The following is a 57,671-nucleotide window of genomic DNA, read 5'->3' on the forward strand; positions in this document are numbered from 1 at the left end:
ACAGGGGCCTGAACCGGAGTGGACGGCAGGGGGGCAGGCGTTGCAGGTGCGGCTGCCACAGCAGGAGGGGGCGGTGTCGGGCGGTAGATCACGCCATTCTGCGCGCCGACACGCACGCTACCTTTGCCCGAACGCACCATTGGTCCCGAGACGGCCTCGATATTGACCTCGCCCGTTCCGTTGGCAGCGACAGTTGCAACGGTTGCATGACCCAGAATGGTTGCGCTGGCCTGATCAGCCGTAATCAGCGTGAGGGCATCAATGCTGCCGCCCGAGAGGGTCATGCCCGCATTCTGCGTCAACTGCGCCGAAAGGGCGGCCAGCTGCGCTGTATCGGCCGTCAGCGTCGAGGTTCCGGAGGCCACGACCTGGGCAGCGCGTTCCAGCGACTTGATATGAACGCTGGACGCCCCCTGCATGGTCAGGTCGAGCGACTGCGTGTCATCAATCTCCATGGTGGTGGAATCGAGACTGGCGTCCAGCGAGGCAAGTTTTCCGGTGATGATGAAATGTGTGTCGTGGCTGTCGTGAATCGTCAGGCCGGTGCTTGGGGAGATGCTGATGGTCAGCCGTCCGTCCGGAGCACAGGCTTTTGTGGCGATGGAAATGCGGCTCTCCGCCTCTTCCTTTCCGGTGTGCATCGCGACCTGCGCCATGCTGCTCGAATCAAGTGTCGCCCCGTCTTTCATGGTGGGATCAACCACGACCCTGACCTGTCTGGTGCAGGGGATGGCGAGATCCAGATCTTCTCCGGACAGGGTCATCCGTGCGGCATGGGCTGCAGGCGTCAGCAGGGCAACGCCTGCCAGAAGGGCCAGAAGCGCCGGTCGGGGGCCGGAAAAGAGGACGGGGCGGCGTGTCATCGTGCGTTCCTTGCTCTCCAGCCCGGGATATCCTCATCGAGGATGCGTTCGAGCTGGTCGATCCTTTCTTCCAGACGCGTAGCATGGGCTTCGGCCTGTGTCAGTGCGGCCTGAAGCATGGGGTCCTGCTGTGCGCCACCCTTCGGCGTGGCATTGGCATGTTTGACCATGCTGACGACGGACCAGCAGATGATGGCCGTGATGGGAACAAGGAAGGGGAAGATGGACGAATTCATGCCTTGGGCCTTTCGGTCAGCCTTTTCTCAGCCTGCGTTTTTCTTTTCGGACACACGGCGTTTGAGGGCCTCGAACTCGCTTTCCACGACAGCATCGGTTTCAAGGGCTGCAAGTTCCTCCTGAAGTGTCGGGTGTCCGGTACGGCGGCCCAGATCATACGCCTCGGCCTTGCCTTCAAGCTCATCAAGAGCGCGCTCCACCTGATCGAAGCGGTTCAGCGTGTCGTCGATGCGGGTGTCGTACAGCTTCTCGCGGGTCTTGAGGCGGCCCTGAGCGGTGCGGGCACGGATGGAGAGCGCTTTTTCGCGGGATTTGGCGTCGGCGATCTTGGCCTGAAGCTTGGAGATGTCGTCGTTCTGCTGGTCCAGCCCGTCCGAGATCTGGGCGATCTGCTGTTCCAGAGCCTCGCGGGACTGTTCCACGCTGTGGCGGGCGGCGAGGGCGGCCTTCGCCAGATCGTCACGGTTGCGCTCGATGGCGAGGCCGGCCTTGCGGTGCCATTCGTCTTCCTCGTGCATCATGGTGCGGACGCGGCGTTCGAGCTGCTTGCGCTCGGCGATCGTGCGGACGGCCTGACTGCGGACCTCGACCAGCGTGTCTTCCATTTCCTGAATGACCAGGCGGATCATTTTCTGCGGGTCCTCGGCGGTAGCGAGAATCGCATTGAGATTGGAGTTCACGATGTCGGCGAGGCGAGAGAAAATACCCATGATGCTTTCCTTCCTGATGGAGAGACTTAGGACAGATGCCTGTCCTTGTCAGCGATCCCTTGTCAGTGATGCTGTTTTGAGGGTGTTATGAACTGAAGATCGAAACAGGGGCGTGAGAGACCAGAAAATGGCGAGAAGCACCGATATGGACGAGGTGCCGACCCCGATCGGGCGGGCTCCGGCATTTCTGGGCATGCTGGATCAGGTCTCCCGCCTTGCGCCGCTGCGCCGTCCGGTTCTCGTGATCGGCGAGCGCGGGACCGGCAAGGAACTGGTGGCCGCGCGTCTGGCGTTGCTGTCGGACCGCTGGGACCGGCCGCTGGTGAAGCTCAACTGCGCGGCCCTGCCCGAAGCGCTGCTGGACAGCGAACTGTTCGGTCATGAGGCTGGTGCCTTCACTGGCGCGCAGAAGCGCCGTCTGTCGCGCTTTGAGCGCGCGGACGGGGGCACCATGTTTCTCGACGAGATCGGCACTGCGTCCCAGGCCGTGCAGGAAAAGCTGCTGCGGGTGATCGAATACGGCAGTTTCGAGCGCGTGGGCGGTAGCGAGACCATTCGTGTGGATGTGCGGCTGATCGGGGCGACCAATGCCGATCTGCCCGCCATGGCGCGGGAGGGGCGCTTCCGGGCGGATCTGCTGGACCGGCTGGCCTTCGATGTCGTGAACGTCCCGCCGCTGCGCGCCCGTCCGGAAGATATTTCCCTGCTTGCCGGGCATTTCGCCACCCGCATGAGCGCAGAGCTGGGCCGGAAGGTTTTCGCGGGTTTCACGGACCGGGCGCTGGAGCGTTTGCAGGCTTACGACTGGCCCGGCAACGTGCGCGAACTGCGCAACGTGGTCGAGCGAAGCGTCTATCGGATGGACCGCCCGGAAAAGGCGCTGGACGAGATCGTGCTGGACCCGTTCGTGACGCCGGAATGGCAGGACATGGCTGTACCGGCTGAGAGTAACCCGTTGCCTACTATGCCTGCGGGTAACGGGCTGACGTTCCCGCGCGATTTTGGGGAAGACGTCAGGACGCATGAGCGTGGCCTGCTGGAAGCTGCCCTGCGCGAGGCGCAGTTCAGCCAGCGCCGCGCGGCCGAACTGCTTGGCCTGACCTACTACCAGTTCCGGCACCATCTGCGGTTGCACGGTCTGGCGGACAAGGAAGCCCGCAAGGCGCTGAGTGCAAAAGGGTGAAAGCATGTCCATGAAGTCTGTTGATGCATGAACCGTGCCAGAAGCTTTTCAAAAGGGTTTCTTTTTGTTGGACTGAATTTTTGGAATGGCATGAGTGGCATATCAGGCCACTATATGTCTGATTGAGCCATTTCCATGCGGTTGTGTAGATCTTCCCGGTCCTAACAAGGTTTTGTTGGCGTCTTCCGGGTTTGGGGAGCGTATCTGGCAGGCTCTCTCTCTATTTTCGGTCGTGACAGGTCTTTAAGGGTCCTGATGAACGCAGGCGCAAAGTGATTTAACAACGAAACAAAAAAGTTATATCAAATAAAATAGTTTATTTTTACGGATGATGCGCCTATGTCTCGGGGCGTGCCGCGGAAGTGGCATGACTGATCTGGATACAGGTAGGTGCAGCGCATGCCTCTCTTACGGACGGAATTGGATCACCTTCGCCAGATCCCGGAAGAACGGGTTCTGACGGAGACTCTGGATCTGCTGCGGGGACGCGTGGCCGTTATTTCGTCTTTCGGGGCGGAATCGGCTGTTCTGCTGGATCTTGTTGCGCAGATTGACCCCGCTGTTCCGGTATTCTTTCTGGATACGAAGCGGCACTTCCCGGAAACGCTGGAATATCGTGACAGGCTGTCCCGCAAGCTCGGGCTTTTGAATGTCCGGACCCTGTCGCCTACGCCCAAGGCACTGCATGACCGTGATCCACAGGATCAGCTCGCGGATTTCGATCCCGACGCGTGCTGTGCGTTGCGCAAGGTCGAGCCGCTGGATCTGGTGCTGCCGGATTTCGATGTCTGGATCACGGGGCGCAAGCGCAGCCAGTCCGTGACGCGCACGGCCCTGCCGCTGGTCGATCCGCAGCCTGACGGCAGCGTGAAGCTCAACCCGCTGGCGGGTTGGGGCCCAGGTCAGATTGAGGCGCAGATGCAGCGTCGGGACCTGCCACGGCATCCACTGGTTGCAAAAGGTTACACCTCGATCGGTTGTGCTCCGTGCACAAGGGCGGTCAAGGATGGTGAAGATGGACGGGCGGGCCGCTGGGCCGGTCTGACCAAGACGGAATGCGGCATTCACAGGCCAGCATGACTACGGAGCGGATAATGACGCAAACACGGATCCTGTCGCGGGATCAGTCCACCACAAGTCGGGCTTCTTCTTTGGCGCAGCCGCGTATTATGGATGATCTGGACCAACTCGAGGCCCAGAGCATTTTCATCCTGCGCGAGGCCTATCGCAAGCTGAAGCCCCTGTCTCTGCTGTGGTCGCTGGGCAAGGACAGCAACGTGATGGTGTGGCTGGCGCGCAAGGCGTTCATGGGGCGTGTGCCGTTCCCGGTCATGCATGTCGATACCGAGAAGAAATTCCCGGAAATGTATGCGTTCCGTGACGAATACACCAAGAAATGGGACCTCGATCTGCTGCTGGGCTATTGCCCGCCGGTTGAGGAAATTGACCCCTCGCTTCCGCCTGCCGCCCGCTCTGCCGCCCGCAAGACGGCTGGTCTGGCCGCGATGATCGACAAGCACAAGCTGCGTGGTGTCATTGCGGGTATCCGTCGTGACGAGCAGGCGACGCGTGCGAAAGAGCGCGTGTTCAGCCCGCGCGGTGCGGGGCATCGCTGGGACGTGCGCAACCAGCCGCCCGAGTTCTGGGACCAGTATGCGACGCCGTATGAAGACGGCATGCATATTCGCGTCCATCCGCTGCTGTCCTGGCGCGAGATCGACATCTGGCGCTACATCGAGCGCGAGAACATCCCGCTGGTGGATCTGTATTTTGCAAAGGACGGCAAGCGGTATCGCTCGCTGGGCGATCAGGACATCACCAACCCCATCGAGAGCAATGCGTCCACCGTGGCGGAAGTGATTGCCGAACTGGAAACCAGTCGGACCTCCGAGCGCGCGGGGCGTGCGATGGATCATGAGTCCGAGGACGTGTTCGAGCGTCTGCGTGTAGCGGGATATCTGTGAAAATGGGCGACAACATCGTGACCGAGAGCTTTTCGGAAACCCATCGCGCCGCCGCGACCCCCATCGTCATTGTGGGGCATGTCGATCACGGCAAGTCTTCGCTGATCGGGCGTCTGCTGTACGACACCGACAGTCTCCAGGACGGCAAGCTGGCGCAGATCGTCGAGAGCAGCCGCAAGCGTGGGCTGGCCGTGGAGTGGAGCTTCCTGCTCGATTCCCTTCAGATCGAGCGCGATCAGGGCGTGACAGTCGATTCTACGCGCATTCCGTTCCGTTTGGGGTCGCGGGAATTTGTGATCGTCGATGCGCCGGGCCATCGCCAGTTCCTGCGCAACATGATTACGGGTGCGGCTGATGCGGAAGCCGCCGTGCTGGTCGTCGATGCCAAAGAAGGCGCACAGGAGCAGACGCGGCGTCATGCCATGCTGCTGCGTCTGATCGGCATCCGCCATGTGATCGTGCTGCTCAACAAGTCCGATCTTCTGGAATTCGACGAAGCGAAAATCGTCAAGGTCGAGTCCGACGTGCGCCAGCTTCTGGGTCGTCTGGAAATCGAGGTTGAGGCTGTTGTTCCGGCCTCCGCCCGTGACGGTGACAACATCGCCAGCCGTTCCGAGCGTTCGCTCTGGTACAAGGGCCCGACGCTGGTCGAGGCGCTGGCTAATGTGCCGCCGCCGGCTTCGCGCGCCGCACTGCCGTTCCGGATGCCGGTGCAGGATGTCTATCGCTTTGACGGTATCCGCTATGTGGCAGGCCGGATCGAGCGCGGGACCGTTCGCGCGGGCGACCGTCTGAGCATTGGTGCGCAGGGACAGGTCGCGACTGTAGCGGAAGTCTGCCGCTGGCATGCGCCGGAGCTTCCGGTCGCCGGTGCGGGCGAGTCCATCGCGTTGCGTCTGGAGCCGGATCTGGTGCCGGATCGGGGCGATCTGCTGTTCCCCGCTGATGACAAGGCTGCGGCTCCCGAGCGTTCTGCCCGGATCCGCACGCGCCTGTTCTGGCTGCGTGGTGAACCGCTGCGGGTGGGCGAGAGCTTCACGCTGCGCCTGACCACGGCCGAGCACGACGTGACCGTGGCCTCTATTGATGCCGTGGTCGATCTGGAAGACCTGACCCTTCGTGAGGGCGACAGCGTGCCGCCGGATGGTTTTGCGGAAATCACGCTAGCCGCCTCCCATGCCGTGCTGTTCGATCCGTTCTCCCCGGGCTTTGGTGACGGGCGTGGCGTTCTGGTGGACCGCTACCAGCGTATCGTCGGTGGCGCGCCGCTGATTGGTCCTGCTGAACTTGCGGATGGCGAACATGCCATTCATCCGACGGCCAGCCGCGTTTCCGCCGCCCGTCAGGTCCAGACGCGCGGTCACAAGAGCGGTGTGTTCTGGCTGACGGGTTTGCCGGGGTCCGGCAAGAGCACGGTGGCACGGGCGGCCGAGCTGGCGCTTTCGGAACAGGCGGTCAATGCGACGGTTCTGGATGGGGACACCCTGCGGGCCGGACTGTGCAGCGATCTTGGCTTCTCACCGGAAGACCGTCACGAAAACATCCGCCGTGCGGCTCATGTCGCGAAGATCCTGGCCGAAAGCGGGCAGGTCGTGATCGTGGCGCTGGTATCGCCGCTTCAGGCGGATCGGGCGCAGGCACGGCAGATCGTGGGCGAGAACTTCCATGAAGTCTTCGTCGATACCCCGCTGGAAACCTGTGAAAAGCGGGACCCCAAAGGGCTGTACGCTGCGGCGCGTTCAGGGAAAATCCCGGAATTCACGGGTATCTCCGCACCTTACGAAGCGCCGGTGTCTCCGGAACTGCGTCTGCCTGCGGACCGTCCGGAGCAGGAAGCCATCAATACTCTGACGGCGTTCATTCTGCGGATCGTTCAGCCGTAAGGTAGTGTTTCGTGGTGGCGTAATGTCAGGCCCCCTTTCCGTACGGAAAGGGGGCCTTTTTTGTGCTCTGCATGGAGGCGGACACGAAAAATTTCACGGTAAAAACGAAAATATTCACTTTTGTGATGTTACTTTCTGATAGTGGAGCGTTAAAGCAGGCGAATTGTCTCCAGAACAAAGGCCTGCGGCTTCGCGGCGGAAGGGTTCACGATGCAGAACAGGAATGGGTCCAGAAAGCTGAGCGGACATGCTCTGACGAATTTCATTGCGACGATCTCGGCGACCGGCGGCCTGCTGTTCGGATATGATACCGGCATCATCTCTTCTGCCCTGCTTCAGCTTCGGAACCAGTTTCATCTGGATACGCTTGGCGCGGAAGTCGTGACGTCAGCCATCATTCTGGGTGCGCTGCTCGGGTGCCTGGGGGCCGGCGGTATTTCCGACCGGATCGGACGTCGGCGGACGGTGATGATTGCGGCCGCCCTGTTCCTTGTCGGAACAATCATCGTGGCCTCGGCGCAGAGTGTGTCGGTTCTGATCATTGCCCGTCTGATCCTTGGATTGGCTATTGGTGCGGCGTCCCAGATTGTTCCCATTTACATTGCGGAAATTTCACCTCCCGAGCGTCGGGGGCGCCTGGTCGTGGGTTTCCAGCTGGCGGTGGTTTCCGGCGTTACGATTTCCTTCATTACCGGGTATTTCCTGCGGGATTCCAGCTGGCGGCTGATGTTCGGCATCGGGATGCTTCCGGCGCTGATCCTGTTCGTAGGTATGGCGTTCCTGCCCAACAGTCCGCGCTGGCTGGCCCTGAATGGTCAGACTGAAGAAGCGCGGATGGTTCTGCGGCGTGTGCGTCTGTCCGACGAGATTGCGGACCGGGAACTGGACGAGATCGTTGAGAACCATGATGTACAGGCGCCCTGGTCCGAGCTGGCGAAACCGTGGGTGCGGCCTGCGCTGACAGCGTCTGTGGGGATTGCGCTTCTGTGCCAGTTCACGGGCATCAATGCTGTCATGTATTACGCACCGACGATCTTTGCCGATGCCGGTTTCGGGCAGGATTCCGCTCTGCTGACCTCAGTGGCCGTAGGCGTGGGCATGGTTGTTGCCACGATATTCGGGGGCTGGGCTGTCGATAACTGGGGGCGGCGTACGCTGATGCTGCGGCTGCTGCCAGGAGCCGTGGTCGCTCTTGCGGTTCTGGGCGCCACGTTTGCGATGCACCTGACCGGCGGTGTCGGAGCATGGATCACGGTGGCTGCCGTGATGGCTTATACGGTTTTCAATACGGGAAGTCTGTCGGTTGCCATCTGGCTGGTGGGTGCGGAGGTCTATCCGCTGTCCTGCCGCGGCAAGGGCATGAGCCTCGTGGCCGGAAGCCACTGGGGCGCGGATCTGATCATTTCCTTGACGACGCTGTCGCTGGTGCAGATGCTCGGTGCCGGGTGGACGTTCTGGCTGTTCGCAGGCGTCAATGCCTTCGCATTCTGGTTCGTGCTGCGCTATGTGCCCGAGACAAAGGGACAGTCACTTGAAGAACTGGAGCGGCGTCTGCGGAACGGAACATTTGCGCCTGTGGATCGCGCTGCAGCGCGGGTTGAGGCTCAGGCCCAGTAACGCGTTCCTTCAGGGGCGGCCGATCGAACTGTAGTTGAACCCGGCCTCGCGCATGAGGTCGGGGCTCCAGATGTTTCGCAGGTCTGCGACGGCATTACCGCGCATGGCGCTCTTCAGCCGAACGGGGTCGAGGGCGCGGAACATGTTCCATTCAGTCAGGACGACCACGATATCCGCGTCCTGTGCGGCGGCCAGTGCGTCGTCGCAATAGCGCACGTTCTCTGGCAGCAATGTGCGGGCGGCGTCCATGCCTTCGGGGTCAAAGACCTGAAGGGTCGCGCCGGCGTCATGCAAACGGGCGAGAATGGGCAGGGACGCGGCTTCGCGCATGTCGTCCGTATCGGGTTTGAAGGTCAGGCCGAGGATACCGACCGTTTTGCCCTCAAGGGTGCCCCCTGCCTGCGCGATGATGCGTTCGGCCATGCCTGTTTTGCGCGCTTCGTTGATGGCGACTGTGGCTTCCACAAGTTTCGTGGGGCTGCCGGCGTCCTGTGCGATGGCGGTCAGGGCACGGGTGTCTTTGGGGAAGCAGGAGCCGCCATAACCGGGTCCAGGGCTGAGGAAGCGGCTGCCGATCCGCTGGTCGAGGCCCATGCCGCGGGCAACGTCATGGATGTTGCCACCCACTTTCTCGCACAGATCGGCCATTTCGTTGATGAAGGTGACCTTCATCGCGAGGAAGGCATTGGCGGCGTATTTGGTCAGCTCCGCCGTTTCCAGATCGGTCAGGACGATTGGGGCCTGAATGGCCATGAGGGGGCGATAGAGCTGTTCGATCAGGCTCTGGGCCCGCGCACCTCCATCCGGTCCGGAACGGTCGATCCCGACGATCACGCGATCCGGGCGCATGAAGTCGTCGATCGCGTTGCCTTCGCGCAGGAATTCAGGGTTGGACGCAACATCGAAGGTCAGGTCCGGGCGGGTCTGGCGCAGGATGCGGGCGACTTCGCGGCCTGTGCCGACGGGAACCGTGGATTTGGTGACGACCAGAAGGTCCGTTCGGGCGGCGCGGGCGATTTCTTCGGCTGCGGCGTAAACATAGGTCAGGTCGGCGTGGCCGTCGCCGCGTCGGGTGGGGGTGCCAACAGCGATGAACACGGCATCGGCGTTACTCATGGCAGCACCGAGGTCGTCCCCGAAGGTCAGGCGTCCCGCTTCGACATTGCTGGTGACAAGGGCATCCAGACCCGGCTCATAAATGGGAATGCGCCCGGCATTGAGGGCAGCGAGTTTCTTGGGGTCCCGTTCCACGATGGCGACGTCCGCTCCGAACTCAGCGAAGCACGCCCCTGAGACCAGCCCGACATATCCGCCACCGACCATTGCAATACGCATACCTGGACCCTCTTCTTTACGGTCCGATGTGCATAGCCGGGGGCAGGATGGGGTGCAAATCCGTGTCAGCGGGTGGGGCGTGCACAGGCGTTCGAGGCCGCGAAACCCTGCAGGGCCGGTGGGAGGTTCGTGATCTCGTTTGAATCCGCGAGCATGTTCCGGCCTTCCTTCGACCATCTGGCAAGGGAGAGGATCGGGGCGTCAAACTTTCCACTCACACGGACGGGAACGTCCAGCGCGAAAAAGCTGGTGGAGAAGGGGCGGCTGGCGAAGACGAGATCGAGCCATCTGCGGTTGAGGTCGAAATTCGCCTTGGCTGCGATTGTCCCAGCGCCTGTGCGCAGACGGAGTGGTACGACGGTGCCGTTGCCCTGATGCATCTGAAGGACACCCAGAAGGCAGGTGATGGGGGTGACGCCCTTGGCGTGACGGAAGATCAGACGCAGGTCCATGGATGCGGCTTCGACGATCTCGCGGGCGATCTCGCCCTTCTCCATGCTGACGGCGGCAGTGAGGTCGGCGCGGCTCATGGCTTCGTTGAGGGTATGGACGTTGTTGGCGCTGGCGATGATGCGAAAGCTCAGACTGCCCTGAACGGGAACGGGTGCAAGGCCCGCGACACGGCGCAGGCGGTCGATGTCGCCATGGGTCAGCGCGACTTCGGCGGCGATGCGGGAGGATTTTCCATCCGCTTCGATATGTCCGTTGGCGCTCAGGGAGGCACCGATATAGCCGAGCCGCAAAAGGGGAACGTCGATGCGGTTGGGGATCTGGGAAGCCTGAATCCTGAGACTGGCAAAATCGAGTGTGTTGTAAATGAGCTGGCGGGCGGCAAGATCGAAATGGATCAGCGGGTCAGGATCGGGCGGTGTGATGAGGAGCAGGTCAGCGTGGAGCGTGGACGGGCTCTTTTTGCTGCCTTTCGAGCCGGACGGCGCGAGGATCGGCATCAGGCCGTTGATGTCGAGACGGCCGAAACCGATTTTTGCCGTCACATCGTCGGGTTTGCCGTGACTGCCTTCGATAAGGGTGAAGTCGCCGTCTTCCATCGTGCTGGTCTGGATGGTGCCGTTCGCCTTGCGGAAGTGCCAGTTATTGCCCGAATGGCTGAAGTCGCCGGCCAGGGTCATTTTGACGGGGGCATGATCGCCTTTGATCCCGGCGACGCTGAATAGCGTGTCGGACGTCGGTGTGGTGACGGTGGTGTGACCTTCCACGCCATCAAAATTCGTCGGGTCCGTCAGGGTGCCGGTGAAATCCGAGGTCATGTCGCCGGATGTGACATGAGCCTTGGTGCCGTAGGGGCGCTTCGGGGTTTTGCGGAGGTCGCGGATCGGCTCCATCTCAGCAGAAATTGCGATGGGCGTGTCGTTATAGGCTCCGCTCAGGGTCATGGTGAACGAGCTGGTGTCGCTGGTGGACGCGAAGTCCACTTTCTCAAGCGTGGCCTTGTAGGATGCACCATTGGCCGAACGGTATGTGACGTCGCTGTCGAGGATTGTGACGTTGCGCAGACCCGGAGCATTGCCCAGATCTGGCGGCGCATTGGCTTTGGCCTGTTCCTCGGGCGTGAGCGGAGGACGCGGGTCGTTCTGATGGGGCCCAAAGCGCCAGTTAGGTAAATGCGCCGGGGTGCGTTCGAACAGGCCCGAGAATTTCGAGATGACCACATTGCGGGTTTCGGGCGGCCCCCAGATCAGGGAGGTCATGCGGATCTGTGCGCCGAGATGCCCGAGCGTCATCATCTGCGGGCGGGTGCCGCTGGCAATATTGGCGACCGAAACGTCGTCGGCGTCGATGGTCAGCCATGGTCCGGGGTGGACGTGCAGGGCGCCGATATGGACGGTGCGGCCGAGTTTCTTTTCCAGTCGCGGTGTGGCGAAGGCGGCGAGGTCCTTGTGGTCGATCCAGACCCAGCCTGCGCCGAACAGGGCGAGAAGGAGGACGGTCAGGGACAGGATGGAAACCAGAAACCAGCGCAGCAAGAGGCAGTCTTTCAGGAAGTCTTCATTCGGACCGGACAATACCGGGAAGTTTCTCAAAGGGAAACTCTGCATGAAAGACTGGAGGATTCAGGAATTATTTCAAGAACGGTCTTGGAGATAAAAAAGATCCTGCGTCTTTGATTTCCCGAAAGATGTTGGCGTTACTGGAACTGCGCCCTGAATTTTTCGACAGCATGTAGGGCACAGGCCTCGTCCTTGTCTCCGCCGGGTGCGCCTGACACGCCCAGCCCACCGAGGATCACGTGGTCGCTCGTGCGGCGCAGGGTCACGCCGCCGGGGACGAACAGGACTTCAGGGATGGTGTTCAGGGCACCGTTTGCCGGGCCGGTGACGCCTGCGGCAATCAGCTCGCTGGTAGTATTTTTGTTGAAGGCCAGACCGTAGGAATAGGCCGTGTAGGCTTTGCGGTAGGCGACGGAGAGCGATTGCAGGGGGACGGTATCGCCTTTGATGACGGCCTGTTCATGGCCGGTCGTGTCCACGACCGTGGCGGTGACGGAATAGCCCTGTGCGGCGCAGATACGCACGGCTTCGGAGGCGAGGGCCGCGGCCGTAGACCAGTCGAGCTTCTGGCTGGTGACGATGTGGGAGCTGGCAGCAGGCTGGGCGGACGCGGCGGACCACAGGAGGCTCACTGCGAATGCGGTTGTGGACAGGAGCGGTTTTGCGGTGGGGAGCATCAGCCGGTTCTCTCGTTGTGGAACGGGAATCATGCTGTCTGCGGGGCGTGGGCCGCAATCGGGAAAGCGGGTGTGCACGCAATGGTGTTGGACAGAAGGGTCTCTCCCGGACCGGGGTCCGGGAGAGGGTAACGGGTGTGGTTTAGAACGCGGCCTGGATACGGGCTGCGATCGAGTTGCCCGTGCGGCCGGCCGTGTTGGTGGCCTGCGTGCTGCGGGAGACGATGAAGTGGCTGTAGTCCATCATCAGACGGAAGTGGCGGTTCGGGTACCAGTTCAGGCCGCCGGTCCAGACGGTCTGCTGGCCGCCGCGGATGACGTTCTTGGCATTCGCGTCGTTAAGATTGCTGTTGAGGTCGATGACGCTGTAATGGCCGACGACTTCAAGTGCACCCCACTGGTTGAGGGCCGGGTTGAATTCCTCGGAAGCCTTCACGCCAGGAGCGCCGAATGCGCCTTCCTTGATGTTGTACATGCGCGGATTGCCGAACAGGGTATAGGCGGCGGAACCGTACCAGCCCTGGAAGCTGGCGGATTTCAGGCCCGGTGCCGAGCGCTGGACGCCAACGTGATAGTACTCGCCCTTGACGATCAGGCGGCGCCAGCGAAGGCCGAGTTCCGGACCGGCGGCCCAGACCTGTGAGGCGTTGCTGATGGTACCGGTGGCAGCCAGGTTGGCTTCGCCGATATCGAACTCCGGACGCTGCCCGAAGGACGTCGAGCGGGTGCAGTGGTTGGGGTCGGATCCCGTGTTGCAGGCAACCTTGAACGCGGAGATGGCAGATGCACCGAGGTGCAGGTCCACGTCCTTGGTCACGACCGGACGGCCGGCAACGCGCAGCGTGGCGCCCGTCTGGCTGTCGACCGTGGTGCCGCTGCCGCCACCATAATAGGTGGAGCTCATGTCAGAGGCGTTGCGATGGCCCCATTCCTGGCCCGTGAAGTAACCGGCAACCCACCAGCGCTTCTCGTAATGCAGACCACCGACGCTGAAGCGGGCATCGCCTGCGGCGATGTTACGCACCATATCGGTGATGCTCGGACGCTCGAGCGTGAAGAAGTCGTTGGAGCTTTCGGAATCTTCTTCGGTCACGCGCGGCTGGAAGTAGCCGACGGTCAGGACCGTGTTGTGAAGACCCGTATAGTTCAGGTTGCCCTCATAGAGGCCGACATAACCGTCGTTATGGTTGGCGCCGAAATCAGGCGTGACGGCCGCGACCCAGTTCTTGTAGCGGAACATGAACGGAATACGCAGACGACGCTGGTTGGACGTGAAGCCGTTGAAGGCGCCGCGTGTTTCACCGGCGCGCGGTCCGGAATTGAAGAAGCCGCCGAAGTCTTCATGATAGGCCAGGCCGATCGAGAGGGCATAGGCGCCATCGGAAGACTGGATCGTCGGGCGACCACCCGGGAAGCCGACCTTGATGCCGCCAACGCTGACTTCTTCGTCCTGCGCGGTGGCGCGCTGGAAATCGGCCCAGGAGGAGACGTCTGCGCGGTCTGATGCCGGACGGCCGTCATCGGCACCGGGCTTTGCCGGGCGGACGCTGATCAGGGGCTGCGCTGCTGTGCGCGGCTGGCCGATATAGCGGCCACGCTGGGCATAGGGGTTGTTTTCAGCTTCTTCCCGCTGATGCGCCAGAACAGCACGGGCGCGTTTGATTTCCTCGGCATGCTCTTTCTTCATGCTGGAAAGCTGTGCCTGCATGGCCTGGATCTGCCGTTCCATGATCTGCATCTGGTCGGCGGCCCGGGCATGGCCACAAAGAGGAAGAAGTGAAACCAGGGTCGTCGTGGCCAGGAGGGCCGTGGTTCGGCGGAAAGAGAAAACCATTGCTGCGGTGCGTCCTTGCTGAGGAGGGCGTGTGTTCCGCAGTTCAGGTATCTGATTCGCATTTTGAAATAATGGGAAGGTTTCATGACGGGAACATGACAGTTCCATGACAGTCACGGCGAAAGGTCGCAGAAAACCTCGGGTTTATACTTCCGTGTGTCAGTTTTGTTGCGGAAGTGGCGGGCGGGCGGAGCTTGCGGGGAAAGGGGTGTGACATTTCGGCACTTTCCCGTGTCGGGAGGGTGTCATGAAACTATCACGCATGACCTACTGTTTCTGAGTCTGTGCTGGCGTTACTAAGGGGGCAGTTTTCACGCCCCATATAGGGATTCCCATGATCAAGAGCAGAGCTCCGCTATTCGGTCTTCTCGTCGCCACGGCCCTTGGCACTGCTGCCATGACCCCGTTCGTGTCGTCGGCGCAGGCTGCGGACATCACTGGCGCAGGATCCAGCTTCGCCGCACCGATCTATGGTGCGTGGGGCACGGCCGCCAAGAGCCAGGCCGGTATCGCTGTGAACTACCAGAGCGTGGGTTCCAGTGCTGGCCAGGATCAGGTGATCGCCCGTACCGTCGATTTCGGTGCGTCCGACAAGCCGATGAGCGGTGATCGTCTGGCCAAGGAAAAGCTGTACCAGTTCCCGACGGTCATGAGCGGCATCGTGGTTGTGGCAAACGTGCCGGGTTTGGAACCGGGCCAGCTCCGCCTCGATGGCCCCACGCTGGCTGCGCTGTATGACGGCGAGATCACGACCTGGGACGACGACCGCATCAAGGCCCTGAACCCGGGCCTGAAGCTGCCGGACACGGATGTTGCTCCGATCCACCGTGCTGATGGTTCGGGCACAAGCTTCGTGTTCACGTCCTATCTGTCGCAGGTTTCCCCGACCTGGAAGCAGAAGCTCGGTGCCGGCACGTCCATCGCCTGGCCGGGCGGTTCAGGCGCACGTGGCAATGACGGCATTGCCGCCATGGTGCGTCAGACTGAAGGTGGCATCGGTTATGTCGAGTATTCCTATGCCGCGCAGAACCACCTGAACATCGCCAAGATGAAGAACCACAGCGGTGCTTTCGTGGCCCCGACGCTGGCCAGCTTCACGGAAGCCGCCAAGGCTGCTGATTGGGTGCACGCCGATCACTATGCCGTGAACCTGCTGGACACGGATGGCGCGTCTTCTTGGCCGATCGTGACGGCGACGTTCGTTCTGGTGCCGGTTGATGCAGCCCAGAAGGACTCCGGCAAGGCTGTTCGGGACTTCTTTACATGGGGTTTCCAGCACGGCGACGCGGATAATGCCCGCCTCGACTATGTTGGCCTGCCGCAGAGCGTGAAGACGGACATTCTGGCCAACTGGCCGAAGTAAGGTCTGCGTCCCTGTCCGGAATGACGCGGTGGCCCTGAATTGAGGGCTGGTCAGTCCGGGCAAAAAGGCGTTGAGTATGGAAACGGGCTTCTCCAGCAGGGGAAGCCCGTTTTCGGTTTTATGCTTTGTCTATCCATGGTGCCTGCGTGTCCGCTACGTCACTTTCCGAACAGACGTCCCCGGCGGGGATGAATGCCCTGACCCGTGTGCTGATCGGCGTGATCTTCATTCTGGGACCTGTCTCGACCGACATGTACCTGCCTGCGTTTCCGGCACTGGAGCATGATCTGGGACATGGAGCAGGATCGGCACAGCTGACGCTGACGGCATGGCTGGCGGGGCTTGCGATCGGGCAGTTTACTCTGGGGCCGCTCTGTGACCGCTACGGGCGCAAGCTGCCGTTGCTGTGTGGGCTTGTAGTCTATGCTCTTGCCTCGGTTGGGCTGGCGCTGACGACCAGTTTTCACGTGTTCTGCATACTGCGTTTCGTCGCGGCTCTGGGCGGAGCGATCAGCTCTGTCGCGCCGCGTGCGATGGTGCGGGACGTGGCGACCGGCCCGGCAGGTGTGAAGCTTATGTCCCAGCTGATGCTGATTTTCGGTCTGGGGCCTCTGCTGGCGCCGTCAATCGGCAGCTTCCTGCTGGATCTTGGGAACTGGCGTCTGATTTTCTGGGCGAATGTTGTTTTCGGCGTCGTGATGTTCTTCGGAACGCTGTTTCTGCTGCCTGAGACGCTGCCTCTGGACCGGCGTTTCGCACTGCCGGTCAGTGGTATGGCAGCGCGTTACCGGGACCTGTTGCGCGAACCGCTCTTCTGCTCTGCGGTGATGGTCGTGAGCTTTGGAACGTTCACGATGTTTGCCTATCTGTCCAACGCCCCGGCGCTGTTTGAGAACATCCTGCATTTCTCGCCGCATCTGTTCGCCATTTTCTTTGGACTGAACGGGGTGGGCTTCATTATCGGCTCGCAGGTGAATGCCAAGCTGGCCACCCGCTTCCTGTTCACGCGGGTGATGGAAATCGGGATGCTGGCGGTGCTGGTGTTCTGTGTGCTGGCCGTGTTGGTCTGTCTGAGCGGATTTGCCGGGCCGCAGGACCCGTGGATTCTGTGCGCGCTGATCTGGTGCACGACATTTTCGCTGGGCTTCATAGGGCCGAACGCGGGCATTCTGGCGCTGACGCATCATGGGCATCAGGCGGGTGCGGCTTCGGCACTGATGGGGACGATGAACTGGACGATTGCCGGTCTGGCAGGTGTGATGATGTCGTTTTTGCCGACGCACTGGGTCGGATCAACATCGATCGGAATGCTGGTCGGGATCAGCTGTTGCTGGCTGTGCGATCTGTGGCGCCGCCGACTGGATCCGCAATCCTATCTCTCAGTCCGGCACTGATCGCGATACGCGTCAGCCGGGCGAGGAAAAGCGGGACGCCCGGCACGATGGCCGGGCTTGTCCCGAGATAACTGTGATCAGCTCTCGGAAACGCGGTCGGAAGCAACCGTAGCGATCATCAGGGCGCCGATCATCGGGACGAAGGCAACCATCGAGAACTGTGCGAGCAGGTTGGTGGGGAGGCCGATCAGGTGGATCAGGGTCATGGACGTCATCTGGAAAATCTCCGTGTGGTTCTGTTTGCCGTTTTGCGGCGTGCAGCGGGAGAAACTCCGGAATCGGGGTCGGAAGCAACAAATACAGATGCAGGGTCAGCCCTGCATTATACGCATAAATGCATTTTAAACTTTTGCCTTCTTTCCGGAGACGCGGTTTTTGTTTCCGGCAGGCGCTGATTTCGTTTTTGCCAAAGTAAAACGGGATTCGCGTTCTGGCGCAGCTTTCTTTCGGGAAACAGTACTGTTTTGGGTGGCTTTTGAAATAAAGTTGCGTGGTGGTCTATTCCGCGTCGAGGCTCAGATCGCTGTCACGACGCAGGCCGTGCCAGCTCAGCAGGGTGTCAGCGAGGAAGAACATGAGCGATCCGACGGTGCAGGCGAGAGCTATGCCGAAAAGTGCGAGCAGCCATGCTGACGTGGAAGCGTCCCGGATCGAGCCGACAAACAGCGCCATGGCCGCACCGCAGGTCGACGCGCCACCGATCGCGTTGAGGAGAATCGCAGCGTCCAGAACGAAGACGCGCCGGTGCAGGCGGGTCTGCTGACTTCTGAGGCGTGCGGGGGTGTCGACGGGATCGACCGGCGTGTCGTCGGTTTTCGGGGTGCCGAGTTTCTTGCGCACGTCTTCGAGATGGTCGGCGACGCGGGCCAGACGTGTGTTGAACACGTTGATGAGGGTGCCGATGCCCGACAGCATGAAAACAGGAGTGAGCGCGACCTGAATCAGATGGGCGGCGCTGTCGACGGGATCGGGGTCATAGGAAATCGGGAAAGGCATAGTGTCTTATACTGCATGATCCATTTCCGGAAAGACCGGGGTTTCGGGAACTGCGGCTCTGGAAAAGACCGGGGAAGATGGAGTAGGGAAGGGCAGCCATTGCCAGAGGTGTCCCCGCCCGGATGTTCAACCTGTTTCACCTGTGCCGTCGTGTCGCCCTGTTCTGTGGCGGGATGGGGCTATCTGTCTCGATCGCGCATGCGCAGGGTGTGGTCAGCGACAGCGCGCATTGCACCGGTCTGGCGCTTCAGGCCGAGTTTGCGTGCCGGAGCTGGACCGAGGTGGCGCAGGATGTGAAAGCGGGGACCGATACCGTCATCATTCCTGTCGGCGGGACCGAGCAGAGCGGGCCTTACATGGCGGTCGGCAAGCATAATGTGCGGGCTCAGGTGCTGGCGGATGCTATTGCGGTTCAGGCCGGGCATACGCTGGTGGCGCCTGTTGTGGCGTATGTGCCGGAAGGGTCTACGAGCCCGCGCACGTCCCACATGAAGTTTCCGGGCACGATTTCCGTGCCGCCCGCCGTGTTCGAGGGGCTGCTCAAAGGGGCTGCGGAGAGTTTCCGCGTTCAGGGCTTTAAGCGGATCGTGCTGTTGGGCGATCATGGCGGATACCAGTCTTTCATGGCGCAGGTGGCGCAGGAGCTGAACCGGGCCTGGAAGGGTCAGGCAGCGGTGCTTTATCTGCGTGATTATTATGAAGTCGTTCCTCACCAGTATGCCGAGGCCCTGCGGGCGCAGGGGCATGCGGCCGAGGTGGGGCTTCATGCGGAGCTGAGCGATACGTCGCTGATGCTGGCGGTCGATCCGTCGCTTGTGCGTCAGGATGCATTGCGTACGGCTTCGAAACCGGGTGCGGCCGATGGCGTCTATGGTGGCGATCCACGGCGTGCATCGGCCGGGCTCGGCCGGATCGGCACGGAGATGCAGATCCGGACCGCGGTTGCGGCAATCCAGTCTTTCCAAAGGAGCCATCCATGACATTCAAGACTCCTCTTCTGGTGGCGATGACGCTGCTGGGAGCTGCCGCGGCCCATGCGCAGGAATATTCCCCGAGTGCGCCAATGGTGCCGGTTCCGGCCGATGCCTCCGCGCCTGTCGCCGCAACGCCGCCTGTGGCTGCGTCCGGCATCCAGACCATTCCGGGTATGCCGCCGGTCATTGATCCGAAGAACATCTATAGCGAGACGACTCCGTCCCATATCTCGCCCGCGATCGCGCAGGACCCGGCTCGCGTCTATGTGCCAAACCTGCGCGGGGACAGTGTTTCAGTTATCGATCCGGCGTCCTTTCAGGTCGTGGATACGTTCCGCGTCGGACATTCGCCGCAGCATGTGGTGCCGTCCTGGGATCTGCGGATGCTGTGGGTGACGAATAACAGCGAGGGCCGTCCGGACGGGTCGCTCACGCCGATCAATCCGGCGACGGCCAAGCCGGGCCCGTCCATTGCCGTGGATGATCCGTACAACATGTATTTCACGCCGGACGGCAAATACGCGATCACGGTGGCGGAAGCGCACAAGCGTCTGGACTTCCGCGATCCGCATACGATGGAGCTGAAGGGCTCGGTCGAGACGCCGGAATGCAAGGGCGTCAATCACGCCGATTTCTCCATCGACGGCAAATACGCGATCTTCACCTGCGAGTTCGGCGGCTATGTCGCCAAGGTCGATACGGTGAACCTGAAGATGATCGGGATGCTGAAGCTGTCCAAGGGCGGGATGCCGCAGGACATCCTGACGGCGCCGGATGGTCACAAGTTCTATGTGGCGGACATGATGGCGGACGGCGTGTTCGTCGTGGACGGGGATTCCTTCACGGAGACCGGTTTCATCCCGACGGGCATTGGCACGCATGGCCTGTATCCGAGCCGTGACGGCAAGCTGATGTATGTCGCCAATCGCGGCTCGCATCGTATCCATGGTCCAAAGCATGGGCCGGGTGGCGTGTCGATCATCGATTTCGCGACGGACAAGGTCGTCAAGACCTGGATGATCCCTGGTGGTGGCAGCCCGGACATGGGCAATGTCAGCGCGGACGGCAAGCTGCTCTGGCTTTCGGGCCGGTTCGACGATGTGGTCTATGCGATCGATACCGACACGGGGGCGATGCGCAAGATCCCGGTCGGCGCGGAGCCGCATGGCCTGACGGTCTGGCCGCAGCCGGGACGTTACAGCGTCGGGCACACGGGCATCCTGCGGTAAGGTCTGCGGGATTGATGGATCGGGAAAGGGAGGCAGATATTCTGTCTCCCTTTTTTATTGGGCACGGCTTTACAGGTAATTGGGGCGGCAGACGTCGAGGGCCTGTAGGGCGACCTCTCCGAACTCCTGATTGCTGGCATTGAACGAGGTGTGGAAGACTTTTCCTTCGTTTTCGTTCGTATACCAGGCTGAATGACTGGTTCCTCTGCCTTTTGAAGCGGCAAAGCGCACCTGATCTGTTTGTTCGCACTCCCACTGGATAAAGACCAGGGCTGACTTGGTTTGCGCATCCCGCCAGTCCTTGAAGCCGTATTTTTCCCGAATCCGGCCCCAGAACTCCATGTAGAGCGGGCCGGATTTCTTCTTTTCGGCATCAATCTTGTCTTGTGGCAGGGGGTATTTACCCCATTCTATGAAGAGATCCCGACTTGTCTCGAGGGCTTTGCGGAGATTTTCTCCGATCCATTCCGGTGTGGCGTCCTTGCGGTCAATGAAGGTTGACCATCCGGTGACCGAGAAGAAACTTCCTCCCCGGTTATCCATCGAAATCGCCGCAACGTACTTCCGGGTCCGGATCAGGTGAGCATATCGTGTGATGCCGTTTGCACCTGGAGCAATCATGCTTATCCTCCTGAAATCGGTGACTTTCCCGGTGGCAGAGATACGGCTGTCTGAACAGCCGCTCCGACCCTGCGTGCTTTACGGTCTGTTGGCGCTGGAGGATTCTCTGGAAAAAAGGCGATCGATCGCGGGGCCGATGAAGTAGCCGATGATCCCGGTGATCAGGACGGAAGGCCAGGCCCAGCCGGCATAATCTTTGAAGAAATCCTGATTTTCCAGATAAGTCATGACAGCGATGTCGATCAGGACGAGGGTCCACAATGTCGTGGACAGGAAGGGCTGGAGCCATGCGTGGCGAACGGTACGGGTCATGGGGCCTCTCCTGATTACGAGATCGAGACGTGGAAGACGAAGATCATCCCGCAGATAAAGGCGCCGAGCAGCGGCAGCCAGCAGGTATGCAGGTGATTGTGGTCGTCCATGTAGGAATAGGCCAGCGCGAGTGCGACATAGACATGCGCGAAGACGAGCCCGAGGACCATGCCGATGAAGCGCTTTTTCAGGACCTGCTCTTCCTGACGGTTCTTTTCGGCCAGAACGGTCGGGTCGGGGCGCTCCATCGGTGTTTCGGCGGGGGCGGCCACGGTCGTTTTCTGGGCAGGGTCGGATGAGTCCGATGAGACCAGGACAAGAGACATCGCTGGATTCCTTGGCATGATCCTCGCCGATCGGCGGGCGATGCGGGGCCGCGGAAAGTTCGGGCCGGGAAATCGTCTGCGGGGAACCGGGAGGAGGGTTCTCGATAATGTGGAGGCAGAATGAGCCTGCAAGCGTGTGAACGCAAGACTTTATTTAATTGATTAACAATTATGTGGAAATGCAACGGATGGTGAAACCGGCCCCTGAACGGGGCCGGTCTGAAATCAGCCCGGCGTGCTGCCGTCAGGCTTGCCATTATCCTGCGCCGTTTCTGGCGCTGGCTTCTGGGCAGGCGCCTTTGGCGTGGTGGGAGCGTCGTTGGCTGGGGCTGGCAGGGTGACGTCTGCTGTGATGCGCATGGCATTGCCCGGCGGCGTCGTGAAGTAGGATGTGCCTGTATAGAACTTGACGTTCTCTGCGGCGAGTTGATTGGTGATGCGGCGGTAGAACTCGCGTTTCACCTTCCATTTCATCATCGGCGTCGTGCGGAAGCTGCCAAGGAGCGTGGCCCCCCCGCTATCACTGTTGTCCACACCCAGATCATTATAGTCCGACAGGATCATGGGGCCGAAGACCGGATCGTCGCGCATTTCCTTGAGTGTCTTGGCCATGATGGCCGTGACGCGTGGCAGATTTTCAGAGAGGTCGAGCTGCTGCTTGACGATGACCTGATTGTAACCGCGCGCCGTGTTGGCGATCGAGGAGACGGACGAGAACGGGATGATGTGAAGGTCGCCGTTGATGTCGCGAACCTTCACGGTGCGGATCGAAAGGTTTTCCACCGTTCCCGAGACGCCGCCGGTCGTCACCCAGTCCCCCACCTGGATGGCATCTTCGACGAGCATGAAGAAGCCCGTGATGAAATCCTTGACCAGGCTCTGCGAACCGAAGGCGATGGCGGCACCCATGATGCCCGCGCCGGTGAGCAGTGGCGTGACGTTGATCCCGATCTGCGAGAGCGTCGTGACGGCCACGATGATGATGATGATGGCCAGCAGGACCGTGCGGATGATGGGCAGGACTGTGCGCAGGCGTGTCGCACGGGACATCTGGTCCGACTTCTCGAAGCGTGTGAGCTGCTGGCTGAGGAAAGCGTTGATGATTTCCCAGATCGCAACGGCCACGCTGAGGGCGACCAGCATCGTCAGGACGGCGTCAAGCAGATGACGTCCCACCGCGTTTTTCATGAAGAAACCGAATGTGGGCAGGCCCCAGGCTTCAGTCATGGCGATCAGAGTCAGGAAGAGGATGGCGCCGGTGAGGATCCGGCGGGCAAAAGGGTAATAGCGGTCGGCGCGCTTCTGCAGGTCCGGGAAGCGTTCGGTCAGGACCGGGTTGATGCGGAAGAAGCGGTCCTGAAGTCCGTAAGCCAGCACGGCCAGCAGCCGGGAGGCGACAAGGATACCGATGGTGATGCCGGTGGTGTCGAGGATCCAGCGATAGCCGCCGGGCAGATGGGCGGCCCAGACGATCCAGAGGGACACATCGAGGAACATGGCCGGCACCCACCACAGGCGTGTGATGGCGACGATGAAGGTCCACATCGCGGTGTCAGGGACGGCGCGGGGCTGAAGCGCGCGGCTGACGAGGTGCCGGATGCGCCAGATGAAGACGGCGATCAGGATGTGTTCGATCAGGACCACGCCACGGATCATGGCGTCCGTGCCGCGCGGGGAGAGGTTGAACTGGCTGCCCAGCGTGGAGAGGCAGAAAATGATGGCCGGGGCTGCGACCAGTACGTTCCACCAGCGGGTCAGCAGAAATGCTGTTGCGTCCGTGGCGGGCAGCAGGCGGATGGTGGGAGAGCGTGGCGCAAAGCCGGTTTCGACGAACAGGTACAGGCAGCGCGCCGCGGCGTAGCAGTTGGCGAGCGTCATGATGACGTTATCGGTCTTCTCGCTCCACGGCAGGACCAGAACGGCGAGATAGGCAACGGCCAGAAAAGCGAGGACCGGCACGGCCTTCAGCGCGAAATGACCCAGTGCATAGGGCACGCGGGAGAGGAAGCGCAGGGTTTCGACCTGACGTCGCTGATCCGCGGCGCGCGTTTCGCTGGAGCCGTCGACGATGGGTTCCTGTGGCGCGGTTTCCTCGGCTTCGACGACGTTGTGCTGTTCGCGTTTTTCAGCATTCTGGGTGAGCTGAAGCAGTGGCTTGTGCAGGCTGAGGGCGACGATCCGCTCCAGTGCGATGCCGCAGAGCATGACCACGAGGCCGCCTCCGAAAGCATGCAGGATCGTGGTGCGGGTAGCGGCAGAAGCGAGCGTCGTATGCGCCCAGCGTCCAACGATTCCGAGATCGCTGAACAGGCCAAGGAAGTTGTGCAGGTAACCGAGCGTCTGGATACGGATGCTGCTCAGGCCGGTGTGGATGTCAGGCGGGACTTCAGCGACGGTTTTGGCCGGCGCAGCCTTTGCGGGCGTCACGGCAGGGGCAGCCGGGACCGGGGTCGCTGCCGGAGTTTCGACCTGAAGGCCTCGGGCCATCAGGGACAGGGTGTGGGTAAAGGCGTCCCGCTCTTTGGGATTGTTCAGGACATTGAGGAGCTGCTGTGCTTCCTGCTGGTTCAGTTGCGCGGGTGCTGTGCTGTCTGCGGCTTTTGCCGGGAGCAGGGACGTCAGAACGCCAAGGAGAAGAAAAAGAATGATGCCGGGGACGGTGCGTCCGGTTCGTGCAGGTGACGATGGAGACGGATCGGGACGGGGTATCGACGGCATTGCTCTGGTGAGTCCTTGAGATTACGCGTTCTGGGACGCGGCCTGAGGTCCGCGCCAGGTGGTCCGCCGAGGGCGGTTTGTGAATGCAAACATGGCACAGGGTAGCCGCCCTGTCCTACCCTCTTCATGCGGAGAGATCATTCGGAAGGGGTGACTGCGTCGGAGGTGAGCCGGTCGAGGGCGTCGGCGTTGCGGATGGCCCAGTGATAGAGAAGCTCCACGGGTTCCACGAAAGTCTGTCCGAGTTCCGTCAGGCTGTAATCGACATGGGGCGGCATGATCTGCCGGACATTGCGGCGGATCAGACCCTGCGTTTCAAGCTCGCGCAGGGTCTGCGTCATCATTTTTTTTGACAGGCCGGGGATGCTGCGCTGGAGTTTTCCGGGACGTGCCGTGCCGCCCAGAAGATGCAGCGTGTGCAGGATCATGGTGGTCCATTTTCCGCTGAAAAGCCTCAGGATCCGGCGGGGCGCACAGTCTTCGGCAAAGGGCGCCTGACGGTAGTGATCGGGCAGCGGCGGTGTCATGAGGTGGGAACCTTCTGGTCACCAGGGCACGAAAAGGTGCTATCTGGCGGAAATGGGAATGTCCTATCAGATGTGGAGCAGACCCTGTTTTCTGCAAAGGAAAAATCCCATGACATCTTCTGTTCCTGTTGTGGCACCTACCCGGACTGCCCTTGTTGTCGGGGCGACGGGTATTGTCGGTCAGAACCTTGCGGCGCGTCTCGTGGCCGAGGGGTGGACGGTTCACGGGCTCGCCCGCCGTCCCCGCCATGATGTGGCTGGTGTACTGCCGGTGGCGGCCGATCTTCTGGATCCCCCCTTGCTTGCCGATGCGCTGAAGGATCTGCGGCCGAGCCATGTCTTCTTCTGCTCATGGATGCGTCAGGCGACCGAGGAGGAGAACTGCCGCGTCAATGCGGCGATGGTGCGCAACCTGTTCGCAGCTTTGCCGGAGCCGGGGCTTCTGCTTCACGCTGCGCTGACGACCGGAATGAAGCACTATCTTGGTCCGTTCGAAGCCTATGCGTCGGGAGAGCCGCCTGTGACACCGTTCCGGGAAGAGGTGCCCCGGTTGGATCTGCGGAATTTCTATTACGATCAGGAAGACGCGCTCTATGAAGCCGCCGCACGGCATGACTTTTCGTGGAGTGTCCATCGTCCGCATACCGTCATCGGTTATGCGGTCGGCAACGCGATGAACATGGGCAGTACGCTGGCGGTTTATGCGACGATCTGCCGCGAGACCGGGCGTCCGTTCGTGTTTCCGGGATCGCCTGTGCAGTGGGACGGTCTGACGGATCTGACCGATGCGCGACAGCTTGCGAGGCAGTTGCTCTGGGCGTCCACGAGTGCGGCAGGGCGCAACGAAGCCTTCAATATCGTGAATGGTGATCTGGTACGCTGGAAATGGCTCTGGCCGCGACTGGCGGAATGGTTCGGAATCGAGGCCGCACCGTATCCGGGCCATGCGACGTCGCTTGAAGAAACACTGTCTGGCGATACGGAACTCTGGGAGCAAATTGTCGCGAAATACGGTCTGACAGAGCGTCGGATCGAGCGGCTGGCTTCGGCCTGGCATACGGATGCGGATCTGGGGCGTCCGGTGGAATGTGTGACGGATATGAGCAAAAGCCGCCTCGCGGGGTTTGCGGATTACCAGTACACGCCGGATTCTTTCACCGATCTGTTTGCCCGGCTGCGGGCTGAGAAGCTGATCCCGTAACACGTGGTTTGCGGGGCCTTGCGGTTTCACGACCGGAAAGGTCCTGCTTTCCGTTTCAGTCAGTGGTATGATGAGGGTTGTATTCTGAATCAGTGGAATGAGCCTGCCTTGCATCGAATGTTCAGCATGTCCGCCCTGCTCATGGCAGGGTTTCTGGGTCTGGGATCTGTGTCCGCACGGGCGGCGGAAAGTGCGCCTGTTGCGTCCGCGAATGATACCGCGACGCTTGTTACGGATCGCGATGCGGCCGGACCGGACCAGCATCTGCGGGTCGGGCTGCGGCTTCAGCTCAAGCCGGGCTGGCATACTTACTGGATCAATCCGGGTGATGCCGGGGACACGCCGACGCTGGATGTGACGGCGGATGGTGGGGCAACGGGCAAAGGTGGCCCGATCCACTGGCCGGTGCCGGTGCGGATCAGTGAGGGCGGCCTCATGTCCTATGCTTACGTCAATGAGGTGACGCTGCCGGAGGATCTGGTTCTCAAGGGTTCCGGTAGCACGACGCTTCATGCGCATGCGGAATGGCTTGTCTGTGCGCAGGTCTGCATTCCTGAAAGCGGCGATTTCACGCTGACGCTGCCAGCTGCGGCGGATGCTGTGTCGGCGGGCGGCGCGCAGGCGGCGTTATTCCAGAAGGCGGAGGCGGCCATGCCGGTGGCGTCGCCGTTTGCGGCCAGTGTGTCTGGCGATGGCGTGCTGACGCTTTCGGGCAAGGGGCTGTCTGCGGCGTCCGTGTCGCAGGCGTGGTTCCTGCCGCAGGACGGGGGCGTGATCGATCAGGTTGCGGACCAGCCGTTGCATGTGTCTGACGGCCAACTGACGCTTGGGCTGAAATTCCTGAAATCGGCGCATCGGGACAAGCCGCTTATGGGCGTGGTCGTGCTCAAGGATGCGGCGGGGCAGGAAAGCCCGTTGCAGATTGAGGCACGTCCGGTTGGGGGGGCGGCTGCTGCGGCTCCTGTGCAGGCGGATGCGGCACCGGCTTCAGATGTGCCGACGGGCGCGGGTTGGCTGCGTGTTCTGCTCTTTGCTTTTGTGGGCGGCCTGATTCTGAACCTGATGCCGTGCGTCTTTCCTGTTCTGGCGATGAAGGCGCTGTCTCTGGCGAAAATGGGCGGTGCGGGGCGTGGGGCGCAGCTTCAGAGTGCGCTGTTCTATACGCTGGGCGTGACGGGGGCGTTTGCGGCTCTGGGCATTGTCATGATCGGACTGCGTCTGGCCGGCTCTGCGGCGGGGTGGGGCTTTCAGTTCCAGTCGCCGGGATTTGTGGTCGGGGTGTGCTGGCTGCTGTTCCTGATGGGATTGAATCTGCTCGGCGTGTTTGAAGTCAGCGCCGGGCGTCTGGGTCAGGTTCAGACCGGGGGCGGCCGGAGCGGAGACATGATGACGGGCCTGCTGGCGGTCATCGTGGCGACGCCCTGTACGGCGCCGTTCATGGGTGTTGCCATTGCCGGGGCTCTGGGTGGGCCGCCGGTGATGGGGGTTCTGGTGTTCCTGTCGATGGGGCTGGGGCTGGCGTTTCCGTATATTCTCGTAGCCGGGGTTCCGGGCGTGGCGTCACGGATGCCGAAGCCGGGGGCCTGGATGGGGATTCTCAAGCAGGTTCTGGCATTTCCGCTGTTTGCGACCTGCGTGTGGCTGTTGTGGGTCGCGGTGATCCAGCGTGGCGTGACGTTTGTGGCGCTGACAGCCGGGGGCGTTGTGCTGCTGGGATTTGCGGGCTGGATCTATGGTGTCGGGCAGCGGCGTTCGATGCTGGAAGGGGGCCGTGGGACGGTCGCGTTCTGCCGGATCATGGCCGTGCTGTGTGTTGTGGTCTGCGGGGCTGCGTTGGCGCAGGGACTGCGGGCCGCGCCCGAGCCTGTGGCCGCAGGGGCGCCAGAAGCGGGTGTTGAGCCGTTTTCCGAAGCGCGTCTGGCGGAACTTCGGGCGCAGGGAAAGCCGGTGTTCATCGACATGACAGCGTCCTGGTGCATTACCTGCATGGTCAATGAACGCGTGGCGCTGGATGTGCCGTCCGTTCAGGAGGCTTTCCGGTCTCGTGGGATCGTGTTCCTCAAGGGCGACTGGACGAACCGCAATGCGGCGATTGCGGCGTTCCTCAAGGCTCATGGGCGCGATGGTGTGCCGTTCTATATGTATTTTGCCCCGCATCAGGAGGGCGTTGTGCTGCCGCAGATCCTGACGCCGGGCATCGTGACCGAGACGATCGGGAACTGACTTTGGCGGCGTGAGGCAGGCGCGGGAGGGATGGTCATGACAGCGTGGGTATTTCTTCCGGGACTGTTCTTCGCCGTTCTGGCGCCTGCGTCCTCTATGGCGCAGACGCGTCCGGTCGATCCATTCAGTGCCGTGAAGGTTCTGCCGGACACGATGTTCGAGGCGCAGGGTTCAGGCTCGGACGAGGAAATCCGCGTCAGAGGATATCGGCGCGTCCTTCCCGTTCTGCCCGTTTCCCCATTGTGACTCGGCATTTTGAAGACGGGCATACGGAGAGCCGGGTGACGCTGTGGAAAAGGATGCCCGTGACGGGATCTGGATCATGATCCCGTCACGGGGACCAACACGTTCAGATTTGGCGAGGCCTATGCCGCGTCCTCGCCATTGCTTCCGCGATAGGGCTTAGCGGCCCGTGTTGCGCGGATCGTCCTGCGGGTTGACGTAGGCCATGCTGAAAGGCCCTGTGCCCGAGACCTGAAGCACAGCGCCCTGACTTCCGGCCTTGATGGCATGAGGCACGTTGACCGGCAGGTGCACGAAGCCGCCAGGGCCCAGAGGACGTTGCTGCGTCGTGGAGATGTTTTGTCCCACGTAATGCTGGATATTGCCGCTGATGACGGTCAGCATTTCGTCCAGATTATGGGTGTGGGGCGGAATGAACGATCCCGCAGGCATCATGACGCGCAGGGTGAAGGGGCCGGGTTTGCCAGTATCGCCGGTCAGGACGGCGATTTTCGTTCCGTGCGGAAACATGGGCGGGGCGCCCTGCCATTTCACGGCATCCGAACCCTGAATGATTGTGACGCCGGACTGGTCCTGTGGGGTTTCGGTCGGGACCGGGGCGGCGTAGGCCAGCGGTGTGAGGGCCAGTGCTGCGCCGAGAAGCAGGGCCTGGCGGGTGGATTTTTTTCTGGAAATCATGCCGGGGGGCATATGGGGTTCTCCTCCGTCCCGCAGGGATGTGGGTGCCGTAGTGCGGCAACGCACCGGAGGAGCAATGGTTTGGGGCACGGGATTTTCCCCGCCCCGGATGATCAGAAGGCGGTGGAGACCGTGCCCGTCATGGTGAAGCGCGGGGCGACCATGAAGGAGTTTCCATAGCCGGTGTAGGACGCCATGTTGCCGCTATAGACCGTGCTTGGGTCCTTGGCGCTGTAGACCGCGCCCATGGCGCCGGTGCGAACGACGGAGCCCGTGAGGTTGGTGAAGTTCAGGCGGAAGGTCGGGGACTGCGCGAACATGAACGGCTTGAAGTGATAGCCCATCGAGAGCGTATCGGTGACGTAACCTGGAATGCGCTGGTCGCCGGCAACACTGACCGACTGCGGGCCAGTGTAATGAACGGAACCGTTCGCGAAGAAGCCCTTATAGGTATAGGTCAGGCCGAAATTCGCGATGACATGCGGGGCCATGACGGCCTGCGTGCCTTTGGAACGCAGCATCGTGTTCAGATACGGATCGAAGACGTTGCTGTCCTGAGTGGCGTGCAGGTATTCGACCGAGGCGTAGGGGCTGAAGCCGTGGATGGGGCGTGCGGCAACCATCACGTCAAAGCCGCGCATCTGCTGGCTGCCGATATTGAACGGCTTGTAGCTGTTCATGCCGACATACTGATCCACGATGCGGTTTGTGACGTTGTAGTTGAAGAACGCGACATCCGCGATGATGTGGTCGTCGTGGTAGCGGTAACCGAGTTCTTCCTTGATGGAATACTGGTTCTTGGGGATCGCGACGCTGGTATATAGCCATCCGAGATCGACCGCGCTGGGCTGACGGTAGTCGCCCTCCACGTTTAGGTAGATCTGGCTGTTGTTATTGATGCGATAGCCGATCGAAAGCTGCGGCAGCGGTGCGGTGCGGTTGGCTTCCTGACGGCCGTAGTAATCCTTGTTCCAGATGTTCGTCATAACGAACTTGAAACCGGCATCCACGGTCAGATGATCGTTGAAATACTTGGCCGTGTCATGGACGAACAGCGAGTGGATCTCGTAACCGGCCGTCTGCTTGTCGCCGGCGGAAATCAGATAGGACGCATTGTTCGGGCTCGGCGCATTGCCATCCGGCATCTGGTAACTGGTGGGGTAGGACTGGATCGTTTGGGTGTTTTCATACCAGTAGCCGACCGAGAACGTGTTGTGGCGGTCGATTTCCCAGTTGAGTTTCGCGACCGTTCCGACCGAGCGGTATTCGTTCTGCAGGAAGTAGTTCGTCAGGCCGCGCGTAGCACCTGCGGCATCGGTTGTGGTGCCGCCCGGTGAGGCGTCCCAGCCCTGTCCGAAGCTGAAATACGGATGAATGTCGAGCGACAGGCGCGAGGGCAGCGCGATATGGACCGGAGCCGAGATGAAAATCTGGTTCCAGTGATCGTTGTTGTTGCCCCAGTAGTTGTTGCTCGTCTTGTCGTTCGTGCGACCGTAGCCTTGCCCAGTGTGCTTGTAGCGGAAGAATTGGTCGGAGGTCGGGTAGTTGTCGATGATGAAGTCGGCCGAGTTCCAGGACAGGAAGAACTTGGCGTTGGAGCCGTTCTTCCAGTCTTTCTGGAGGCCGAAATCGATATGTTTGCGCTGGTTGATGCCAGCACCCATCCACGACCGGGCATGTGTGTTGGAGAACGAGAAATAGCCCCGGACGCCACTATGGCCGATCTCGCCGGATTCGAGGCGGATGAACTCGCGCGACAGGTTGTTGGTGCCGTAGGAGAAGTCGATCAGGCCGCCGCGCTTCTGCGCAGGGGTACGGGTTTCCTCGGCCATGACGCCACCGGCGGCTGACATGACGGGCAGATCCGTCGCGGAAGAACCGGGGGTGACGCTGACGCTTTCGAGGTTTTCGGAATCGACGTTCTCGCTGAGATACTTGGCTGCGGCAGCGGGTGCGCCGTCCACCATCAGCCCCATATCGAGATCGGTCAGGCCGCGGGACTGGATCTGTCCACCTTCCATGCCCGACGAATCCGGCGTCGTAACGTTGAGGCTCGGCAGGTTCTGGATCAGGTCGAGCGCCGTGCTGGTCGGCGCGCGCATGTCGATGAATTCTTTCGTGACGGTCTGCACGGCATGGGGCGCGGTTTCGACACGCATCATGCCGCCGCCGCCATTCAGGGCGCGGCGCGAGGACGTGACGGAGACCGTTTCGGCAGCGGAGGCATCAAGCGCATGCGGGCGCGGTTTTACGACCGGGCGGCTCGGCGCTGCGGCGGTGCGTGCCGTGCTGCGGCCGGGGGCATGATGGCGCGAAACGGGGTGTTTCGTAGTCTGCGCGGCGCGGGCGTCTGTGCCGAAAGCAACGAGGACACTGCCGGCGAGACAGGTCACTGCGAGAAGCTGGCGTCGATAGCCCGGTGACCAACGGTTGTCTTTCATGCTGCCGGGCTCCTGTCCTGTGGAAACGAAAGGTTCACTTTGGGAACGGTATTTATTCGAAACGTGGATGTAAAACGGATGGCCTATCTGCATCAAAGATAAAATGCAGGGCAGGCCATTGCCGTTTTTAGAGTGGTGCAAAAATGTGACAGTCTGTGTCTCCCGCTGGCCGCAGGAGATGTGGGTGTGGTTACAGCTTCGTGGCTGGGGAGAGAAACTCCTTTTCAAGCTCGGAAATCACCAGCCGTGCGGCACCGGAAAGCTGGCGTGAGTGGTCGACGCACAAAGCCAGCGTCAGGGGGGCAAGATCGTGATTGGAAATCGGAATGAAGGCCAGCTCACCGCGCGTGACCTCGTCCATGACATCCAGCGCGCTGAGGATTCCGAGGCCGACACCTTCGCGGACCAGGGATTTGATCATCTGGATGTTGTCGGACGTGGCGGCGGCCTGGATGTCCAGATTGCTGTCGATTTCGAGGATTTCGATCTGGCGTTGCAGGGCGAGCGGCGCGCCGGGCATGATCATCGGGTAGTTCATGGCCAGACTGAAACGGGCACTTTTGCGTTCGGCAACGGGATGGTTCGGTAGGCAGACGAAACCGAGCGGAAAGTCCTTGTGGGCGCGCACCAGCAGGCCGCGGGCATGGGTCGGATTAAGCAGGAGCGCGACATCGACCGATCCGTCAATCAGGGTGCTCTGGATGCGGCTGTTGTCGAGAACATGGGTGCAGATCGTGATGCCAGGATGGGTCGTGCGCATGGCGCGGAGCAGGCGCGGCAGAAAGCCGCGGGTCAGGGCGTCAGGAACGGCTATGTCCACCTGCCCCCGGCGCAGGCCGCGCATGTCCTCGATCTGGACGCACATATTGGTCAGGTCCCGCGACCACTGCTTGCCATGCGCATAAAGCAGTTCGCCCGTGGCGGTCAGGCGCAAGCCGGTGGGGAGGCGCTCGAACAGAGGTGTGCCGAGGGACTCTTCGCCTTGCAGAATTTGCCGGTCGATGGCGGAGGCGGCGATGCGCAGATGTTCGGAAGCGCGGCGGATGGAGCCGTGCTGTGCGACGGCGAGGAAGTAGCGCAGGAAGCGTGAGAAAACAGGCATGGAGTAACTGCTCTCTTTTTGAGAACGGGAGGAGCGTTTTTATGGAGTATACGACCTTGAGGCGGTGTGAAACTATCCCGGGCAACAGGTGACCTGTTGTTTTTGATACGGAAAGATACTCCGGAGGCGTCCGGATGCTGCCTTGTCCGTGCCGGTTCTTTGGGATTTGACCACATGACATCCACCGTTTCTCACGTCGATGCTCTGGCTGCGCTTTCAGGGCGTGTGCGGGAGGATCTGGCGAAAATCCGTTATGCGACGGGCAACTGGAGCCTGACGCAGGACCGGGATGGGGAAGCGGTTCTGGATGTGGCGATCATCGGTGCGGGACAGGGGGGCATCACGTCGTGCTTCGGTCTGCGCCGGCAGGGCGTGACCAATGTGGAAGTCTTTGAAAAGGCGTCCAAAGGCGGCGAAGGCCCGTGGGTGACGTTTGCGCGGATGATCACGCTGCGCACGCCCAAGCATGTGACAGGTCCGGATCTCGGGATTCCGAATCTGACGCCGCAGTCCTGGTTCGAGGCGCGCTATGGCGCGAAGGCCTGGGAGGATCTGGACAAGATTTCCCGCCATGACTGGCAGGCCTATCTGGATTGGGTGCGGGAGACGCTCGACATCCCGGTCGTGAACGATCAGGAACTGGTGCATGTCGGTTGGGACAACGGTCTGCTGCGGCTGACATTCCGCAATGCGGCTGGTCAGGAAACGGTGCGTCTGGCGCGGCGAATGGTGCTGGCGACGGGCATCGAAGGCGGCGGGACGTGGCATGTGCCGTCCTTCATTTCCGATACGCTGCCGAAATCCGTTTATGCGCACACCCATGAAGACATTGATTTCGAGGCGCTGAAGGGCAAGCGGATTGGTGTTCTGGGGGCGGGTGCGTCTGCGTTCGACAATGCGGCAACGGCTCTGGAAAAAGGCGCGGGGCGGGTGGACCTGTGCCTGCGTCGGACGAAGATCCCGGCCATCAATCCGTATCGCTGGATGGAAAATGCAGGCTTTCTGGCGCATTTTTCAGAGCTGCCGGATCTGACGCGCTGGCGTTTCATGCGGCAGATTTACAGCCTGAACCAGCCACCGCCGCAGGACACGTTCTGGCGCTGCCGCCGTCATGAGAACTTTGCTTTTCATCCCGGAACGCCTTGGACGGCGACGCGGATGGATGGCGACGAGATCGTGGTGACGACGCCGCAGGGCGAAATGCGCTTTGATTTCCTGATCATCGGGACGGGGTTCACGATTGATCTTTCGCAGCGTCCGGAAACGCGGGATTTTGCGGCGTCTGTCATGCTGTGGCGCGATCATTTCATGCCCCCTGCCGGCGAAGACAGTGCGCTTCTGGGCAGCCATCCTTATCTGGGTGCGCGGTTTCAGTTCCTGCCGAAAGATGTGGCCGATCCGAAGGCGCCGATGCTGGCGGCGATTTACAATTTCACGTTCGGGGCCATGCCGAGCATGGGTCTTTCCGGCGCGTCCATCAGCGGGATGCGTTTTGGCGTGGAGAAGCTGGCGCGGGGGATTGCGCGGGATCTGTTCGTCGAAGACGGCGAGAAACATCTGGCGAGCCTTCTGGCCTATGACACGGAAGAACTCGTCAGTCTCGATCCGCCGGCTCTTTGAAAAGGGACACGCCCATGACGCAGGAAACCTACCCCCGGGACATGATCGGCTATGGCCGCACGCCGCCTGATGCGAAATGGCCGAACGGCGCCCGCATCGCCGTGCAGTTCGTCATCAATTACGAGGAAGGAGCGGAGAATTCGGTTCTGCATGGCGATGCGGGATCGGAAGCATTCCTGTCCGAAATGGTGGGCACGAAATCCATTATCGGGGCGCGCTGTGCGCAGATGGAAAGTCTGTACGAATATGGCAGCCGGGCCGGGTTCTGGCGTTTGCGTCGTCTGTTTGACGAGGCAAGGATGCCGGTCACGGTGTTTGGTGTGGCGAAGGCGCTGGCCCGCAATTCGGATGCAGTGGCGGCCATGAAGGAGAGCGGCTGGGAAATTGCGTCTCACGGTTTGCGCTGGATCGATTATCAGGATTTCCCGGAAGACCTGGAAAGGGCGCATATCCGCGAGGCGATTGCGCTGCATACCGAAGTCACGGGAGAGCGGCCGCTCGGCTGGTATCAGGGGCGCACGAGCCCGAACACCGCACGTCTGGTCGCGGAGGAAGGCGGGTTTGTTTACGACGCTGATTCCTATGCGGATGATCTGCCGTATTATGACCGCTCCAATGGCCGGGCGCAGTTGATCGTGCCCTATACGCTCGATGCGAATGACATGAAGTTCGCCGCGTTGAATGGGTTTACGGAAGGCGAGCAGTTCTTCACCTATCTGCGTGATGCGTTTGACATGCTGTACCGCGAGGGCGGACGGATGATGTCGATCGGGCTGCATTGCCGTCTGGCGGGCAAACCGGCGCGGGCACTGGGACTGCTGAAGTTTCTGGAGCATATCCGCAAGCATGAGGATGTGTGGGTGGCAACGCGGCTGGACATCGCGCGGCACTGGCAGTCTGTGCATCCGGCATGAAGATTTCGGACGTCAATGCGCTGTCGGATGAGGCGTTCGTTGCCCGGTTCGGTGGACTTTACGAACATTCGCCCTGGGTGGCGGAAGGGGCGCTCCAGGCGCGGCCTTTCGTGGATGTGGACGCGATGCTGTCTGTGTTTGCACAGGGTGTGCGCTCTGCGGGCGTGGAGGCACAGCTTGCATTGGTGCGAGCGCATCCGGAGCTGGGGCATCGGGCCGGGATTGATCCGGAGCTGACGGAACATTCCGCCTCGGAACAGGCTTCGGCCGGGCTGGATCGTCTGACACCTGTGGAATATGAGCGTTTCCGGGGGCTGAACGACGCCTATCGCGCACGGTTTTCCATGCCGTTCGTGATCTGTGTGCGTAAAGTGGCCGTACCCGGACAAGCTGCGAAAACCGTCATCATGGATGAAATGGAGCGCCGTCTGGCTGGCACTCCCGAAAAGGAACTGACCGAGGCGCTGATGCAGATTGATGCGATTGCAGCACTTCGTCTGAAGGATCTGGTTACGTCATGAGTTCTCTGTCCACGCATGTTCTTGATACGGTTTCTGGCAAGCCGGCTGCGGGTGTGAGCCTGCGCCTTCTGCAAGGGGAACGTGTCCTGTTCGAAGGGCAGACCAATGCAGATGGGCGTTGTCCGGAACTGCGGGATGTTGCAGTTTCGAAAGGGACGTATTGTCTGGAATTCCGGATTGGGGATTATTTCCGAAAAGGCGGGCAGGTTCTGTCCGATCCGCCGTTTCTGGATGTGGTGCCGATCGTGTTCGGACTGGCGGCGGAGGGCCATGCGCATGTGCCGCTGCTGGCGGCGCCGTTCGGATATTCCACCTATCGCGGAAGCTGAGGGCTTTTCATGACTGCCGAGAACGCCGCGATGACCGGTCTGCATCCCGTTGACGAGAAACTGCCGGTCTGGCGGCTTGGGGCCTATGGGTTGCAGCATGTGCTGGCGTTCTATTCGGCAGCGGTCATTGTCCCGATCCTCGTAGCGGGTGCGCTGCACCTGCCGCGCGAGACGCTGATCCATTTGATCGATGCGGATCTGTTCACGTGCGGGATTGCATCGCTGCTTCAGGCCGTGGGGTTTGGCCCGATCGGGGTGCGTTTGCCGCTGTTGCAGGGCGTGACGTTCACGGCCGTGGGGCCGATGATTGCCATCGGGTCTGCCGTGGGGGGCGGGACGCCGGGGCTGCTGTCCATTTACGGGTCCGTCATCGTGGCGGGGTTCGTGACGTTCCTGATGGCGCGGCATTTTGCCGGGCTGGTGCGGTTTTTCCCGCCGGTCGTGACGGGATCCATCATTCTCATTATCGGTCTGGCGCTGTTGCCGGTCGCGGCGAATGACATCGTTTCGGGCGCCAGTCCGTCCGTCATGCAGGACCATGTTCCGCTGCGGAGCATCTGGTACGGGCTTGGGACACTGGCCTCCATTCTGGTGATCCAGCGGTTGTTTCGCGGGTTTATTGCCACGATTGCCGTGTTGATCGGGCTGGTTCTGGGGACGCTGGTGGCCTGGGTGCTCGGGGATGCGAATTTCGGGGATGTGGCATCCGCGCCGCTTCTGTCCATCACGCACCCGTTCTATTTCGGAACGCCGACATTTCATCCGGTCTCGATCCTGTCGATGGTGATCGTCATGACGATTTCCATGATCGAGACGATCGGCAACGTCTATGCGACCGGTGAAATCGTCGACAAGCCGATCACCTCCGAAGACATTGCCCGCACGCTGCGTGCCGATGGGATCGCGACCATGCTCGGTGGCGTGCTCAATTCCTTTCCCTATACCTGCTTCGCCGAAAATGTCGGTCTGGTGCGGATGACCGGGGTGAAGAGCCGCTGGGTCGTGGCGGCAGCGGCGGTCATCATGATGATGCTCGGTTGTCTGCCGCGTCTGGGTGCGCTGGTGGCTGCGGTGCCGCTGCCGGTTCTGGGTGGTGCGGCGCTTGCGATGTTTGCGACCGTGGCGGTCGTGGGTGTGCAGACGCTGTCACGGGTGGATTTCAACCGGCAGAGCAATGTCATTATTGTGGGCACCAGCATCGGGCTGAGCATGCTGGCGACGGCCCAGCCGCATATCTCCGACACGTTTCCGATGTGGGCGAAGATCGTGTTTGGAAGCGGAATTACGCTCGGCTCGCTGTCAGCGATTTTGCTGCATCTGATCTTTAACGTGAAGCGGACGATTCATGAGGCTGCGCATGCGACGGATGTGCCGCGTGAGGCGCTGATCGATGAGCGGATCCGGGAAGGGTGAAGTTCAGGGCTCTGCCCTGAAACCCGCCAGAGGCCGGGGGCCTGTGGAAATCAATTCATAAAATCAGGGTGCAGGGATCGAGATCCCTGCCGGGCCCGCGCAGAGCCCGGAACGCCCTTTCAGAAGCCGGTCTGTCCGGAAAAATAGAAGCCGGTCTGATTCTTGTACGTCGCAATCGTCCCCAGTGACACATAGGCGAGCGTCACGTTCAGGTGCTTGTTGACGAAATAGCTGGTGTAGACGTCGAACCAGTTGCTTTCGTCGGTGAAGCGCTGGTTGCGCGGCTTGGTGCGGTATTCGACGCCGACAACCAGCCCGGGGATGAAAGACGGCAGATAGCCGAGCGAGCCTTCGAACTGGGCGTGATAGTTGTTGTCCTGATCACCGCCAAAACCGAGGATGCCCCACTGGTTGCCTTTGGTGAAGCGGACGGTGGTGTCGATCAGGATACCGATTTTCGGGAACAGTTTGGTCATGGCGAGATAGGCGTCTCCGCCATCGGTATGCTTTGAGCCAACCATGTGGATGACGCGGCCGTCACTGTCATGCTTGTACATGCCGCCGATGGCGACCTGCGGGATCAGGGTATTGTCGGCGACATGACCGAAGAGGCGGACCTTGGCGCCAGCCACGTCCAGATCGAACTGGTACCCATTGCCGATGCCGAGCTTTGCTCCGGTGCCGCGGGTCTGGAAGAAGTTGTGGGTGTAGGAAATCTCGACGCGGTCGAAGAAGCCCATCGAGGCGCCGACATTCTGGTCCCAGTAACTGGTGAGGTTCACATAGCTGTAGTGCAGGGCCATGCCAGCACTCTTGTCGCTGCCATAGCCGCCGATCGTGGCCCAGCTTGCGATGCCGCCGCCGCTCGCGCCTTCGAGTGAGGACAGGCCGCTGGTGCCGAGCGCGCGCTGTCCGTCAAAGAGGGTGCGGAACATTGATTTTCCGTTGTTGTTTCCGTCATCACCCAGCGTGACCTGAGGTCCGCTGGCCGTGCTGTCGGCGGCATGCGCGGTCTGGCTAACAGCGAATGCACCGAGAGACAGCACGACTGTCAGGGACATCAAGGAACGGAGGTACTGCGCGGAATACGGAAAAGGGTGCATGGTGCCTGCTTTTAAGTCGCGAGCCCGAGGATGAGCCGGAGTATTCTCGCAGATTAAATACCGCCACCAGTATTACCGCTGCGACTCTGAAAAATAGTTAAAATAACTCTAGAGTTCAAAAATTTTTCCGAGTCAAAATAAAATTGGCACCAAGTGCCTATTTTTGAAAAGAGGTGTGTTCCTTTGGCTTCATGCGGCGCTTCGTGTGTGCCGGAGTTGCCCGGCGACATAGGTGGCGGCAATGCTGCGGTCGTCGCCCAGCATGGTGAGGGCGAAAAGACGGTCGGCGAGGGTTTCGGCGGTCTGGGACCGGATGCGACCCAGTGGCGTGGCGGCAGGGTCGAAAACGCAGAGATCGGCGTAGAGGCCGGGTCTGATGCTGCCGATCCTGTCTTCGAGGCCGAGGGACTGCGCGCCGCCAGCCGTGGCGAGCCAGAGCCCCTGTGCGGGATGGAGTTTCGTCTGGAGACCCTGGGCGACCTTGTAGGCGTCCGACAAAACCTGAAGCAGGGACAGGGATGGTCCGGCGCCGATGTCGCTGCCGATACCCACTTTCACGCGGCGTTTGGGATCGAGGGCTTTGAAGAGCGGGAAGGAGCCGCTGCCCAGGAACTGGTTCGAGCCGGGGCAGTGCGCGATGGAGCAGCCCGTATCGTGGCATCGCTGGAAGTCGACTTCTTCGGCATGGACGGCATGAGCGAGAATGGCGCGCGGGCGCAGCAGCCCGGCCTTGTCGTACACGTCCAGATAGGAGCTGCGATCAGGGAAAAGCTCGCGGACCCAGGCGATTTCAGAGCGGTTTTCGAGCAGGTGGGTCTGCATGAACAGGTCGGGTTTCGTGGCGAGGAGGGCGCCTGCGAGGTCGAGCTGTTCGGGGCTGCTGGTGGGGGCAAAACGCGGGGTGACGGCGTAAAGCTGGCGGCCGCGGTTGTGCCAGCGGGCGATGAGTTCGGTGGACTGATCGTAGCCGCTCTGGGCGGTGTCGCGCAGGTTTTCGGGAGCGTTGCGATCCATCAGGACCTTGCCGGCGATCATGCAGGTGTTGAGGCGCTCGGATTCCTCAAAGAACGCGTCCACGGACTGGGGGTGGACCGTGCAGTACACGGCGGCCGTCGTGGTGCCGACGCGCAGGAGTTCGTTCAGGAACTGGCGGGCGATGGTGCGGGCATAGGTAATGTCGCTGTAGCGGGCTTCGGCCGGGAAAACATAGCTTTCAAGCCATTCCAGAAGCTGCTCGCCATAGGAGGCGATAACCGGAAGCTGGGGATAGTGGACGTGGGTGTCGATCATGCCGGCGGAAATCAGCATGTTGGGGTAGTGGTCGACGGGCGTTCCGGCGGGGATTGTGTCGCGCAGGCTGTCCCAGGGGCCGGCGGCGGTAATACGGCCGCTTTCGGTCAGGATCAGGCCATCGGGCTCGTGATGCAGGGCGTCCATGGGATCGGTGGTGAAGGGATCGGCATGGAAGGTCAGGAAGGGGCCGCGGATGGCGCTGATCTGGGTCATGGGAGCACTTTACCGCAGGGATCGTGCCTGTGTCTGCGTCAGATGGGTCTGGCATGACGGCTGTGGCCCTGATATCTGCGGGTTGTCTTTTTCATCCGATCGCGGCTGTGTCTGCGGTCCCGGTAGCCGGATGCCTGCCTCATGTCCGATACTTTCGAGCCGATCCGCATTGTCGCGCTGTATCATTTCACGCCGTTCGCGGACCCCGCTGCATTGCGTGGGCCGTTGCTTGAGCTGTGTGAGCAGGAAGGGATCAAAGGGATCCTGCTTCTGGCGCGCGAGGGGATCAACGGGACGATTGCCGGGACGGATGAAGGCATGGAGCGCGTGATGGCGCATATCCGCGCGCTTCCAGGCTGTGCGGATCTGGAAAGCAAGGATTCCCGCGCGCCTGAACTGCCGTTCCGCCGCATGAAAGTGCGGCTGAAAAAGGAAATCGTCACGATGGGCGAGCCGGATATCGACCCGCTTCAGGGCGTGGGGCGGTATGTGGCGCCGGAAGACTGGAACGCGCTAATTTCTGATCCGGATACGATCCTGATTGATACGCGCAACGATTATGAAGTGGCGATCGGCACGTTCAAAGGCGCGGAAGACCCCAGAACAAAATCCTTTCGCGAATTTCCCGAGTGGTTTCGCAGGCGGCGGCAGGAACTTGAGGCGGAAGGCCGGTTGCCGAAGATTGCGATGTTCTGCACGGGCGGGATCCGCTGCGAGAAATCGACGTCCTTTGCGCGGGCGGAGGGTGTGGACGAGGTTTATCATCTCAAGGGCGGTATCCTGAAATATCTGGAGACCGTGCCGGAAGAAGAAAGCCTGTGGGAAGGCGAGTGCTTCGTGTTCGACCAGCGTGTTTCGGTGAAGCATGGGCTGGAGATCGGGACGCATGATGTCTGCCATGCCTGTCGTCGGCCGCTGAACGAGCATGACAAGGCCTCGCCGCTGTTCGTGCAGGGTGTGTCTTGCCCGCACTGCCATAACGAGCGCACGGAAGAGCAGCGCCATCGTTATGCCGAGCGTGAGCGTCAGGAAGCACTGGCGCAGGCACGTCGCGCCGGGCATCTGGGTGTTCGCCAGAAGTGACAGTGGCCGGCTTGGCATCTGAGGGCGTTCCGCAGGAGCCAAGTGTTGTGGCCCGGCGGATGTTCCGGATTGCGGGGCGTTATGCGCTGATCAATGCCCTGATCGCCATTCCTCTGCATCTTCTGATTAATGCAGCGGGATTTGGGGCCACTGGAACGTGGAAGCCGGGGGCCATGGCCTCCGTCGCTCTCGGCGTTCTGCTTGCGCCCGTCATGGAAACGTTTCTGTTTTTCTGGCTGCCGATCGTGTTGGTACGGAAGGTGCTGGGGCAGCGGGCCGTGACGCCGTTTGTGGCGTGGCTCGTTTGCGTGGGGCCGTTTTCCTTCACTCATTACGGCGGCAGTTTGGGGCGAAGTGCTCTGACTGCGCTCTGTACCGGGCTGGTGGGCGGAAGCTGTTTCTATTTCTGTTTCCGGACTGCCGAGAAGGATGTGGGGATCAGTCCATTCTGGACGACAGCTCTGTGCCATGCCCTGTTCAACGGCGCGGTTCTGGGCGCGTTTGGGGTGGCTTATGTTCTGGGGTTTGTGTCCTGAAGAGGGGCTGCCTCTTCAGGACACGACTGGGGTCAAGTTTTTGTCTTGTTGCGTGACCCGGCGGGGCGGCCTCTGGGATTCTTTTCTGTAGCTTTTTCCGCTGCTTTCTCTTTAGCCGCCTTTGCCTTTTTCGCGGCTGTGCGTTCGGCTTTTGGCGGTGGTAGACTGGCTGCGAGCATGGCCTGCGTAACCTTGGTGGTTGTGACCTTGCGGGGTTGTCTCGCACCCGGTGCATCCAGCAATGGGGCGAGGAAGCGGCCGGTATGGCTGGCCTTGCAGGCGGCGATGTCTTCCGGTGTTCCCGCCGCAACGACTTGACCGCCGCCGTCCCCGCCCTCGGGACCGATATCGATCAGCCAGTCAGCCGTCTTGATGACTTCGAGATTATGCTCGATCACCAGCACGGTGTTGCCCTGATCGACGAGGGTGTGGAGCACTTCAAGCAGCTTGCGGACGTCTTCCGTGTGCAGGCCGGTCGTGGGTTCGTCGAGAATATAGACCGTTCGGCCGGTTGCGCGCTTGGCCAGTTCTTTCGACAGCTTGACGCGCTGGGCCTCACCGCCCGAAAGCGTGGTGGCCTGCTGGCCGAGGGCGACATAGCCCAGCCCGACCTGTTGCAGGATGGCGAGACGGTCGCGGATCTTGGAGGCGGCCTGAAAATACGGCAGAGCCTCGTCCACGGTCATGGCCAGCACGTCCGCGATGGATTTTCCGCGGAACTTCACGTCCAGCGTTTCGCGGTTGTAGCGCGCGCCCTTGCAGGTGTCGCAGGTCACGTACACGTCCGGCAGAAAGTGCATCTCGATCTTGAGAACACCGTCACCCTGACAGGCCTCGCAGCGGCCGCCCTTCACGTTGAAGGAGAAGCGGCCGGGTTTGTAGCCGCGCGCTTTGGACTCGGGCAGTTCGGCGAACCAGTCGCGGATCGGGGCAAACAGATCCGTATAGGTCGCCGGGTTGGAGCGCGGGGTCCGGCCGATCGGGGACTGGTCGATCTCGATGATCTTGTCGAGATTGTCCACACCTTCCAGACGGTCATAGGGCAGCGGCGTCTGGCTCGATTTCATGAGCTGGCGGGATAGCGCCTTGTACAGAGTGTCGATAACCAGCGTGGATTTGCCGCCACCCGAAACACCCGTGACGGCGATGAAGGTGCCAAGCGGGAAATCGACCGTTAGATCCTTGAGGTTGTTGCCGCGTGCGCCGTGCAGGGTCAGCATGCCGCTAGGCTTGCGGCGTTCGGTCGGGACGGGAATGACCTTGCGGCCTGACAGATAGGCGCCGGTGATGCTGTTGGGGTTTTGGGCGACTTCGGCCGGGGTGCCGACGGCGATGACTTCGCCGCCGAGCTTGCCCGCGCCCGGTCCCATATCGATCAGGTAATCGGCGGCGCGGATGGCGTCCTCGTCATGCTCGACGACGATAACAGTATTACCAAGGCGCTTGAGGCGTTCGAGCGTGCCGAGCAGGCGTTCGTTGTCGCGCTGGTGCAGGCCGATGGAAGGCTCATCCAGCACATACAGCACACCGGTCAGGCCCGAACCGATCTGCGATGCCAGACGGATGCGCTGGCTTTCGCCGCCGGACAGGGTCGCGGAGCCGCGCGAGAGGGTGAGGTAGTCCAGCCCGACATCGTCGAGGAAGTGCAGGCGATCCGTGATTTCGCGCAGGATGCGGCGGGCGATCTCGGCGCGCTGGGGCGTGAGGGTCTCTTCCACGCCGGAGAACCAGTCGAGCGCCTTGCGGATGGGCATGTCCGAGGCTTCGGCGATGTTGAGGTCCTTGACCTTCACGCACAGGGCTTCGGGCTTGAGGCGCGCGCCGTGGCAGGCATGGCACGGCTTGTCGGACTGGTAGCGGGAGAGTTCCTCGCGCACCCACATGCTGTCCGTCTGGGCCATGCGACGGCGCAGGTTTTTCAGCACGCCTTCGAACGGCTTGGTGATGATATGGACCTTCCCGCCATCGCTGTAGGGAATGTCGATCGGTTCTTTCGAGCCGTTGATGATGAGATCCTGCGTCGCGGGCTGAAGCTCGGACCAGGGCGTGTTCATGTCATCGCCGCAATGGCGGGCGAGAGCGGCGAGCGTCTGGTCGTACCAGTCCGTGCTCGCGCCCTTCCACGGGGCAATCGCGCCTTCTGCCAGTGTTAGGCTGTCATCCGGGACGATCAGGTCGGCGTCGAAATGCGTCTCGGTGCCGATGCCGTCACAGACCGGGCAGGCGCCCATCGGGGCGTTGAAGGAGAACAGGCGCGGCTCGATCTCTTCGATCGTGAAGCCGGAGACGGGGCAGGCGAAGCGCGACGAGAACACGACATGCGCCGGGGCTTCCTTTTCGCCGGCGCGTTTGACTTCCTCGGCATAGGCCAGACCGTCAGAGAGTTCGAGCGCGGTCTCGAAACTGTCGGCGAGGCGGGATTCGAGCCCTTCCTTGACGACAATCCGGTCCACCACGACTTCGACGGTATGGCGCGTCTTGCGGTTCAGTTCCGGGGCTTCGGCGATTTCATACAGTTCGCCGTCGATCTTCACGCGGGTGAAGCCCTTGCGCGTCAGGTCGGCGAGTTCGCGTTTGCAGTCGCCCTTGCGGTCCCTCACGACAGGGGCGAGCAGCATCAGGCGCATGCCGTCGGGCATGGCCATGACGCGGTCCACCATCTGGCTGACGGTCTGCGCCTCGATCGGCAGGCCGGTCGCAGGGGAATACGGAATGCCGACACGCGCCCAGAGCAGGCGCATATAGTCGTGGATTTCCGTGATCGTGCCCACGGTCGAACGCGGGTTTTTGGATGTGGTTTTTTGTTCGATCGAGATGGCCGGGGAGAGGCCTTCGATGGAGTCCACATCCGGCTTGCCCATCAGTTCCAGGAACTGGCGCGCATAGGCGGACAGGCTTTCCACATAGCGCCGCTGGCCCTCGGCATAGATCGTGTCGAAAGCCAGCGAGGATTTTCCGGAGCCCGAGAGGCCCGTGATAATCGTCAGGGAATCCCTCGGGATCGTGGCGTCGATATTCTTGAGGTTATGGGCGCGGGCCCCACGGACGCGGATCGAATGATTGTCTGGAAAGCTCACGGAGACCCCGGAATGTGGAGAAAAGGCGATTGTGAAACCGGAACGCCCTTGAAGGACGCTGGATCAATTATAGATGGGCGTTTAGGATAGGATGAAAAGAACAATTCGAGAAAATTGGTTGGGACGGGAATGGCAGGCAGCGTCAACAAGGTGATTCTGGTCGGGAATCTGGGCAAGGATCCGGAAGTCCGCAACACGCAGTCGGGTGGCAAGATCGTCAACCTGACCGTTGCGACGTCCGACACCTGGAACGACAAGCAGTCGGGCGAGCGCAAGGAGCGCACCGAATGGCACCGTGTGGTGATCTTCAACGAGCGTACGGCCGATGTGGCAGAGCGTTATCTGCGCAAGGGCCGCAAGGTCTATATCGAGGGTGAACTCCGCACCCGGAAGTGGACCGACCAGTCCGGTCAGGAAAAATACACGACTGAAGTCGTGATCGACCGGTTCCGTGGTGATCTGGTTCTGATCGACAGCAATCGCGGCGGTGGCGATGATGGCGGTTTTGACAACGGCGGCGGCTATGGCGGGGGCGGCAATGGTGGCGGCTTCGGCGGTGGTAGCCGCGGCGGCGCTAGTGGCGGGTCGGGCGGTGGCTTCGGTGGCGGTGCCCGTGGGAACGCTGGTGGTGCAACTGGCGGCGGCAATCGCTCAGGTGGCAGCAACGGTGGCTGGGATGCCCCGCCGGATAACGATCTGGACGACGAAATCCCGTTCTGAGCCGTCCAGAAGAGAAGCGGTAGAAAACAGGCATGGCGGATGTCAGTCGACATCCGCCATGCCCGGGTTGTTTGTAGTCTTAAATAAAAATTAGAAAATTGCCCGGTCGGGAATAGTATCCGCATCCGGTGTCATGACTGCAATCGTGTTGGCGAAATGACTTCGACCATCCGTACCATGGACGGTAGCACTCGAGCATGCGGACAGGGTCAGGGCGCAGGACAGTAAGACTGCGTCGAATACCAGAGCTGATTTTCTGATCATCATTTTTATTCTTCCTTTTCTGATCGTGATGACCATACGATCGGCAAAAAGAAGAGTGAAATCTTATGTTTCTATCTTTTCATAAGCGCTGCTTATGATGTGCGTTTTTGAAAAACGGCATTAAAAAAGCCGGCGCATTGCTGCACCGGCTTTCGCAGTATTCCGCGTTTCAGCGGAAATCAGGCTTCGACGTAAGCCTTGACGATGGTGTCGGGATCCTTGACCACGCCGCCAGCGCCCGAACCGCGCTTCAGCTGGTCCACATACTCCATGCCTTCCGTGACCTGACCAACGATCGTGTACTGACCGTTCAGATGCGGGCTGGCGGCAAACATGATGAAGAACTGGCTGTTAGCGGAGTTCGGCGCCATCGTGCGGGCCATGCCCACCGTGCCACGCTCGAACTTGGCTTCCTTGCTGAATTCGGCCTTGAGGTCCGGATAGGAGCTGCCGCTCGTGCCGGTTCCCGTCGGATCGCCGCCCTGGGCCATGAAGCCCTCGATCACGCGATGGAACGCCACGCCGTCATAGAACCCTTCGGTGGCCAGCAGCTTGAGGCGTTCAGCAGCCAGAGGCGCCAGGTCAGGGCGCAGCTCGATGACGACCTTGCCAGTCTTGAGCTCGAAAACCAGCTTGTTGCCGTCGGGCACTGCAGTATCGGACATCTTGGAACCTTCCAGAAATCGTTGAAGGTTCCTATGTCGGGCCTCGGCCCAGTTTCGACAAGACGATATGTGCAACATCTTCGCTGACGAAGGGCGAAATATCTCCGCCCAGCCGTGCGATTTCCTTCACGATCCTGCTGGCCGTGCTGCGGTGTTCTTCGGAAGACAGCAGGAAAACCGTCTCGATTTCCGGGGCCAGACGACGCAATGCGCCGGAAAGCTGGCTCTCGTAATCGAAATCGCCCCCGGATCGCAGGCCGCGCACGACCGTGCCGGCGCCCGTCTGACGGACGGCATCGACCAGCAGTGTATCAAAGCCGACAACCTCGATGCGCTCCCCGTGTGGCAGCTTGTCCACTTCATGCCGCAGCGCAGTAAGCCGCGCATCCAGATCCAGAAGCGGCTGCTTGCCTTCATTGACCGCCACGCCAACCAGCAGACGGTCGAACAGGGCGGAGGCCCGATGGATAATGTCGAGATGCCCGAACGTGACCGGATCGAACGTGCCGGGATAAAACCCGACACGTGGATCGGTCGGCACGTCAGGCTTCAGGTGCAGCATCGTCACCAGCAGCGGGTGCCTCGGAAGCGGCCTCGCCAATCACTTTGGCACCGGCTTCGGAGCCTTCGTCGGTGTCGCCCTCTTCTGTGTCGTCTTCCAGAACCGGGAACACACAGATGACCGTCTCGCTGTCATTCAGGCGGAACAGTGTCACACCGCTGGCTTGACGGGCCATGACGCGAACCTGCGACACCGGCAGACGGATCAGACGCCCCGTATCCGTGACCAGCATGACGTCCGTGCCATCGAGCGTCGGAAGCGTGCCCACCACTTCCTTGCCACGGCGGTTCGCGGAGAAGGTCATGTTGGTGATGCCCTGACCGCCACGGCCCGACACACGATAATCATAAGCGGAGGAGCGACGGCCATAACCGCCATCGGTAACGGTCAGAAGGATTTCCTCCTGCTGCTCCAGTTCCTCGAAACGCTCCTGTGTCAGGTCGCCCGCGACTTCGACGGTTTCCTCGTCGCCGGACACGGTCTCGTCCTCGGCACTGTCATCCAGGGCCGCATTTTCGGCGCGGCGCTTGGCATTGGCCATCCGCAGATACGCCGAACGTTCCTCGACACTGGCATCCACATGGTTGAGGATGCAGAGCGAAATCACCGCATCGCCGTCACCCAGACGGATGCCGCGGACGCCCGTGCTGCCACGACCGGCAAACACGCGCAGTGTATCGTCGGTGATCTGGAAGCGGATGCAGCGCGCGTTCTTCGTTGCGAGGAACACGTCCTGGCCTTCACGGCAGGTCGCCACACCGATGAGGGAATCCCCTTCATCCAGCTTCATGGCGATCAGGCCGGAAGCGCGGATGTTGCGGAAATCGCTCAGACGGTTCCGGCGCACATTGCCGCTGGCCGTCGCGAAAGCGAGGTGCAGGTCGTCCCACAGCTCCTCATCCTGCGGCAGCGGCAGAACGGCCGTGATGGAATCCGTTCCCAGTTCCGGCAGCAGATTGACGAGCGCACGGCCCTTGGCGGTCGGCGCGGCTTCCGGCAGATGCCAGACCTTCATCCGGTAGGCCTTGCCGCCCGAGGAGAAGAACATCACCCACTGATGGGTGTGCGCATTGAAGCTGCGGATGATCACGTCATCGCCACGGCGTCCGGAGGCTGTCCGGCCACGGCCACCACGGTTCTGGGAGCGGAAAATTTCAAGCGGGGTGCGCTTGATGAAACCGTCGCGCGTGATGGTGACAACCATCTGGCCCGGCTCAATCAGGCTTTCGTCGGTCTGATCCCCCAGTGCATCGGAAATTTCCGTTGCACGCGGGGTCGCAACTTCTGCACGGGCCGCCAGAAGTTCCTCGCGCATGACTTCCATCCGGCGCGGACGGCTCTCGATGATCTTGAGCAGCTCGCCGATCTTGTGGGCGACTTCACCGAGTTCGCCTTGGATCTTCTCGCGTTCCAGACCCGTCAGGCGTTGCAGGCGCAGCTCAAGAATGCCGCGCGCCTGTGCTTCCGTGAGGCGGACCTTGCCATCGATGATGACATTGCCTTCGTCGTGGATCAGTTCCAGCAGCGGGATGACTTCCGCAGCATCCCACTCGCGCGCCATCAGCGCTTCACGCGCCGTTGCGGCATCCGGGGCCGCGCGGATCAGCGCGATGACCTCGTCGATATTGGCAACCGCCAGAACGAGGCCGACCAGCAGATGCCCACGGTCACGCGCCTTGTTCAGGTCAAAGCGGGCGCGGCGCAGGATGACTTCTTCGCGGAAGCGCAGGAAGGCTTCCAGAATGTCCTTGAGGCCCATCGTGCGCGGCTTGCCATCGTCCAGCGCGAGCATGTTGGCACTGAAGGACGTCTGAAGCTGCGTGAAACGATAGAGCTGGTTCAGAACCACATCCGGCGTCGCATCGCGCTTGAGTTCGATGACAACACGCATGCCCGAGCGATCGGACTCGTCACGGATGTCGGAAATGCCTTCGATTTCCTTGGCCCGGACCAGATCCGCGATCTTTTCCTGCAACGTGGCCTTGTTCACCTGATACGGAATCTCGGTGATGATGATGGCCTGGCGATCCTTGCGGATCTCCTCGATCTCGGCGCGTGCACGAACCGGAATGGACCCGCGGCCCGTCTCATAGGCGCGACGGATGCCGCTGCGGCCCATGATGATGCTGCCTGTCGGGAAGTCCGGACCCGGGATGATCTGCATCAGCTCATCGAGTTCGATGGCCGGGTTGGCGATCATGGCCAGCGTGGCGTCAATGACTTCGCCCGGATTATGGGGCGGAATATTGGTCGCCATGCCGACGGCGATACCGGCCGCACCGTTGACGAGCAGGTTCGGGAAGACGGCCGGAAGAACCTTCGGCTCGCTCTCGCTTTCGTCGTAGTTCGGCTGGAAATCGACGGTATCGCGGTCGATGTCGTCCAGAAGGAAGGACGACGCCTTGGCCAGACGGGCCTCGGTATAACGCATGGCGGCCGGGCTATCGCCATCGACCGAGCCGAAATTACCCTGACCGTCGATCAGCTTGACGCGCATCGACCAGTGCTGCGCCATCCGGACCATGGCGTCATAAATCGAGCTGTCACCATGCGGATGGTATTTACCCATCACGTCACCGACCGCACGTGCCGACTTGCGATACGGCTTGTCGGCCGTGAAGCCGCTCTCGCGCATGGCGTACAGGATACGGCGATGAACCGGCTTCAGACCATCCCGCACATCCGGCAGAGCACGCGATACGATCACGGACATCGCATAGGCCAGATAGGAGGAGCGCATTTCCTCCTCGATCGTCACAGGAAGACGGCCGGAAGGGGTTAGATCAGTCGGCTCGGTCAGCTCGGTCAAGACAGGTCACCACACTAGAATTCAGTTGCCCCAGCATACCGCATGCGTCGCTGTCACGCCACACCCGGCACCCAATGAGGCATTCCACATGCAGGGGTCTCATTTGGCAGGCGGACAGATAGCCAATTAGCGAGCAATTAACGAAATAGTCTGAAATATCACATTCCGTTTGCATATTATTAACTTGTGACCGCTGATAAAAATCGTTAGCAGTCCGCAAACATATTCCGGCGAGCCTGTGCCGGAAATTTTTTTTTGAAAGATCCCAGCATGGCCGACCCGACTGGCGAAAATGACGACACCGTCCCCTATAACAGCAGCGAAACCAGCTTCCATCAGCATGACTATGCGTGGCGCTGGGTAGGCCCGGATGCGGGTGGGGACTGGTCTGATGCCAGCAACTGGGTTCTGACCGATGCGGGAAATCCGGTCGACACAACAGGCAGTTCCTTCAATGGAGACGCCATTCCCCAGAGCGAACAGAACGCTGACGTGAATGTTGGCTACTACGGCGACGGTGCGCCGAGCGTCGTTGTTTCCAATGCCGTACTCTATAACCAGATCCGCAGCCTCAGTGTCTGGCAGAACGGCATCTTGAAGATCACTGCACAGGGCGGAAACGGTAATGTTTTCGCAACGGCAGGTATGGAAAATGATGGCACCGTCATCATCGACACGCCGTCCAAGGTCGAACTCGGTGGGGTTACGTCAGGTAATGGCACCCTGACCATCATGAACAACGACGGCAACGTCACGTTCGACGACTCTTATCTGAACAACGGCACGCTGAATCTGGTCAACGCGACCCTTGGCACGCTTGCATCACCTGTCAGCATTGCCGGTGGCACGATCAACCTGCAGCAGAACAGCACACTTTTTGCGAACCTCTATGGTGCTGGCGCGACGGTGAATGTTGATCCCGCGACCGTAAACACCCTTTACGTGAACGACCGTTACGACAACGACAGCGGCTCCGTGCAGAACACCGTTATTAACGGCGTTTCTGAAAACACGCATTTCGGCATCCTAAATGGGTCTTCGCAGCCCACTTCGGCTACATATGCAGCCAACAGTGATGGCTCTTACACCCTTACGATCACGCTCGAAAACGGTCGCTCCATCACCTATCCGACAGTCAATGTCGCAGATGGCTTCAAGCCCGCTGCTCAGGCGACGATTGTTCAGGACGGCTCGAACGGCTGGCTGATCGAAGACGCCGGGACCGAAACGGCTCCGGCTTCTTACGCCAGCAGTAACCTGCATCAGCAGCTTGCCGATACGGCCGCCGCCGCTGCCAGCGCCGGGGGGGATACCTCGCAGTACAGCAATAATGCCGCGAGCTTCCATCAGCATGACAATATATGGCGCTGGACCGGCCCTGAGTCGGGTGGTGACTGGTATGATCCTAGCAACTGGACGCTGTATGACGGCCAGGGCAACCCAATCGATACAACGGGTAGTTCCTACAGTGGAAATGCCGTTCCCCAGAGTGAGCAGAATGCTGACGTCAATGTCGGTTATTCCGGTAGCACTACGCCGAATATCGTTGTCGCCAATGCGCCGTCTTATAACCAGATCCGCAGCCTGAGTGTCTGGCAGAACAGCACACTGGAGATCACGGCGCAGGGTGGCAGCAACTATAATGGCTATGTCTTCGCCACCGCTGGTTTCGAAAACGATGGCACGATCCTGATCAACACGCTGTCGAAGGTCGAACTCGGCGGCGTTACAATGAACCGTGCTGATGGCACGATCACAATCATCAACAACGACAACAACGTCGTGTTCGATGATAACACCGTTAACAATGGCGGCACGATCAACCTGCTCGGCTCCACGCTGGGTACGGCGTCCGATCCGATCTGGATCAACGGCGGTATCGTCAACCTGCAGCAGGGCAGCACGCTGTTCCTCAATCCGCTCGAAACCATCAACACCATCAATGTTGATCCTTCGACGGTGAATACGGTCTATGTCGAGGCCAATGGCTTCCTGCATGGCGACTCAACCAACACACAGAGTATTGTCGTCAACGGTGTGTCCGCCAACACGCATTTCGGTATTTCTGGAGTCACTTCTGCTCCGGTTGCCGCAACGTACACACCGAACACGGACGGGTCTTATACCCTTCAGATTACACTGGATGACGGTCGCGTTTTGACCTTTGGCGACGTCAACACGGCAGAGGGCTTTACGCCGGCTTCCCAGGCGACGATCGTTCAGGACGGGGCGAATGGCTGGATCGTCGAAGACAATGGTACTACGACCTGCTTCCTTGCCGGCAGCATGATCCGTACACCGGAAGGTGATGTCGCTGTCGAGACCCTGCGTCTGGGCAGCACGGTTCTGGCCTTCGTAAACGGTGAAGCCGTGGAGCGGACCGTGACCTGGGCTGGTCGTGCACGTATGGTCGCCAAGCCGGGGCTGTCGGATGCCGAATCTGGTTATCCGGTTCGTATCCTGAAAAATGCGCTCGCCGAGGGCGTGCCTTACAAGGATATGCTGGTCACCCCAGAACATTGCCTGTTCCTGAAGGGTGGTTTTGTCCCGGCCCGTATGCTCGTGAACGGTCGCTCCGTGATTTATGATCGTAACATGCCAGCTTACGATTATTTCCATGTGGAAACCGCAGAGCATTCGGTCATCATGGCTGACGGTATGCTGACGGAAAGCTATCTCGATACCGGAAACCGTCACACGTTCCGTCAGAGCGGTACCGTTGTTTCTCTGGGTGGACGGGCGCGAACCTGGAATGACGATGCAGCAGCTCCGCTGACTGTCAGCCGCGATGTGGTCGAGCCGATCTTCCGTGTGATCGAAGCCCGTGCCATCGAAGCCGGTCTTGAAAGCGGCATTGAGGCTCCGGTCCTGACCGAAGACTCCGGTTTGCATCTCGTCGCCAACACGGGACAGACGATCCATCAGGTCCGTGAGGCCAATGGTCGTATGATGTTCATGATCCCGTCCGACGTTACCGATGTCCGTCTCGTGTCCCGGACGTCCCGCCCGAGCGAGACAGTCGGGCCGTTCGTGGATGACCGTCGTCATCTCGGTGTTCTGGTTGGTGAAGTCACATTGTTTGACTCGGGCAATACGATCCGTATTGACCAGCATCTGACTGATGCCAACATCTGCGGCTGGGATGTGCTGGAAGATACAGCCGTACGCTGGACCAACGGCAATGCCACGCTGCCGCTGACGGCTCGTCAGCCTAACAGCTTCGGCATGCTGGCCATCCAGGTTCTGGCTAGCGGCCCTTATCTGCTGACCTCCGAGGGTGAAGCCGAAACAGCCCGGACGGCCTGAGCCCAATTGGTCTGAGTTGGAAAGATCCTCATCCCTTCAAGGGGTGAGGATTTTTTTTGCCTGTTTTCCAGTGGTTGCGACGCTGAGTGAGGATGGGATTCAGGCAAGGCATTCTACAGATGCAAGGACGGTGTTCGTTTGGATGATCCGTCTTTTTCTCTCAGCCGCTGTCCTGTCTGTGGCTTATGCGTGGATTCAAAGAAAAAGCGCCCCTTTGATGGGGCGCCTCTCTTCGTTGGTCAGTCAGGAAAACAGTTTTAGAAATTGGCGTTGATGCGGCCGTAGTAATAACCGCCGGTGATGGGCACCTGCAGCGAGAACTGGTCGTAGATCTGGGCGCCGCGGGAGCTGTTGATGGGTTGGACGCGACGGGGGCGGACGTTGAAGATGTTGTTCGCGCCGATGGCCAGATGCCAGTTGCTGTTGAAGCGGTATCCGACTTCGATGTCCGTCAGCCAGCGCGGCGTATTCTTGAACTGCGAGAAGCAGCTGTTGGAATAGGCCAGTCCCTTCCCATCCAGCGGGCAGGGCAACGTCTTGTCCGTCCAGTCATAGTAGGTCAGCATCGACGTGGTTTCGCCGTAACGCGTCTGGCGAACATTGAAGTCCCATTTTCCGACTGTATACAGCGCGTTCAGGATGATCTTGCTGCGCGGATAGGCCGTCGTGATGTAGGCGATGTTCTGCGCGTTCAGCAGCGGATTGCCGTTGGTGTCGGTGCCGTTGTGATGCAGGCGCGTGCGGTTCAGGTCCAGCGCCATGCTGAGGTTCAGGTTGCCGGCATTGTGGAAGCGGATCATGTAGTCCGCCTTGATATCCAGACCCTGCGTGCGGGTGCTGGCACCGTTGGTCATGTAGTAGGCGGAGACGTTGTCGGGCGTGATGCTGTTGAGCGGCAGGGAATATCCCATGGCTTCAATGGCACTGATTGCTGCATCGCCATTGACGGTACCTCCACCCACAATGCGATCCCGCAGATTAATCTGATAGACATCTGCTTCGACGTGGAAGTTCTTCACGGGTTCCACGACAATGCCTCCACTGGCACTGACGGAGCGCTCCGGTTTCAGGGCGCTGGCGCCGAGGATGCGGGCAGCCGTGGAATTGACGGGGAGGAGGCCGGAGGCTCCGGTCGGATCCACGTTCATGGCGCTGTAGTGCTGCTCGGCCAGCGTCGGCGCGCGGAAGCCCGTGCTGATCGTGCCACGAAGCGCAATCTTGCTGGTCAGGTCATAACGGGTCGAGACCTTGCCATTCTCGGTGTTGCCGACATCGGTGTAGTGCTCGAAGCGGCCTGCGAAATCGAGATCCCAGTGCTTGAGCGGGTGGAAGTCGCCATCAATATAGGCTGCCCAGATGTCACGGCTCCAGTTGCCGGCACTGTTCGGACCCAGACCGGCATAGCCCTGCGTGCCGCCAAGCTCATAGGACGGCGGGGTGCCAGCCTTGATCTGATAGGTTTCGAGGCGATGTTCGCCACCAAAGGCCAGCGTCATGGGGACGGTGTGGGCGATGTTGAACTGGCGGCGGAAGTCTAGGTTGTTGGTCCACTGCGCCATACGATAAGTTTCGGCGCGCGTCGTATTGGGCGACCAGCCGCAGCCATCGGTCGAATAATAGGATGAGCTCGGATTGGTCGAACAGGTGCTGGCGAGCATGCCGGTATTCGCGGTGTTCTTGTTGCCGATCTTATTGCCATCCGCACCGTAAGTGGTGCTCAGATCCCAGTCGAAGCCCAGGAAATTGTCGCCCTTGAGGCCCAGCGTGGCGGCGTAATCGTTTTCTTCCGATGTTTCGAGCGGGGAGAAGCCGGCCGGGTACATCGTGGGGGCGATATTGGGTGTGCGGTAGTTTTCATACGCTTCGCCATGGCGGTGCATATAGGTAACCAGGCCGTAGAAATTCACGCCTTCGGTAATGGTTTTGCCGAAGTCGATGGCGAGGCTCTCGCGGGTTTCTTCGGGCGTACTCATGATTTTGTTGGAATCGGCGGGCACGTTCATCGCGTTCGGAACAACACCGGTATAGTAACCCGTCGTGGTGGCATTGGTGGGCCAGCTGCCGATCAGGCGGTGGTCGCGGGCGCCAACGACCATGTGGTCGGTATGGTAGACTTCGCCGCTGATGTGCAGATAACCGTCATTACCCCATTTTACGCCGCCATCGGCATCGACCTTGTACTGCCAGCCGTCACCGTTATAGGCGTTCGCGCCGGTCTGCACGGAGGTGTGCATGCCGTGGGCCTGCTTTTTGGTGATGATGTTCACTACGCCGGCGATGGCGTCGGAGCCGTACATCGCGGCCGCGCCGTCTTCGAGTACCTCGATATGATCGATGGCGCTGGCAGGGATCGTATTCAGGTCGGCACCGGTGGAGCCGAACTGCGGACCGGCATCGGCCGTAATGTTTGCCGTGTTGTGGCGGCGCTTGCCGTCAACCAGCACCAGGACTTCGTTCGGGCCGAGGCCGCGCATCTGGATGGATGAGGTCAGGGCGGAGGAATCCGCACCCATGGCCTGTACGTTGATGGAAGCATAGGTCCGGGTCAGGGCATCTGCGACGTTCATCATGCCGGAATGACGCAGTGTTGCGGCAGAGATCACGCTGACAGGGGACGAGCTTTCACGGGCCTTGCGGTTGGTCGCATGGGTGCCAGTGGTGACGTTGATCGTCTCGGCTTCGCCCGCAAAGTTGACGTCAGTCTTTTTCTTGCGCGGCGCTGCAACCGCAGGCTTTGCAGACACAGCAGCAGGGTGCGTAGCGGCGTGGGTCGCGTTGCTGGATTTCGCACTGTGATGACGTGCAACAGGATATGTCGTGGTGGTTGCAGCTACGGCAGACATGCAGGGCATGACGGAAACTGCCGTCGTCACGAGCAGGGAGATACGATGCCGGGATTTCATTACTACTATCTATACCTCCGTGAGACGCCGCTCTTGGGTTCAGAGGGGGTTACACAAGAGTAATGATAAAAACTCGTTACATGAAAGTAGCAAAAATGATTCGTGTAACAGATTTTCATCCTGTTGCAGGATAGCAACAAAAATCCGTTTCACGGGAGTGGATAGGAAGGAAATTCTGCCTGATGGATGCGTGGCGAAACATATTTCCATGAAGGCTGGAGAGGGTAAGATGATAAGCCATCTCCAGAATTCTCCTGTTATTTCAGAGTATCGAAATTTCGGTAGAGCGTGCGGCTGTCTGCGCCAATTCCCGTCCGGAATGGCGCTATCAGTCGTCCAGACGGACTGAACGGTTGCGCTTGATGCCGGCTCTATGGGATTTTCCGTCGAGACGCCGTTGCCGGGCCGCTTTGCCGGGGCGGGTAGCAACACGAAAGGCAGGGCGATGTGCGGCTTGCCTGATCAGCTCTGCCAAACGGCCAATGACATCCTCGCGGTTTCGCTGTTGGGTACGAAAGCGACGACCGGTGATGATGATTTCACCATTCTGGGTAGCACGGCTGCCCGCAAGTTCGATTAGGCGCGTCCGGATACGGTCCGACAGGGCACGCGAACGTCCAGCGTCAAACCGAAGCTGCGCTGCAGTCGCCACTTTGTTGACGTTTTGCCCACCAGGGCCGGACGCCAGAATATAAGTGACCTTCAGCTCGTCCTCTTCCAGCGAAAGATTGGGAAGGATCTGGATGGAAATCTGTCTCTTCCTTTCTGGGGTGCAGATGAGCCGTCAGCTTCTGCAAGCTAAACCTATAGCTGTCCATAACGCCTTTCAGTGCAGGCAGTCATGTATGGATGTGTTCAGCCTGCGGGAACTGTAACATTGGTCTTTGTTTTTCAGGCCTATGAGGTTGACGCCCTTATGGGTTGTGGGGTAGCCAGCGTGCGGATGAACCGGTAGCTCAGTTGGTAGAGCATTCGACTTTTAATCGAATGGTCCTGGGTTCGAGTCCCAGCCGGTTCACCATTTTCCCTAAAATTTCGATGTCGTCGTGGCGCCTGCCCGCAAGCCGTCTGTGGCTTATGGTGTTTTGGGGGCGTAAGATGGCGTTGTGGAACGATATAAGAGGGAAGCGCAGATGACGCGTATTCGGATTGGGGTGGCGCTTGCGCTGCTGGCGGCTCTGGCGGCCTGTGGGCCGGATTATGGTGGGCAGGGGTCGCGGCAGTTTCGTGGTGACAGTTATGGCAACGTCGGTGCGGGCCGTAGCAGTTATGGCTATCAGGGCGGCCCGACCTGAGTTTTTCCCCTGTTGGTGTGGTTCAGGACAGGGCGTCCTGAACCAGTTTTTGCTGCTGGGCAGCATGGACGCCCGGTAGCCCGGTTGCGGGTGAGGCGGCGCTGTCGCGGCCTGCATAGTCCGGGCGCTGAACCCGATGTCCGCAGGCGCGCAGGGCGCGTTCTATGCGACGATCTACGAAAATCCATGCCCCGTTGTTGAGTGGCTCTTCCTGACACCACAGGACCTGTTCGGCATCCGGATGGCGTGCGAGCTGATCCATCAGGGCGTGATGCGGGAACGGGTAGAGCTGTTCCATGCAGATGATGGCGACGTCGTTACGGTTTTGGCGTGTGCGTTCGGCGACGAGGTCGTAATAGACCTTGCCGGTGCACAGGATGACGCG

The 57,671-nt window shown here is 60.7% G+C and carries 48 protein-coding genes, 1 tRNA gene and 1 pseudogene (1 of these 50 running past the window's edge); 23 read left to right on the forward strand and 27 right to left on the reverse strand.

Annotated features, from left to right (window positions below; all coding sequences use genetic code 11):
• From JK202_RS04670 to pspA, 3 genes and pseudogenes are all read right to left on the reverse strand, one after another.
• Nucleotides 1-863: pseudogene (locus tag JK202_RS04670) on the reverse strand (DUF2807 domain-containing protein); the annotation flags it as partial.
• Entirely contained in the window at nt 860-1,099 is a 240-nt protein-coding gene (gene pspB / locus JK202_RS04675) for an envelope stress response membrane protein PspB (protein WP_211558740.1), read from the reverse strand. The gene pspB and the pseudogene JK202_RS04670, both read right to left, overlap by 4 nt.
• Before the next feature lie 27 nt (nt 1,100-1,126).
• A complete protein-coding gene (gene pspA / locus JK202_RS04680) occupies nt 1,127-1,810 on the reverse strand; it encodes a phage shock protein PspA (protein ID WP_211558742.1) in 684 nt (227 codons plus the stop codon).
• Nucleotides 1,811-1,937: 127 nt separating this feature from the next.
• On the opposite strand from pspA, the gene pspF reads away from it, so the two are divergent.
• From pspF to JK202_RS04705, 5 genes are all read left to right on the forward strand, one after another.
• Nucleotides 1,938-2,993 carry a phage shock protein operon transcriptional activator gene (pspF, locus tag JK202_RS04685; protein ID WP_211558744.1) on the forward strand — a complete coding sequence of 352 codons (1,056 nt, stop codon included), beginning with the start codon at nt 1,938-1,940 and terminating at the stop codon, nt 2,991-2,993.
• A gap of 399 nt (nt 2,994-3,392) precedes the next feature.
• Nucleotides 3,393-4,073: a phosphoadenylyl-sulfate reductase gene (locus JK202_RS04690; RefSeq protein ID WP_211558746.1), complete on the forward strand. Its 681-nt coding sequence runs from the start codon at nt 3,393-3,395 to the stop codon at nt 4,071-4,073.
• Between the two features lie 89 nt (nt 4,074-4,162).
• Complete coding sequence (gene cysD, locus JK202_RS04695) at nt 4,163-4,957, forward strand: sulfate adenylyltransferase subunit CysD (protein WP_211559138.1); 795 nt, start codon at nt 4,163-4,165, stop codon at nt 4,955-4,957.
• Nucleotides 4,958-4,959: 2 nt separating this feature from the next.
• The gene (cysC, locus tag JK202_RS04700) at nt 4,960-6,840 is read left to right on the forward strand and encodes an adenylyl-sulfate kinase (protein ID WP_211558749.1); all 1,881 of its coding nucleotides are present in this window, start codon (nt 4,960-4,962) and stop codon (nt 6,838-6,840) included.
• 210 nt (nt 6,841-7,050) lie between these two features.
• Nucleotides 7,051-8,457 (forward strand): sugar porter family MFS transporter, encoded by a 1,407-nt coding sequence (locus tag JK202_RS04705; RefSeq protein ID WP_211558751.1) that lies wholly within the window; start codon nt 7,051-7,053, stop codon nt 8,455-8,457.
• Between the two features lie 9 nt (nt 8,458-8,466).
• Here the strand turns inward: JK202_RS04705 and JK202_RS04710 are convergent, their stop codons facing one another.
• The 4 genes from JK202_RS04710 to JK202_RS04725 all read right to left on the reverse strand — a co-directional run bounded on the left by JK202_RS04710 (nt 8,467) and on the right by JK202_RS04725 (nt 14,312).
• Nucleotides 8,467-9,792, reverse strand: a complete 1,326-nt coding sequence (locus JK202_RS04710; protein WP_211558753.1) for a UDP-glucose/GDP-mannose dehydrogenase family protein — start codon at nt 9,790-9,792, stop codon at nt 8,467-8,469.
• Nucleotides 9,793-9,857: 65 nt separating this feature from the next.
• Entirely contained in the window at nt 9,858-11,816 is a 1,959-nt protein-coding gene (locus tag JK202_RS04715) for an AsmA-like C-terminal region-containing protein (protein WP_249199681.1), read from the reverse strand.
• A gap of 122 nt (nt 11,817-11,938) precedes the next feature.
• Nucleotides 11,939-12,511 (reverse strand): GlcG/HbpS family heme-binding protein, encoded by a 573-nt coding sequence (locus JK202_RS04720; RefSeq protein WP_408872140.1) that lies wholly within the window; start codon nt 12,509-12,511, stop codon nt 11,939-11,941.
• A gap of 109 nt (nt 12,512-12,620) precedes the next feature.
• Nucleotides 12,621-14,312 carry an OprO/OprP family phosphate-selective porin gene (locus tag JK202_RS04725; protein ID WP_211558755.1) on the reverse strand — a complete coding sequence of 564 codons (1,692 nt, stop codon included), beginning with the start codon at nt 14,310-14,312 and terminating at the stop codon, nt 12,621-12,623.
• 334 nt (nt 14,313-14,646) lie between these two features.
• Here JK202_RS04725 and pstS point away from each other — a divergent pair, with 334 nt between their 5' ends.
• The gene (gene pstS / locus JK202_RS04730) at nt 14,647-15,675 is read left to right on the forward strand and encodes a phosphate ABC transporter substrate-binding protein PstS (protein WP_211558757.1); all 1,029 of its coding nucleotides are present in this window, start codon (nt 14,647-14,649) and stop codon (nt 15,673-15,675) included.
• Nucleotides 15,676-15,821: 146 nt separating this feature from the next.
• A complete protein-coding gene (locus JK202_RS04735; protein WP_211558759.1) occupies nt 15,822-17,069 on the forward strand; it encodes a multidrug effflux MFS transporter in 1,248 nt (415 codons plus the stop codon).
• Nucleotides 17,070-17,146: 77 nt separating this feature from the next.
• On the opposite strand, the gene JK202_RS04740 is transcribed toward JK202_RS04735, so the two are convergent.
• Both JK202_RS04740 and JK202_RS04745 read right to left on the reverse strand, forming a co-directional pair.
• Entirely contained in the window at nt 17,147-17,284 is a 138-nt protein-coding gene (locus JK202_RS04740; RefSeq protein ID WP_211558761.1) for a hypothetical protein, read from the reverse strand.
• A gap of 283 nt (nt 17,285-17,567) precedes the next feature.
• Nucleotides 17,568-18,065 carry a DUF2721 domain-containing protein gene (locus JK202_RS04745; RefSeq protein WP_211558763.1) on the reverse strand — a complete coding sequence of 166 codons (498 nt, stop codon included), beginning with the start codon at nt 18,063-18,065 and terminating at the stop codon, nt 17,568-17,570.
• Between the two features lie 122 nt (nt 18,066-18,187).
• On the opposite strand from JK202_RS04745, the gene JK202_RS04750 reads away from it, so the two are divergent.
• A complete protein-coding gene (locus JK202_RS04750) occupies nt 18,188-19,045 on the forward strand; it encodes a creatininase family protein (RefSeq protein WP_211558765.1) in 858 nt (285 codons plus the stop codon).
• Nucleotides 19,042-20,268, forward strand: a complete 1,227-nt coding sequence (locus JK202_RS04755; RefSeq protein WP_211558767.1) for a YncE family protein — start codon at nt 19,042-19,044, stop codon at nt 20,266-20,268. The genes JK202_RS04750 and JK202_RS04755 overlap by 4 nt, the downstream gene beginning before the upstream one ends.
• 69 nt (nt 20,269-20,337) lie before the next feature.
• Here the strand turns inward: JK202_RS04755 and JK202_RS04760 are convergent, their stop codons facing one another.
• The 5 genes from JK202_RS04760 to JK202_RS04780 form a co-directional block, all read right to left on the reverse strand.
• Nucleotides 20,338-20,889 carry a hypothetical protein gene (locus JK202_RS04760; protein WP_211558769.1) on the reverse strand — a complete coding sequence of 184 codons (552 nt, stop codon included), beginning with the start codon at nt 20,887-20,889 and terminating at the stop codon, nt 20,338-20,340.
• Nucleotides 20,890-20,967: 78 nt separating this feature from the next.
• Nucleotides 20,968-21,201 carry a hypothetical protein gene (locus JK202_RS04765; protein WP_211558771.1) on the reverse strand — a complete coding sequence of 78 codons (234 nt, stop codon included), beginning with the start codon at nt 21,199-21,201 and terminating at the stop codon, nt 20,968-20,970.
• Nucleotides 21,202-21,215: 14 nt separating this feature from the next.
• Nucleotides 21,216-21,527, reverse strand: coding sequence for a hypothetical protein (locus tag JK202_RS04770; RefSeq protein WP_211558772.1), 312 nt, complete (start codon nt 21,525-21,527; stop codon nt 21,216-21,218).
• Nucleotides 21,528-21,752: 225 nt separating this feature from the next.
• Nucleotides 21,753-24,245 carry a mechanosensitive ion channel family protein gene (locus JK202_RS04775; RefSeq protein ID WP_211558774.1) on the reverse strand — a complete coding sequence of 831 codons (2,493 nt, stop codon included), beginning with the start codon at nt 24,243-24,245 and terminating at the stop codon, nt 21,753-21,755.
• A gap of 137 nt (nt 24,246-24,382) precedes the next feature.
• A complete protein-coding gene (locus JK202_RS04780) occupies nt 24,383-24,772 on the reverse strand; it encodes a helix-turn-helix domain-containing protein (RefSeq protein WP_211558776.1) in 390 nt (129 codons plus the stop codon).
• 109 nt (nt 24,773-24,881) lie between these two features.
• Between JK202_RS04780 and JK202_RS04785 the strand changes: the two genes are divergently transcribed.
• The 3 genes from JK202_RS04785 (at nt 24,882) to JK202_RS04795 (ending at nt 28,442) form a co-directional block, all read left to right on the forward strand.
• The gene (locus JK202_RS04785; protein WP_211558778.1) at nt 24,882-25,973 is read left to right on the forward strand and encodes an SDR family oxidoreductase; all 1,092 of its coding nucleotides are present in this window, start codon (nt 24,882-24,884) and stop codon (nt 25,971-25,973) included.
• A gap of 126 nt (nt 25,974-26,099) precedes the next feature.
• Nucleotides 26,100-28,196 carry a protein-disulfide reductase DsbD gene (locus JK202_RS04790; protein WP_249199682.1) on the forward strand — a complete coding sequence of 699 codons (2,097 nt, stop codon included), beginning with the start codon at nt 26,100-26,102 and terminating at the stop codon, nt 28,194-28,196.
• Nucleotides 28,197-28,232: 36 nt separating this feature from the next.
• Complete coding sequence (locus JK202_RS04795; protein ID WP_211558782.1) at nt 28,233-28,442, forward strand: hypothetical protein; 210 nt, start codon at nt 28,233-28,235, stop codon at nt 28,440-28,442.
• A gap of 156 nt (nt 28,443-28,598) precedes the next feature.
• Here the strand turns inward: JK202_RS04795 and JK202_RS04800 are convergent, their stop codons facing one another.
• From JK202_RS04800 to JK202_RS04810, 3 genes are all read right to left on the reverse strand, one after another.
• Entirely contained in the window at nt 28,599-29,207 is a 609-nt protein-coding gene (locus JK202_RS04800) for a cupin domain-containing protein (protein ID WP_349291820.1), read from the reverse strand.
• 23 nt (nt 29,208-29,230) lie between these two features.
• Nucleotides 29,231-31,558 carry a TonB-dependent receptor gene (locus JK202_RS04805; protein WP_211558784.1) on the reverse strand — a complete coding sequence of 776 codons (2,328 nt, stop codon included), beginning with the start codon at nt 31,556-31,558 and terminating at the stop codon, nt 29,231-29,233.
• 190 nt (nt 31,559-31,748) lie between these two features.
• On the reverse strand, nt 31,749-32,660 hold the full coding sequence (locus tag JK202_RS04810) for a LysR family transcriptional regulator (RefSeq protein WP_211558786.1): 912 nt from the start codon (nt 32,658-32,660) through the stop codon (nt 31,749-31,751).
• A gap of 174 nt (nt 32,661-32,834) precedes the next feature.
• Between JK202_RS04810 and JK202_RS04815 the strand changes: the two genes are divergently transcribed.
• From JK202_RS04815 to JK202_RS04835, 5 genes are read left to right on the forward strand one after another with little or no spacing between them, the layout of a single operon-like run.
• Nucleotides 32,835-34,280 (forward strand): SidA/IucD/PvdA family monooxygenase, encoded by a 1,446-nt coding sequence (locus tag JK202_RS04815; RefSeq protein ID WP_211558788.1) that lies wholly within the window; start codon nt 32,835-32,837, stop codon nt 34,278-34,280.
• Nucleotides 34,281-34,294: 14 nt separating this feature from the next.
• Nucleotides 34,295-35,194: an allantoinase PuuE gene (puuE, locus tag JK202_RS04820; protein WP_211558790.1), complete on the forward strand. Its 900-nt coding sequence runs from the start codon at nt 34,295-34,297 to the stop codon at nt 35,192-35,194.
• Nucleotides 35,191-35,715 (forward strand): 2-oxo-4-hydroxy-4-carboxy-5-ureidoimidazoline decarboxylase, encoded by a 525-nt coding sequence (uraD, locus tag JK202_RS04825; protein WP_211558792.1) that lies wholly within the window; start codon nt 35,191-35,193, stop codon nt 35,713-35,715. Before puuE ends, uraD begins: the two co-directional genes overlap by 4 nt.
• Nucleotides 35,712-36,044 (forward strand): hydroxyisourate hydrolase, encoded by a 333-nt coding sequence (gene uraH / locus JK202_RS04830; protein ID WP_211558794.1) that lies wholly within the window; start codon nt 35,712-35,714, stop codon nt 36,042-36,044. Before uraD ends, uraH begins: the two co-directional genes overlap by 4 nt.
• A 9-nt stretch (nt 36,045-36,053) precedes the next feature.
• Complete coding sequence (locus JK202_RS04835) at nt 36,054-37,457, forward strand: nucleobase:cation symporter-2 family protein (protein ID WP_211558797.1); 1,404 nt, start codon at nt 36,054-36,056, stop codon at nt 37,455-37,457.
• A gap of 119 nt (nt 37,458-37,576) precedes the next feature.
• Here the strand turns inward: JK202_RS04835 and JK202_RS04840 are convergent, their stop codons facing one another.
• Complete coding sequence (locus JK202_RS04840) at nt 37,577-38,518, reverse strand: DUF3034 family protein (RefSeq protein ID WP_249199706.1); 942 nt, start codon at nt 38,516-38,518, stop codon at nt 37,577-37,579.
• Nucleotides 38,519-38,749: 231 nt separating this feature from the next.
• Nucleotides 38,750-40,066, reverse strand: coding sequence for a guanine deaminase (gene guaD / locus JK202_RS04845; protein WP_211558800.1), 1,317 nt, complete (start codon nt 40,064-40,066; stop codon nt 38,750-38,752).
• A gap of 141 nt (nt 40,067-40,207) precedes the next feature.
• On the opposite strand from guaD, the gene JK202_RS04850 reads away from it, so the two are divergent.
• Nucleotides 40,208-41,149, forward strand: coding sequence for a rhodanese-related sulfurtransferase (locus JK202_RS04850; RefSeq protein ID WP_211558801.1), 942 nt, complete (start codon nt 40,208-40,210; stop codon nt 41,147-41,149).
• A gap of 47 nt (nt 41,150-41,196) precedes the next feature.
• Nucleotides 41,197-41,685, forward strand: coding sequence for a hypothetical protein (locus tag JK202_RS04855; protein WP_349291821.1), 489 nt, complete (start codon nt 41,197-41,199; stop codon nt 41,683-41,685).
• Nucleotides 41,686-41,717: 32 nt separating this feature from the next.
• On the opposite strand, the gene uvrA is transcribed toward JK202_RS04855, so the two are convergent.
• On the reverse strand, nt 41,718-44,762 hold the full coding sequence (gene uvrA / locus JK202_RS04860; protein ID WP_211558802.1) for an excinuclease ABC subunit UvrA: 3,045 nt from the start codon (nt 44,760-44,762) through the stop codon (nt 41,718-41,720).
• 129 nt (nt 44,763-44,891) lie between these two features.
• On the opposite strand from uvrA, the gene ssb reads away from it, so the two are divergent.
• Nucleotides 44,892-45,482 (forward strand): single-stranded DNA-binding protein, encoded by a 591-nt coding sequence (gene ssb, locus JK202_RS04865; RefSeq protein WP_211558804.1) that lies wholly within the window; start codon nt 44,892-44,894, stop codon nt 45,480-45,482.
• Nucleotides 45,483-45,572: 90 nt separating this feature from the next.
• Here the strand turns inward: ssb and JK202_RS04870 are convergent, their stop codons facing one another.
• The 4 genes from JK202_RS04870 to gyrA all read right to left on the reverse strand — a co-directional run bounded on the left by JK202_RS04870 (nt 45,573) and on the right by gyrA (nt 49,773).
• Entirely contained in the window at nt 45,573-45,749 is a 177-nt protein-coding gene (locus tag JK202_RS04870) for a hypothetical protein (protein ID WP_211558806.1), read from the reverse strand.
• 176 nt (nt 45,750-45,925) lie between these two features.
• Nucleotides 45,926-46,411 (reverse strand): peptidylprolyl isomerase, encoded by a 486-nt coding sequence (locus JK202_RS04875; protein ID WP_211558807.1) that lies wholly within the window; start codon nt 46,409-46,411, stop codon nt 45,926-45,928.
• Between the two features lie 31 nt (nt 46,412-46,442).
• On the reverse strand, nt 46,443-46,973 hold the full coding sequence (coaD, locus tag JK202_RS04880; protein WP_211559148.1) for a pantetheine-phosphate adenylyltransferase: 531 nt from the start codon (nt 46,971-46,973) through the stop codon (nt 46,443-46,445).
• A complete protein-coding gene (gene gyrA, locus JK202_RS04885; protein ID WP_408872142.1) occupies nt 46,954-49,773 on the reverse strand; it encodes a DNA gyrase subunit A in 2,820 nt (939 codons plus the stop codon). Before gyrA ends, coaD begins: the two co-directional genes overlap by 20 nt.
• Nucleotides 49,774-50,052: 279 nt before the next feature.
• Here gyrA and JK202_RS04890 point away from each other — a divergent pair, with 279 nt between their 5' ends.
• Complete coding sequence (locus tag JK202_RS04890) at nt 50,053-53,088, forward strand: Hint domain-containing protein (RefSeq protein ID WP_211558809.1); 3,036 nt, start codon at nt 50,053-50,055, stop codon at nt 53,086-53,088.
• Nucleotides 53,089-53,345: 257 nt separating this feature from the next.
• Here JK202_RS04890 and JK202_RS04895 read toward each other — a convergent pair whose 3' ends face one another.
• Nucleotides 53,346-55,991 carry a TonB-dependent siderophore receptor gene (locus JK202_RS04895; RefSeq protein ID WP_211558810.1) on the reverse strand — a complete coding sequence of 882 codons (2,646 nt, stop codon included), beginning with the start codon at nt 55,989-55,991 and terminating at the stop codon, nt 53,346-53,348.
• Nucleotides 55,992-56,319: 328 nt separating this feature from the next.
• Nucleotides 56,320-56,742, reverse strand: coding sequence for an alternative ribosome rescue aminoacyl-tRNA hydrolase ArfB (gene arfB / locus JK202_RS04900; RefSeq protein ID WP_211559150.1), 423 nt, complete (start codon nt 56,740-56,742; stop codon nt 56,320-56,322).
• Between the two features lie 194 nt (nt 56,743-56,936).
• On the opposite strand from arfB, the gene JK202_RS04905 reads away from it, so the two are divergent.
• Nucleotides 56,937-57,012 (forward strand) — tRNA-Lys (locus tag JK202_RS04905).
• Nucleotides 57,013-57,124: 112 nt separating this feature from the next.
• Nucleotides 57,125-57,286 carry a hypothetical protein gene (locus JK202_RS04910; RefSeq protein ID WP_211558811.1) on the forward strand — a complete coding sequence of 54 codons (162 nt, stop codon included), beginning with the start codon at nt 57,125-57,127 and terminating at the stop codon, nt 57,284-57,286.
• A gap of 22 nt (nt 57,287-57,308) precedes the next feature.
• Here the strand turns inward: JK202_RS04910 and JK202_RS04915 are convergent, their stop codons facing one another.
• On the reverse strand, nt 57,309-57,671 hold the final stretch of the coding sequence (locus tag JK202_RS04915) for a 2-oxoglutarate dehydrogenase E1 component (RefSeq protein WP_211558812.1). Its footprint extends 2,307 nt past the window's final position; 363 of the gene's 2,670 nt are visible here — the last part of the coding sequence; its start codon lies beyond the right edge, outside the window; the stop codon is at nt 57,309-57,311.

Source organism: Gluconobacter sp. Dm-62, from assembly GCF_018256155.1.
Lineage (GTDB): Bacteria > Pseudomonadota > Alphaproteobacteria > Acetobacterales > Acetobacteraceae > Gluconobacter.

Coding starts and splice junctions, on each gene's coding strand:
- pspB (WP_211558740.1), bottom strand. CDS start 1,099: ATGAATTCGTCCATCTTCCCCTTCCTTGTTCCCATCACGGCCATCATC.
- uraD (WP_211558792.1), top strand. CDS start 35,191: ATGAAGATTTCGGACGTCAATGCGCTGTCGGATGAGGCGTTCGTTGCC.
- JK202_RS04765 (WP_211558771.1), bottom strand. CDS start 21,201: ATGACCCGTACCGTTCGCCACGCATGGCTCCAGCCCTTCCTGTCCACG.
- puuE (WP_211558790.1), top strand. CDS start 34,295: ATGACGCAGGAAACCTACCCCCGGGACATGATCGGCTATGGCCGCACG.
- JK202_RS04810 (WP_211558786.1), bottom strand. CDS start 32,660: ATGCCTGTTTTCTCACGCTTCCTGCGCTACTTCCTCGCCGTCGCACAG.
- guaD (WP_211558800.1), bottom strand. CDS start 40,066: ATGACCCAGATCAGCGCCATCCGCGGCCCCTTCCTGACCTTCCATGCC.
- JK202_RS04690 (WP_211558746.1), top strand. CDS start 3,393: ATGCCTCTCTTACGGACGGAATTGGATCACCTTCGCCAGATCCCGGAA.
- JK202_RS04795 (WP_211558782.1), top strand. CDS start 28,233: ATGACAGCGTGGGTATTTCTTCCGGGACTGTTCTTCGCCGTTCTGGCG.
- JK202_RS04875 (WP_211558807.1), bottom strand. CDS start 46,411: ATGTCCGATACTGCAGTGCCCGACGGCAACAAGCTGGTTTTCGAGCTC.
- JK202_RS04870 (WP_211558806.1), bottom strand. CDS start 45,749: ATGATGATCAGAAAATCAGCTCTGGTATTCGACGCAGTCTTACTGTCC.
- pstS (WP_211558757.1), top strand. CDS start 14,647: ATGATCAAGAGCAGAGCTCCGCTATTCGGTCTTCTCGTCGCCACGGCC.
- JK202_RS04750 (WP_211558765.1), top strand. CDS start 18,188: ATGTTCAACCTGTTTCACCTGTGCCGTCGTGTCGCCCTGTTCTGTGGC.
- JK202_RS04710 (WP_211558753.1), bottom strand. CDS start 9,792: ATGCGTATTGCAATGGTCGGTGGCGGATATGTCGGGCTGGTCTCAGGG.
- JK202_RS04775 (WP_211558774.1), bottom strand. CDS start 24,245: ATGCCGTCGATACCCCGTCCCGATCCGTCTCCATCGTCACCTGCACGA.
- JK202_RS04895 (WP_211558810.1), bottom strand. CDS start 55,991: ATGAAATCCCGGCATCGTATCTCCCTGCTCGTGACGACGGCAGTTTCC.
- JK202_RS04720 (WP_408872140.1), bottom strand. CDS start 12,511: ATGATTCCCGTTCCACAACGAGAGAACCGGCTGATGCTCCCCACCGCA.
- JK202_RS04910 (WP_211558811.1), top strand. CDS start 57,125: ATGACGCGTATTCGGATTGGGGTGGCGCTTGCGCTGCTGGCGGCTCTG.
- ssb (WP_211558804.1), top strand. CDS start 44,892: ATGGCAGGCAGCGTCAACAAGGTGATTCTGGTCGGGAATCTGGGCAAG.
- cysC (WP_211558749.1), top strand. CDS start 4,960: ATGGGCGACAACATCGTGACCGAGAGCTTTTCGGAAACCCATCGCGCC.
- JK202_RS04705 (WP_211558751.1), top strand. CDS start 7,051: ATGCAGAACAGGAATGGGTCCAGAAAGCTGAGCGGACATGCTCTGACG.
- JK202_RS04745 (WP_211558763.1), bottom strand. CDS start 18,065: ATGCCTTTCCCGATTTCCTATGACCCCGATCCCGTCGACAGCGCCGCC.
- JK202_RS04780 (WP_211558776.1), bottom strand. CDS start 24,772: ATGACACCGCCGCTGCCCGATCACTACCGTCAGGCGCCCTTTGCCGAA.
- JK202_RS04770 (WP_211558772.1), bottom strand. CDS start 21,527: ATGTCTCTTGTCCTGGTCTCATCGGACTCATCCGACCCTGCCCAGAAA.
- pspA (WP_211558742.1), bottom strand. CDS start 1,810: ATGGGTATTTTCTCTCGCCTCGCCGACATCGTGAACTCCAATCTCAAT.
- uraH (WP_211558794.1), top strand. CDS start 35,712: ATGAGTTCTCTGTCCACGCATGTTCTTGATACGGTTTCTGGCAAGCCG.
- JK202_RS04755 (WP_211558767.1), top strand. CDS start 19,042: ATGACATTCAAGACTCCTCTTCTGGTGGCGATGACGCTGCTGGGAGCT.
- cysD (WP_211559138.1), top strand. CDS start 4,163: ATGGATGATCTGGACCAACTCGAGGCCCAGAGCATTTTCATCCTGCGC.
- JK202_RS04890 (WP_211558809.1), top strand. CDS start 50,053: ATGGCCGACCCGACTGGCGAAAATGACGACACCGTCCCCTATAACAGC.
- JK202_RS04850 (WP_211558801.1), top strand. CDS start 40,208: ATGTCCGATACTTTCGAGCCGATCCGCATTGTCGCGCTGTATCATTTC.
- JK202_RS04790 (WP_249199682.1), top strand. CDS start 26,100: ATGTCCGCCCTGCTCATGGCAGGGTTTCTGGGTCTGGGATCTGTGTCC.
- JK202_RS04835 (WP_211558797.1), top strand. CDS start 36,054: ATGACTGCCGAGAACGCCGCGATGACCGGTCTGCATCCCGTTGACGAG.
- JK202_RS04760 (WP_211558769.1), bottom strand. CDS start 20,889: ATGATTGCTCCAGGTGCAAACGGCATCACACGATATGCTCACCTGATC.
- JK202_RS04805 (WP_211558784.1), bottom strand. CDS start 31,558: ATGAAAGACAACCGTTGGTCACCGGGCTATCGACGCCAGCTTCTCGCA.
- JK202_RS04725 (WP_211558755.1), bottom strand. CDS start 14,312: ATGGTTTTCTCTTTCCGCCGAACCACGGCCCTCCTGGCCACGACGACC.
- JK202_RS04815 (WP_211558788.1), top strand. CDS start 32,835: ATGACATCCACCGTTTCTCACGTCGATGCTCTGGCTGCGCTTTCAGGG.
- pspF (WP_211558744.1), top strand. CDS start 1,938: ATGGCGAGAAGCACCGATATGGACGAGGTGCCGACCCCGATCGGGCGG.
- JK202_RS04785 (WP_211558778.1), top strand. CDS start 24,882: ATGACATCTTCTGTTCCTGTTGTGGCACCTACCCGGACTGCCCTTGTT.
- JK202_RS04840 (WP_249199706.1), bottom strand. CDS start 38,518: ATGTCCCTGACAGTCGTGCTGTCTCTCGGTGCATTCGCTGTTAGCCAG.
- JK202_RS04740 (WP_211558761.1), bottom strand. CDS start 17,284: ATGACGTCCATGACCCTGATCCACCTGATCGGCCTCCCCACCAACCTG.
- coaD (WP_211559148.1), bottom strand. CDS start 46,973: ATGCTGCACCTGAAGCCTGACGTGCCGACCGATCCACGTGTCGGGTTT.